Annotated in this window: 44 protein-coding genes, 1 tRNA gene and 1 pseudogene (1 of these 46 cut by a window edge); 30 read left to right on the top strand and 16 right to left on the bottom strand. The window is 62.2% G+C overall.

Annotated features, from left to right (window positions below):
• The 8 genes from SAZ10_RS20850 to SAZ10_RS20885 all read left to right on the top strand — a co-directional run.
• On the top strand, positions 1–331 hold the 3' end of the coding sequence (locus tag SAZ10_RS20850) for an ABC transporter permease (RefSeq protein WP_318611283.1). 635 nt of this gene lie to the left of the window's left edge; only the last 331 of its 966 coding nucleotides appear in the window; its start codon lies off the left edge, out of view; the stop codon is at positions 329–331.
• A gap of 25 nt (positions 332–356) precedes the next feature.
• The gene (locus SAZ10_RS20855; protein WP_318611284.1) at positions 357–1,433 is read left to right on the top strand and encodes an ABC transporter substrate-binding protein; all 1,077 of its coding nucleotides are present in this window, start codon (positions 357–359) and stop codon (positions 1,431–1,433) included.
• A 4-nt stretch (positions 1,434–1,437) separates the two neighbouring features.
• Positions 1,438–3,975 carry an ATP-binding cassette domain-containing protein gene (locus SAZ10_RS20860; RefSeq protein WP_318611285.1) on the top strand — a complete coding sequence of 846 codons (2,538 nt, stop codon included), beginning with the start codon at positions 1,438–1,440 and terminating at the stop codon, positions 3,973–3,975.
• Positions 3,972–4,850 carry an SMP-30/gluconolactonase/LRE family protein gene (locus tag SAZ10_RS20865; RefSeq protein ID WP_318611286.1) on the top strand — a complete coding sequence of 293 codons (879 nt, stop codon included), beginning with the start codon at positions 3,972–3,974 and terminating at the stop codon, positions 4,848–4,850. The genes SAZ10_RS20860 and SAZ10_RS20865 overlap by 4 nt, the downstream gene beginning before the upstream one ends.
• Positions 4,851–4,923: 73 nt before the next feature.
• A complete protein-coding gene (locus tag SAZ10_RS20870; RefSeq protein WP_318611287.1) occupies positions 4,924–5,544 on the top strand; it encodes a L,D-transpeptidase in 621 nt (206 codons plus the stop codon).
• A gap of 367 nt (positions 5,545–5,911) precedes the next feature.
• Positions 5,912–6,736 carry an LssY C-terminal domain-containing protein gene (locus SAZ10_RS20875; RefSeq protein ID WP_318611288.1) on the top strand — a complete coding sequence of 275 codons (825 nt, stop codon included), beginning with the start codon at positions 5,912–5,914 and terminating at the stop codon, positions 6,734–6,736.
• A 73-nt stretch (positions 6,737–6,809) separates the two neighbouring features.
• Positions 6,810–7,919 carry an AI-2E family transporter gene (locus SAZ10_RS20880; protein ID WP_318611289.1) on the top strand — a complete coding sequence of 370 codons (1,110 nt, stop codon included), beginning with the start codon at positions 6,810–6,812 and terminating at the stop codon, positions 7,917–7,919.
• A gap of 319 nt (positions 7,920–8,238) precedes the next feature.
• On the top strand, positions 8,239–10,620 hold the full coding sequence (locus tag SAZ10_RS20885) for a DNA translocase FtsK (RefSeq protein ID WP_318611290.1): 2,382 nt from the start codon (positions 8,239–8,241) through the stop codon (positions 10,618–10,620).
• A 137-nt stretch (positions 10,621–10,757) separates the two neighbouring features.
• Here the strand turns inward: SAZ10_RS20885 and SAZ10_RS20890 are convergent, their stop codons facing one another.
• From SAZ10_RS20890 to SAZ10_RS20935, 10 genes are all read right to left on the bottom strand, one after another.
• Positions 10,758–11,918 carry an ROK family transcriptional regulator gene (locus tag SAZ10_RS20890; protein ID WP_318611291.1) on the bottom strand — a complete coding sequence of 387 codons (1,161 nt, stop codon included), beginning with the start codon at positions 11,916–11,918 and terminating at the stop codon, positions 10,758–10,760.
• Between the two features lie 76 nt (positions 11,919–11,994).
• Positions 11,995–13,173: a DegT/DnrJ/EryC1/StrS family aminotransferase gene (locus SAZ10_RS20895; RefSeq protein ID WP_318611292.1), complete on the bottom strand. Its 1,179-nt coding sequence runs from the start codon at positions 13,171–13,173 to the stop codon at positions 11,995–11,997.
• A gap of 232 nt (positions 13,174–13,405) precedes the next feature.
• Positions 13,406–14,551 carry an ABC transporter ATP-binding protein gene (locus tag SAZ10_RS20900; protein ID WP_318611293.1) on the bottom strand — a complete coding sequence of 382 codons (1,146 nt, stop codon included), beginning with the start codon at positions 14,549–14,551 and terminating at the stop codon, positions 13,406–13,408.
• A gap of 7 nt (positions 14,552–14,558) precedes the next feature.
• Complete coding sequence (locus tag SAZ10_RS20905) at positions 14,559–15,479, bottom strand: carbohydrate ABC transporter permease (RefSeq protein WP_318611294.1); 921 nt, start codon at positions 15,477–15,479, stop codon at positions 14,559–14,561.
• Complete coding sequence (locus SAZ10_RS20910; protein WP_318611295.1) at positions 15,476–16,375, bottom strand: sugar ABC transporter permease; 900 nt, start codon at positions 16,373–16,375, stop codon at positions 15,476–15,478. The genes SAZ10_RS20905 and SAZ10_RS20910 overlap by 4 nt, the downstream gene beginning before the upstream one ends.
• Positions 16,376–16,451: 76 nt before the next feature.
• On the bottom strand, positions 16,452–17,609 hold the full coding sequence (locus SAZ10_RS20915) for an ABC transporter substrate-binding protein (protein WP_318611296.1): 1,158 nt from the start codon (positions 17,607–17,609) through the stop codon (positions 16,452–16,454).
• A gap of 624 nt (positions 17,610–18,233) precedes the next feature.
• A complete protein-coding gene (locus SAZ10_RS20920) occupies positions 18,234–18,479 on the bottom strand; it encodes a MoaD/ThiS family protein (RefSeq protein WP_318611297.1) in 246 nt (81 codons plus the stop codon).
• Between the two features lie 8 nt (positions 18,480–18,487).
• Positions 18,488–20,743 (bottom strand): xanthine dehydrogenase family protein molybdopterin-binding subunit, encoded by a 2,256-nt coding sequence (locus tag SAZ10_RS20925; protein ID WP_318611298.1) that lies wholly within the window; start codon positions 20,741–20,743, stop codon positions 18,488–18,490.
• A 1-nt stretch (position 20,744) separates the two neighbouring features.
• Complete coding sequence (locus tag SAZ10_RS20930) at positions 20,745–21,221, bottom strand: (2Fe-2S)-binding protein (protein ID WP_318611299.1); 477 nt, start codon at positions 21,219–21,221, stop codon at positions 20,745–20,747.
• A complete protein-coding gene (locus SAZ10_RS20935) occupies positions 21,221–22,081 on the bottom strand; it encodes a xanthine dehydrogenase family protein subunit M (protein ID WP_318611335.1) in 861 nt (286 codons plus the stop codon). The genes SAZ10_RS20930 and SAZ10_RS20935 overlap by 1 nt, the downstream gene beginning before the upstream one ends.
• A 295-nt stretch (positions 22,082–22,376) precedes the next feature.
• On the opposite strand from SAZ10_RS20935, the gene SAZ10_RS20940 reads away from it, so the two are divergent.
• Entirely contained in the window at positions 22,377–22,622 is a 246-nt protein-coding gene (locus tag SAZ10_RS20940) for a DUF982 domain-containing protein (protein ID WP_318611300.1), read from the top strand.
• A gap of 127 nt (positions 22,623–22,749) precedes the next feature.
• On the opposite strand, the gene SAZ10_RS20945 is transcribed toward SAZ10_RS20940, so the two are convergent.
• Positions 22,750–23,367 (bottom strand): pyrroline-5-carboxylate reductase family protein, encoded by a 618-nt coding sequence (locus SAZ10_RS20945; RefSeq protein ID WP_318611301.1) that lies wholly within the window; start codon positions 23,365–23,367, stop codon positions 22,750–22,752.
• 165 nt (positions 23,368–23,532) lie between these two features.
• On the opposite strand from SAZ10_RS20945, the gene SAZ10_RS20950 reads away from it, so the two are divergent.
• Positions 23,533–24,294: an alkaline phosphatase family protein gene (locus SAZ10_RS20950; RefSeq protein WP_318611302.1), complete on the top strand. Its 762-nt coding sequence runs from the start codon at positions 23,533–23,535 to the stop codon at positions 24,292–24,294.
• Between the two features lie 423 nt (positions 24,295–24,717).
• Here SAZ10_RS20950 and SAZ10_RS20955 read toward each other — a convergent pair whose 3' ends face one another.
• Both SAZ10_RS20955 and selD read right to left on the bottom strand, forming a co-directional pair.
• Entirely contained in the window at positions 24,718–26,343 is a 1,626-nt protein-coding gene (locus SAZ10_RS20955) for an ABC-F family ATP-binding cassette domain-containing protein (RefSeq protein WP_318611303.1), read from the bottom strand.
• 189 nt (positions 26,344–26,532) lie between these two features.
• The gene (selD, locus tag SAZ10_RS20960) at positions 26,533–27,615 is read right to left on the bottom strand and encodes a selenide, water dikinase SelD (protein ID WP_318611304.1); all 1,083 of its coding nucleotides are present in this window, start codon (positions 27,613–27,615) and stop codon (positions 26,533–26,535) included.
• Between the two features lie 273 nt (positions 27,616–27,888).
• Here selD and fdnG point away from each other — a divergent pair, with 273 nt between their 5' ends.
• The 12 genes from fdnG (at position 27,889) to SAZ10_RS21020 (ending at position 43,971) form a co-directional block, all read left to right on the top strand.
• On the top strand, positions 27,889–30,975 hold the full coding sequence (gene fdnG / locus SAZ10_RS20965; RefSeq protein ID WP_318611305.1) for a formate dehydrogenase-N subunit alpha: 3,087 nt from the start codon (positions 27,889–27,891) through the stop codon (positions 30,973–30,975).
• 13 nt (positions 30,976–30,988) lie between these two features.
• Complete coding sequence (gene fdxH / locus SAZ10_RS20970) at positions 30,989–31,939, top strand: formate dehydrogenase subunit beta (RefSeq protein WP_318611306.1); 951 nt, start codon at positions 30,989–30,991, stop codon at positions 31,937–31,939.
• Entirely contained in the window at positions 31,926–32,624 is a 699-nt protein-coding gene (locus SAZ10_RS20975; protein ID WP_318611307.1) for a formate dehydrogenase subunit gamma, read from the top strand. Before fdxH ends, SAZ10_RS20975 begins: the two co-directional genes overlap by 14 nt.
• Before the next feature lie 89 nt (positions 32,625–32,713).
• Positions 32,714–33,631 (top strand): formate dehydrogenase accessory protein FdhE, encoded by a 918-nt coding sequence (gene fdhE / locus SAZ10_RS20980; RefSeq protein ID WP_318611308.1) that lies wholly within the window; start codon positions 32,714–32,716, stop codon positions 33,629–33,631.
• Between the two features lie 7 nt (positions 33,632–33,638).
• The gene (gene selA / locus SAZ10_RS20985; protein WP_318611309.1) at positions 33,639–35,057 is read left to right on the top strand and encodes an L-seryl-tRNA(Sec) selenium transferase; all 1,419 of its coding nucleotides are present in this window, start codon (positions 33,639–33,641) and stop codon (positions 35,055–35,057) included.
• Positions 35,044–35,832, top strand: a complete 789-nt coding sequence (locus tag SAZ10_RS20990; protein ID WP_318611310.1) for a tetratricopeptide repeat protein — start codon at positions 35,044–35,046, stop codon at positions 35,830–35,832. Before selA ends, SAZ10_RS20990 begins: the two co-directional genes overlap by 14 nt.
• On the top strand, positions 35,829–37,805 hold the full coding sequence (selB, locus tag SAZ10_RS20995; RefSeq protein ID WP_318611311.1) for a selenocysteine-specific translation elongation factor: 1,977 nt from the start codon (positions 35,829–35,831) through the stop codon (positions 37,803–37,805). The genes SAZ10_RS20990 and selB overlap by 4 nt, the downstream gene beginning before the upstream one ends.
• 267 nt (positions 37,806–38,072) lie before the next feature.
• A complete protein-coding gene (locus tag SAZ10_RS21000; RefSeq protein ID WP_318611312.1) occupies positions 38,073–38,537 on the top strand; it encodes a group III truncated hemoglobin in 465 nt (154 codons plus the stop codon).
• Positions 38,538–38,709: 172 nt separating this feature from the next.
• Complete coding sequence (locus SAZ10_RS21005; RefSeq protein ID WP_318611313.1) at positions 38,710–39,240, top strand: DUF1269 domain-containing protein; 531 nt, start codon at positions 38,710–38,712, stop codon at positions 39,238–39,240.
• Positions 39,241–39,519: 279 nt separating this feature from the next.
• Positions 39,520–40,533, top strand: coding sequence for a helix-turn-helix domain-containing protein (locus SAZ10_RS21010; RefSeq protein WP_318611314.1), 1,014 nt, complete (start codon positions 39,520–39,522; stop codon positions 40,531–40,533).
• Positions 40,534–41,164: 631 nt separating this feature from the next.
• Entirely contained in the window at positions 41,165–42,625 is a 1,461-nt protein-coding gene (locus SAZ10_RS21015) for a basic amino acid/polyamine antiporter (RefSeq protein WP_318611315.1), read from the top strand.
• A 98-nt stretch (positions 42,626–42,723) separates the two neighbouring features.
• Positions 42,724–43,971, top strand: coding sequence for an arginine deiminase (locus SAZ10_RS21020; RefSeq protein WP_318611316.1), 1,248 nt, complete (start codon positions 42,724–42,726; stop codon positions 43,969–43,971).
• A 168-nt stretch (positions 43,972–44,139) separates the two neighbouring features.
• On the opposite strand, the gene SAZ10_RS21025 is transcribed toward SAZ10_RS21020, so the two are convergent.
• Entirely contained in the window at positions 44,140–45,402 is a 1,263-nt protein-coding gene (locus tag SAZ10_RS21025; RefSeq protein WP_318611317.1) for an MFS transporter, read from the bottom strand.
• 119 nt (positions 45,403–45,521) lie between these two features.
• Between SAZ10_RS21025 and SAZ10_RS21030 the strand changes: the two genes are divergently transcribed.
• Positions 45,522–45,617 (top strand) — tRNA-Sec (locus SAZ10_RS21030).
• A gap of 21 nt (positions 45,618–45,638) precedes the next feature.
• Here the strand turns inward: SAZ10_RS21030 and SAZ10_RS21035 are convergent.
• On the bottom strand, positions 45,639–46,091 hold the full coding sequence (locus SAZ10_RS21035; RefSeq protein ID WP_318611318.1) for a universal stress protein: 453 nt from the start codon (positions 46,089–46,091) through the stop codon (positions 45,639–45,641).
• Between the two features lie 222 nt (positions 46,092–46,313).
• Between SAZ10_RS21035 and SAZ10_RS21040 the strand changes: the two genes are divergently transcribed.
• The 7 genes from SAZ10_RS21040 (at position 46,314) to SAZ10_RS21070 (ending at position 52,596) form a co-directional block, all read left to right on the top strand.
• Positions 46,314–46,757, top strand: a complete 444-nt coding sequence (locus SAZ10_RS21040) for a hypothetical protein (protein ID WP_318611319.1) — start codon at positions 46,314–46,316, stop codon at positions 46,755–46,757.
• A gap of 202 nt (positions 46,758–46,959) precedes the next feature.
• Complete coding sequence (locus SAZ10_RS21045; protein WP_318611320.1) at positions 46,960–47,235, top strand: hypothetical protein; 276 nt, start codon at positions 46,960–46,962, stop codon at positions 47,233–47,235.
• 182 nt (positions 47,236–47,417) lie between these two features.
• Entirely contained in the window at positions 47,418–48,194 is a 777-nt protein-coding gene (locus SAZ10_RS21050) for an SDR family oxidoreductase (protein WP_318611321.1), read from the top strand.
• Between the two features lie 29 nt (positions 48,195–48,223).
• The gene (locus SAZ10_RS21055; RefSeq protein WP_318611322.1) at positions 48,224–49,198 is read left to right on the top strand and encodes a substrate-binding domain-containing protein; all 975 of its coding nucleotides are present in this window, start codon (positions 48,224–48,226) and stop codon (positions 49,196–49,198) included.
• Between the two features lie 71 nt (positions 49,199–49,269).
• On the top strand, positions 49,270–50,796 hold the full coding sequence (locus SAZ10_RS21060) for a sugar ABC transporter ATP-binding protein (RefSeq protein WP_318611323.1): 1,527 nt from the start codon (positions 49,270–49,272) through the stop codon (positions 50,794–50,796).
• On the top strand, positions 50,793–51,806 hold the full coding sequence (locus SAZ10_RS21065) for an ABC transporter permease (protein WP_318611324.1): 1,014 nt from the start codon (positions 50,793–50,795) through the stop codon (positions 51,804–51,806). The genes SAZ10_RS21060 and SAZ10_RS21065 overlap by 4 nt, the downstream gene beginning before the upstream one ends.
• A 46-nt stretch (positions 51,807–51,852) precedes the next feature.
• On the top strand, positions 51,853–52,596 hold the full coding sequence (locus SAZ10_RS21070) for a FadR/GntR family transcriptional regulator (RefSeq protein WP_318611325.1): 744 nt from the start codon (positions 51,853–51,855) through the stop codon (positions 52,594–52,596).
• Positions 52,597–52,743: 147 nt separating this feature from the next.
• On the opposite strand, the pseudogene SAZ10_RS21075 reads toward SAZ10_RS21070, so the two are convergent.
• Positions 52,744–52,868: pseudogene (locus tag SAZ10_RS21075) on the bottom strand (IS110 family transposase); the annotation flags it as partial.

The raw sequence follows: 52,868 nt of genomic DNA on the forward strand, positions 1-52,868 counted from the left end.
GATCTCGGCCTATATGCTTTCGGCGCTGATGGCGGCGCTCGGCGGCCTGATGCTTACCGCTTATATCGGCTCACCCTCCCTCGGGATCGGCAACCAGTTCATGCTGACCTCGGTCGCGGCCGTGGTGGTGGGAGGGGCGGCGCTCTCGGGCGGCGCCGGCAGCGTGCTCGCCACGGTGGGCGGGGCGATCTTCATCACGGAACTTTCGAGCCTGACCAACATCATGCGCGTGTCTACTGGCACGCAGTTTGTCGTCCAGGGAGTGTTGATCCTGGTCAGCGTTGTTGCCTATCGCGCCCTTTCGGGCGTGCGGAGCGGCTCCCCGACGTGAGCCGGCAGTAGATCGGGAGGAAACAATGAAAACCGGGAACAGTTATTTCAGCCGCCGCGCCATACTCAGCGCCGGCGCCGGACTTGTAGCTTTTGCCACCCTCGGCGGTCAGGTTCTGGCGCAAGAGGGCGTGCAGATCACGCCCGTAGGCGAGAAGGTCAAGGGAACCGCCAAGCCGGGTCCCTATCGTATCGGGTTCTCCAACGGCTTCTCGGGAAATTCCTGGCGCGCCATGGCCATCGCCGCGCTGCAGGCGGAAGCGAAGAAGACGCCTGATATCGCCGACTTCATCATCGTCGATGGCCAGGGCGACATTAACAAGCAGGTCAACGATATCGAGACGCTGGCGAACCAGCAGGTGGACGCCATCCTCTGCATCGCAAATTCCGGCTCCGCCGTGGCGCCCGCGCTCAAGAATGCCACGGACGAGGGGATCGTCACCGTTCCTTTCAACCTGCCGGTCGACGGCGAAGGCTGGAGCACTTACGTGGGCACTGATCCGGTCAAGAAGGGTGGCGCGCTAGGCAAGTGGCTCAACGACGCGCTCGGAGGGAAGGGAAAGATCGTGGCGCTCGGCGGTCTGCCTGGCAACTCCTATACGGCGGCCGGTTGGGACGGCGCGCAGAAGGCGTTCGGACCCGGTATCGAGGTGCTGGCGTTCAAGGACGCCTTCTGGGAAGAAGACAAGGCCAAAGTCGTGATGGCCGACCTGATTGCAGCCTATCCAGAGATCGATGGCGTCTGGTGCGACGGCGGGCAGAACGCCACCGGCGCGATGAAGGCTTTGCTCGCTGCAGGGCGCCCGCTGGTGCCGGTAACCGGCGACGATTACAACGGCCTTCTCAAGCTCTACAAAGCCCAGAAGCCCAGCCAGCCGAAGTTCGACATCGGCCTGATGTCCGAGCCGACATGGCAGGGCATCTTCGCGCTTCGGGCGGCCGTCAGCCTGCTCAAGGGCGAAGAGGTCGCGAAACAGCAGATCCTGTCGCCTGCGCTCATCACCTCTGCGAACTACGAAAAATACATTCGGCCGGACCTGCCGGACGGCGTGTTTGTCGATACGTCGCTGACGGATGACGAACTGCGAGCCATCTTCAAGTAATAAGATGGCTGAAGGATCGGGCAAGGTGCTGCTGTCCGTCAGCGGCATCGAGAAGAGCTTCCCGGGGGTGCGAGCGCTGAAAGGCGTCTCGTTCGACGTGCGCGCCGGAGAAATCCACGCGCTCGTCGGCGAGAACGGCGCCGGAAAATCAACGCTCATGCGCGTGCTTGTCGGCGTTCACCAGCCGGATGCCGGCTCGATCCTGGTCGAGGGGCGAAAGGTCGCGATCGCATCGCCCGCCGAAAGCTTCCGCCTGGGCATCGCTATGGTTTACCAGGACACGCGCCTGGTGCCCACGCTCGACGCCGCCGCCAACATCGCGCTCGGCCGGGAGCCTGGCGGGCCGCTGCTCGTCGATCGCGCCCGCATGATCTCGGATGCTGAGGCCGCCCTTTTGAAAGTGGGCTCCGAGGTAGGTGTCGGCATGCCCGCGGGAGAGCTGTCCCGCGCCGAACGCCAGCAGGTCGAGATTGCGCGCGCCTTGTCGCGCGATGCCCGGCTGCTCATTCTCGACGAACCGACGTCGGCGCTCACCTCCTCCGAGACGGAGCGCCTGTTCGCGCTGCTTCGCGGGCTGCGCGAGGAAGGCCGGGGCATCGTCTTCATCTCGCACCGTATTCCGGAAGTGCTGGCGCTTGCCGACCGGGTCACCGTGATGAAGGACGGCGACGTGGTCGGCACGCTGCCGGTTGCCGCGGCCGAGCCACAGCAGCTGGTAAGCATGATGGTCGGCCGACCCGTGGAACTTGCCTATCCGGCGCGCGGTAAGGGGCAGGGCGATGTGGTGCTGTCCGTTCGGGGATTGCACGCCGCGTCAGGGTCTCCCCCCGTCGATTTCGAGTTGCGCCGCAGTGAAATCCTGGGGTTGGCAGGCGTGCAGGGTGCGGGGCAACAGGACGTCGCGCGCGCCCTGTTTGGGCTCGGCGCGACGGCCGGCTCCATGGAACTCGCCGGCAAGACCTATTCGCCTTCCGGTCCCGCCGAAGCAATCCGGGAGGGCCTTGTCTATGTTCCTGCCGACAGAGCGGCCGAAAGCCTGTTCCTCGCCCATGGTATCCGGCCCAATATTTCGCTCCCGGAGATCGCACGCTTCATGCGTGCGGGCCTGATCGATGGCGATGCGGAAAGGAAGGTGGTGGGAGAGCAGGTAGCGCGGCTTGCCGTCAAGACGCCATCCATGGAGCAGCCCGTTGGCCTGCTCTCCGGCGGAAACCAGCAGAAGGTCGTGTTCGGGCGCTGGTTTCTTTCTTCGCCCACGGTCTTCGTCTTCGACGAGCCGACGCAAGGCGTCGATGTCGCGACGAAGCTGGAGCTCTACCGGCTCATGCGCGAGATCGCAGAACGCGGTGCCGGCGTCATCGTCGTGTCGGCGGACCTCGTCGAGCTCATCAATCTTTCCGATCGCATCCTGGTTTTCTCTGACGGCCGGATCGTCGACGAAATGCCGAGCGAAGAAGCCACCGAAGCGCGCCTCGTGACGGGTTTCACGAAGGGCGAATCCTCGCGCCTGGCGGACGATTCATCTCATATGAAGGTCGCGCGCCAAGCGAATGGAAGGCCCTTGCTGCGGCGCTACACGCCGCCGCTGCTGATCGGGCTTCTGATTGTGGCTGTCATCCTGGCGACGGCGCTCGCGACACCCTACTTCCTGACCCCGCGCAATTTTTCTTCGATCGCCATCCAGGCCACGCCGCTGGTGATTGCCGCCCTTGGGCAGCTTTCGGTCATGCTGTTCGGCGGCATCGATCTGTCGATCGGGCCAGTGATCAGCCTCGTCACAGCCATAGCATCGCACCTCCTCGCCCGCGATTCCGGATTTCCCGTTCCGGTCGGCATCGGGCTATGCCTGTGCGCAGGCCTGGCGATCGGGTTCTGCAACGGCCTGATCGTCGAAAAGCTGCGCATCCCCGACCTGGTCGCCACCCTCGCTACCTTCTCGATCGTCCAAGGCCTGGCTCTGATCGTGCGGCCGGCTCCGGGTGGCAGCGTCGATCCGGCCGTGGGATCGGCCATCCTGGCGCGGATCGGCTATGTGCCGGTTGCCTTCGTTGTCGCGGTGGCCGCGGTCGTCTGCTACGAGTTGCTGCTCGTCCGCGGTCGCATCGGTGCTCGCCTTTATGCCACGGGGGCGAGCCCGGAAGCGGCACGCGTGATGGGCATCGACACCGGCCGCGTGAAGATCGCGGCCTACACGTTCAGTGGCTTTGCCGCGGCGGTGGCGGGTCTCGTCATTGCCGCCCGCATCGGCTCCGGCGACCCGCAGGCGGGTTCGGCCTTCACGCTTGCTTCCGTGACCGCGGTGGTGGTCGGCGGAACGCCTGTTTTCGGCGGGTCGGGCACCGCCGCCGGCAGCTTCGCCGGCGCCTTTCTGGTCATGCTCTTGCAGAACGTGCTCAACCAGCTCCACGTCTCCGCTTATTGGCAATATGTCTGGACCGGGTTCTTGACACTGCTTGCGGTGGCGATCTTCGCGCTTCGCGGTCCGCAGGCGCGCCAGCGGGCATCGCAATGGCTGACGCGGATGACGGGAGGGACGAAATGACAATAAGCAATGTGGTCGAAGTCGTCGCCTCGCGCGACAAGCTCGGCGAGGTCCCCGTCTGGGATGTCAAAGAGCAGGCGCTTTACTGGGTCGATATCGAAGGCAAGCGCATGAAACGCTTCGACTATGCCAGCGGCCGGGTGGATCAATGGACGTTCCCGGAGCGGATTGGCTCCTTCGCGCTGCGCGAGCGCGGCGGCCTTGTCTGTGCCTTCGAGAGCGGGTTCGCCTTCTTCGATCCGACAACGGGCGCAATCGACTGGATCGCCCGGCCGGAAGCGCACATTCCACGCAATCGCTTCAATGACGGCAAGTGCGATCGTCAGGGGCGGTTCTGGGCGGGGACCATGGACGATCGGCTGACCGACCACACGGGCGGCCTCTATCGGCTCGATCCGGACCTGAGGGTTTCGCAAGTGGAAACCGGCATCGGCATCTCGAACTCGCTCGCCTGGAGTCCCGACGACAGCATCTTCTATTTCGCCGATACGCTGGACCGCGCCATCTACCGATACGACTTTTCGCCAGTTGACGGCACTGTCTCCAACAAGCGTCTTTTCGCCTCCACGAAGAACGATCCGGGAGACCCGGACGGTTCCACGATCGATGCCGAGGGCTATCTCTGGAACGCCCAGTGGGACGGCTGGCGCCTGACGCGCTACGCACCGGATGGCAGCGTCGATCGGATTGTCGAATTGCCGGTGCTGAAGCCCACCAGCTGCATTTTCGGCGGCCCCGACCTGTCGATCCTCTATGTCACCTCCGCGATCTGGGACCTCGAAGGGGAGGCACTCGCCAAACAGCCGCTCGCAGGCTCTCTCCTGGCCGTCGATGTTGGCGTGAGAGGGTTGCCGGAGCCCAGGTTCAGGGGATAGAATTCATCCTGGATGCGGCTCATTGGGCAGGCCAATCAGGCAGGCCAAGGGTTCGAAAGTGTCGGCCGCCCGCATGCGCGCAAAATTGGCTCATTTCTGGGTGGGGCTGACTGCGGCTATCGCGCTCGCAGGATGCGCTACGAGCGGTGAAGAACGCTCTGCGCAATACGCCGCCCTTGTCGATGCCGGCAATCGGATCCCAGCGGTCCCGATCGACAGGGTGCCTGCTCAATACCATCGCCAGATCGTGCCTTATCAGACCAGCGAAAAGCCCGGCACGATCATCGTCGAGACCGGTCCGAAGTTTCTTTACTACACACTGGGAGGCGGCAAGGCGATCCGGTATGGCGTCGGTGTCGGCGCGGCCGGCTATGCATGGCACGGCGTTGCCTATGTCGGACACAAGCGCGAATGGCCGGACTGGTATCCAACGCCGACATTGACGGCCCTCGAGAAGGAGAAATACGGCCTCGACGTGCCTCCTCGCTGGCCGGGCGGCCTCTCCAACCCGCTCGGTGCCCGCGCGCTCTATCTCTATGACGAGCACGGAGACACCTTGTATCGCCTGCACGGTACCCCCCAATGGTCGTCGATCGGCAAGTCTGTCTCAGGGGGGTGCATTCGCCTTTTCAATCAGGACATCATCGATCTCTACAACCGCGCAGGAATGGGCGCCAAGGTGATCGTAAGCTAGAGCAAGGCCGCCACTTCACCGAAGCCGGATGCACGAGGGAGGAAGAGAGTGAGGAGGAACTACTTTCGAGAAGCGATTCCGTGTAGCTTCGGTTCACCATGAGAAACGGCACTGTCACCAAACGGGATATATTCGCCGGTCAGAATCCCGGCTAAGAACAGCGAGGGCGACGGCGAACCGATCCGCGGGTAGTGTCCGGATTCTGAAATCCAGATGAGTGCGATATCAAGGGCAGTGCGAATTCTGATTCAAAAGGCTCCGGTAACCTGTTGATTTCGAGTTCCGCTTTGATTTCGAGGCTCGCTCCTCGCAAGGTATCGAAATCATCTGAATTTCGAAATCTCGACACAAGACGAGACAAAGAACCGTGAGATTCCTCACGCTCCTTTTCCAAAGGTTTCTCGTACTCTGCCTGGGAGTAATCAGTGTTTGGCTGATTGTCTTCGTCGTTTTCGACACTGCGGACCACAGACTTCCATGGGTTCTGGCGGTGAGCCTCACCTACGGTTTGGCTGCCTATGTCATTTTGCCAAACGTCGTTAGAATGGGCCTGAAGGTTCTTCACCGCGGACTGATCCCCAGATACACGATCACCGGAGATGGTCTGCCCGGCGATCCTGTAAATCTCGTCCTGATCGGCACTCTTCAGCAGCTCTGCGACGCGTTCGCGACAGCGGGCTGGTCGACGGCTGATGGTTTGGGGATAGCAAGCTCGTGGCGAATGATACGAGCGTTTGTACTCAACTCTTCGTATCCCACCGCTCCGTTCAGCAGCCTCTATCTCTTTGGACGAAAGCAGGACATCGGGTTCCAACAACCGATCAACAACAGCCCGCGCAAACGCCACCACATCCGTTTCTGGGCGCTGAGCCTTGCCCATTCCCAGGACGACATGACAGCAGCGAGCTTCTGGTTGAATACGGATAAACCGTCGACCGATCAGCGCGTATTATGGGTTGGGGCGGGCACCAAAGATACCGGATTGTCGCTAGCGCGACTGACCTTCCAGGTTACGCATGCTACCGATTCAGACACAAATGCAGAGCGCAACTACATCGTCACCCAGCTGAGCGCAAAGCGGGTGATTGGAGATGTTGCATTCCACCAATCCGGTTCACCTTTGAAGACCGGCAAAGTCAACCATTACGTCACCGACGGTGAGATCGCCTTCGCCAGCTTGATAGAAGATTGAGCAGTGATCGGAAGTCACCGGGGCTAACCCATCTTATGTTTCAGGGCGCTGGGCGAGGGGACAAAGCGCGCAATTGAGCGAGAAACCGAATGTGCGGAGAAAGTCGATGAGAATCGCGCGACCAGCCGCGTTCTGGATTGCGGTCTCTTCGATCGCTTTGGTGACGCTGGTGCTGGTGCACCAGATCCTGATGCCGTTTGTCGCTGGTGCGTTGCTCGCCTATCTCTTCGTTCCGGCTGTCGACAGCTTGGAGCGGTTCGGGATTAGTCGTTCCTTTGCGGCTCTTGCCGTCTTCTTGCCGCTGGTTGGGGGCTTTGTCGCCTTCCTATTGGTGATGCTCCCAGCCCTCATTGGTGAGCTCAGATTTTTTCTCGAGGAATTTCCCAGTTACGTCACACGGCTCCAGTCACTCGTTACCGAAGCAAGCCGCCCCTGGCTGCACAGTGTGATCGGCGACGAGTTTCATATCGAGCAATCCTCCGCCGATCTCGCGAGGACGATGAGCAGCACCTGGCTTGATGGCTTCCTTCGGTCGCTATGGTCGAGCGGACTGGCCTTGATTTCCCTCCTTTCGCTGCTCGTCGTCACGCCGATCATCGCCATCTATCTCGCAATTGACTGGCAACGGATGATTGCGACGGTCGACGACTGGTTTCCCGCGGCGTACCGCAACGATATCCGGGCGCTTGGGCGCGAAATCCACGAAACGGTCGCCGGCTTTGTCCGCGGGCAGATCGTTATTTGTCTCGTTCTGGCCGTGCTATATGTGACAGCCCTGAAGGTGATTGGGCTCAACCATGCGGTTTTGATCGGCATCACCGCAGGCCTCATCAGTTTTATTCCCTACCTCGGCGCCGCCACCGGCTTTTTCGTGTCGGTGTGCGTTGCGATTGTCCAGTTCTGGCCGAATTGGATGCCTGTCGCTGTTGTGGGGGGCACCTTCATCGTCGGAGAAATGCTTGCCGACTATGTGCTGTCGCCGCGCGTCATCGGTCGTCGCGTCAAACTCCACCCGGTCTGGATGATGTTTGCGCTGTTCGCCTTTGGATGGCTGTTCGGCTTAACCGGCGTGTTGCTGGCGATACCTGTCGCGGCATCGTTGGGCGTGATCCTGCGATTCGCGAGGCGGCAGTCTCTGGCAAGCTCGGGTCGCCAGGTTTCAGACGCGCCTGGCCCGGAATGATGAAAAGGCCGGCAATCGACCCGATATGCTCCAAGGCGTACCGCCCAAGCTGGTCGAAGTTCTCAGGCCTTCCCACCAACCCAAAAGCTCCCTGGCACACGGAACGTGGCGTATCTCTCGGACCATGGCAAGAGTGACCGCGCTTGGCTGTCCATATTCGTCGCATGCGATCGAATCTGGAAGAACCTGTTAACCATCGCTTCCTATTTGCCTGGGGGAGCAGTGAATCAAGTGAGCCTTGAGTATGTCATCCAAGCGTCTTCCACGGGCCAATTTTTCGGGGATTGTTTCGGAGGATGAGAGCCCGCAGGCGCACCGTATGGGCAACGTGCAACGTGCCGGTGCATCTCACGTCCAGCCGAAAAATCATGCCGACGTTTCCGCCAATTCCGGCGATTCGGAAGGCGACCGCCCGACCTTTCAGAACTACTTCTTTCTCGCCCCCAATGTGCGCTTTACCCGCACGCCGGACCGGGAGATCGGTAAGCCGCGCGACGATGACGCGGATCTCGACACGCCTGCTAGCCAAGCTGTCGATATTGCAGCTGCCGCCGCGGCTCCTGTGGTGACCGTTGCCAGATCCGCACCTGCCACTGTCGTTGACAAACCCGCATTTGCCGAAACGCCACGCTCTGCGGCGCGGCAGGCGGCTGCGGCCGAACGCTGCGTCGAACCCATCAAGACCGTCCAGAGGCAGTCGGCGCCCGCGTCGGCGCGCGAGGCAGCGCCCGCCGAAACTCATGTCGTGGCGGATCGGCGCTGGGCAAATATTTCAGATCACGCCTTCTTCGAATTCGCGGCCGAAAACCTTGTCGATGTGCCGGCGGCGTCCGCTCCGGCAACAGCCTTGACGCCGCTCGTCCGTGCCGAGCCCGTGGCCAAGGCGCGTATCGCCGCTTCAGCGCTTCAGAACGCCGACATCACTACGCTCTATCGCGTTGTCGAATGTGCGGTGACCGACAAGGCTTTCTACGCGCAGCCGCAGGAGGCCGAGCCGGTGGTGGTCGCTGCGGTTGACCCTCTCGTCGTTGAAGACGAGGTCAAGGTCGAGGAAAGCCGCCAGGAGGCCGTTGCCAACCAGCCCACGCGTTCGGTCGAGATCACCATGCCGGCCCCGCGGGCGCCGTCACTGCCGATGGCCGGTCGCGTGACGCAGGTTTCATCCGGCGAGGCTTACGAGTTCCCGTCCGAGGAGCTACTCCAGGAAGCACCCGAGGGGCAGGGCTACTACATGTCGCAGGAGCGGCTGGAGCAGAATGCCGATCTTCTCGAAAGCGTTCTGGAGGACTTCGGCGTCAAGGGCGAGATCATCCATGTACGCCCCGGCCCCGTCGTCACCCTCTACGAGTTCGAGCCGGCCCCGGGCGTGAAGTCCTCGCGGGTCATCAACCTCGCCGAGGACATCGCCCGCTCCATGTCGGCCATCTCGGCACGCGTTGCCGTTGTGCCGGGCCGCAACGTCATCGGCATCGAACTGCCCAATGAGACACGTGAGACCGTCTATTTCCGCGAGCTGATCGAATCGCAGGACTTCCGCAAGAGCAGCGCCAGGCTGGCCCTTTGCCTCGGCAAGACCATCGGCGGCGAGCCGGTCATCGCCGAACTTGCCAAGATGCCGCATCTGCTGGTCGCAGGCACCACCGGTTCAGGCAAGTCGGTCGCCATCAATACCATGATCCTGTCGCTGCTCTATCGGCTGAAGCCGGAGGAATGCCGCCTCATCATGGTCGACCCCAAGATGTTGGAACTGTCAGTCTATGACGGCATCCCTCACTTGCTCACCCCGGTCGTCACCGACCCGAAGAAGGCGGTGACGGCGCTGAAATGGGCGGTGCGCGAGATGGAGGACCGCTATCGCAAGATGGCGAAGCTCGGCGTGCGCAACATCGACGGCTACAACCAGCGCGCGACCGCCGCCCGCGACAAGGGCGAGATCGTGGTCATGCAGGTGCAGACCGGCTTCGAGAAGGGCACCGGCGAGCCGACCTTCGAGGACAGGGAAATCGACCTCGCGCCGATGCCTTACATCGTCGTGATCGTCGACGAGATGGCCGATCTGATGATGGTCGCCGGCAAGGAGATCGAAGGCGCCATCCAGCGCCTCGCCCAGATGGCGCGCGCTGCAGGCATCCACCTCATCATGGCGACGCAGCGCCCGTCCGTCGACGTCATCACCGGCACCATCAAGGCCAATTTTCCGACTCGCATCTCCTTCCAGGTGACGTCGAAGATCGACAGCCGCACCATTCTCGGCGAGCAGGGCGCGGAGCAGCTTCTGGGCCAGGGCGACATGCTGCACATGGCCGGCGGCGGCCGCGTCGCTCGGGTGCATGGCCCCTTCGTTTCCGACGACGAGGTCGAGCAGGTCGTGGCGCACCTCAAGACGCAGGGTCGTCCCGAATATCTGGAGACGGTCACCGCCGACGAGGACGACGAGGAGGAGGAAGTCGATGAGGGCGCGGTCTTCGACAAGGGCGCCATCGCCTCCGAGGATGACGACGGGCTATTCGAGGAAGCCGTGAAGGTGGTGATGCGCGACAAGAAGTGCTCGACCTCCTATATCCAGCGCCGCCTGGGCGTCGGTTACAACCGTGCCGCCTCATTGGTCGAGCGCATGGAAAAGGAAGGCTTCGTCGGTGCGGCGAACCATGTCGGCAAGCGCGAGATCCTCATGGGGAAGGCAGACCGCGGGGCCGATTGATGACGGTTTATCGCCGCTGCCGCCGACGCTTGCCTTGTTGGCTCACGAAGGTGATTGCATGTTGCCCGCGACGTTGCGACGAGCTCGACTTTGCAGGATTTCCAATCGGCGGCTGCTGCCCTTAGTCAGAGCAGACACTACTCCCAGATGAGCCGTGCGCCATAGAGAGCTCCGCCGCTTGCAATACTATCAGGCCCGTGGCGGCCATAGCGCACCGCCAAGCGCTCCGAAAGCGCGCCCGCGAGGTTGCGGCGAATCTCGGCTAAGAGCTGACGTCGAACAGTTTCGCCAGAGTCGATCCATTCGCCGCCCAGCACCAGGGTTTCGGATCCCAGCAAGCTCACTGTCGCGGCGAGCGCTGGCGCAAGCCGTGCGGCATGCTCGCAAAGGAGTGCCGTCGCGTGCGAGTTACCACCCCTTGCCGCGTTGCAGATATCTGCCAGCGTTAGCTGCGCACGTTTGGACTGGGCCAAGGCCTTTCCCCAATCCGAGCCCATGGCCTCATTGACGATCAGATTGCCGTTTGTGCGATCGGCGATCGTCTGTCGCCGACCATCGTCGGTCCAGGTCGCTATATGTCCGATTTCGCCACAGATCCCGTTAAACGATCTAAGGATCTCGCCGGAGACGATGATCCCCATCCCATGACCTCGCTGGCCATAGAGAACATAAGCCGAATCCGGTCGATCGATCGCTTCGTCGCGCTCGACGACCACATACATCCGAGCGGGGTCGTTACTTGCGCAGCGCTTGCCACTCGCTTCGGACGCAACGCTGTCGACATTGAACGCACATCTGTCGTCTTCGTATCCGAGAAAGATATCGCCGTTGGTCGCGACGATCGCATGAACTGCGAAGACGATGGTGGAAATATTCCTCCACTGCAGTCCAATATTTATAACATCATCCATGAGACTTGCGATGATTGATCGCACCGATTCAGCCGATACAGCATTTCGGCACTCGATCGAGTTTGAGCGGTGAACCAACTGCAACTTGGCGTTGCTCAAGGCCCAGCTCCATGAGTGTTTTCGCAGATCGACACCAATTGCGTATCCGACGTCAGGATTCACCTGAACAATGCTATTCGGTCGCCCCGGCTCGGGCCTCGATTCGCTTTCATCTTCGAGGAGATACCGTTCATCCCGAAGGTCAGACACGATACGCGTCACCGTCGGCAGCGGTAGATCAAGGGCGCGCGCGATTTCCTTGCGTGTGATCCGGCGGTTAGCTTGGACGATCGATAGAATGGTGGATTGACGACTAGTCAGCGGCCTGGAGCTTGTCATAGCGGCCATGAATGACTGCGAAGCTGCGCGCCATCAAGATCGAAGGAGCAAAATGCGGTCTGCGAGTTCTTGCACAAGATCATTGTCAGTGTGTATCCGCCAAAGACTTTTGTGCTGCTGTCTCGATTCGCTCGACCATGTCCTGGATCACCTCTTTAGTATGTAGCGGGTGCATGGGGATCATGATAGTGCGTCCTAGAATTTCCAACGAGCGAGCACACATTTCTTTCGAGTAGGTCTTCCGGCAGGGAGCGTTAGCATCCATAAGATAGGGATTCATCGCAGGATGGGCGGCTCCCTGGCCCTGCAGGATTTGGTCCCACTCGGTATAAGTGTGACGTCCCGTCTTTGCAGCAATAACGGCGGGGTAATGCTCGACGAACTTCTCGGCGGCTGTGGCGCTTGGCAAGGTGAACATGACCTGAGTAGCGCAGTCATGATCGAAGCTGTTGGCCCGGGTAGGGCGCAGACCGAGGTTATGCAGGGAATTCAGCGCTTCCAATATGATCCGCCGCTCTGTCCGCATCGCCTCGATCATACCTTCAAGGCGGTCCAGCTGGACGTTGAGCATGGCTCCCATAAGCTCCGACGCCCGCGCACCATTTGAAGAAAACGGCAGCACGTCACTGTGTCCCCGCCAATAGTAGTTGCAGGGATCGATGGCGCAGCGGACGCGTTCGGCCACACGCTCGTCGCTCGTGGCAACGCCACCGCCTTCACCGCTCGTCATGTTTTTGTAGTAGTTGAAACTGAAAACTCCGGCCTGCCCGATGCTGCCGAACTTGCGGCCATCATAACTCCCGCCGACGCCTTGGCAGGCATCTTCGATGACGAGCAAACCATGACGTTCGGCGACAGCCATGATCGAACCCATGTCGCAAGCTGCGCCCCACATGTGCACCGGGATCACCGCCTTTGTGCACGGGCCGACGGCTGCGTCGACCGCGGCCGGATCGATCGTCAGACTCTCGTCGATATCGACGATTACAGGGATTGCACCGACAGAGAGAACCGATGTCGCCGTCGCCATATATGTGTGGGCCGGAATGAGGACTTCGTCGCCGGGACCCAGCCCCAAAGCGGTGAGGGCGGCTGCCAGGGCATTGCTGCCGCTCGCCGCCAGGGCGAAATGGCTCACCCCCAGGTGACGAGCATAGCGCTGCTCGAAACGCTCACACTCCTTTCCAATTCCATAGCGGAATAGGGATTTGCTATGAATAACCCGCGCAAGAGCGTCGATTTCTTCCTGATCTGCGATGAACACCCCGCAACTCCTTTCTTGAATACTAATATCATTCGGCTTTTCGTCTATGCCCTGCTTGCGTGATCGCCAAAGCTGCTGGGCAAACCCCTTTGAATTCCAAGCGGCTCCTATCCCACACTTCGGTCACGTCTCACGGATCGCCATGAGGCTGCGAAAATGATTTGCGCCTGGCACGGACGAACCCTTTCTATCGGTGACATCCGCAAGGACGGCCATGGGCGCGGTTCCCCAATCACAACCTCTCTCCCGAAGTCGCATCGAAGAGCGAGACGCGGCGAACGTCCGGAGCGAACTCGATTTGATCCCCCACGCGCAAAGTGGCGTCTGCGGACGCTCTGATCGCCAAGGGCTGTCCGCCAAGCTCGGTCCAGATGATCGTTTCCGCACCCATCGGCTCGACCAAGGTCACCTCGCCCCTTAACGGGGCCATGCCGGCATCGCGACAGACCGCGGGCATGAACTCGCCCAGCCGGACATGCTCCGGCCTTATGCCGACCGTGACCTCGATATCACCACGTGCGTCGGAGCGACCGAAGCTGTAGCCGTCGAGTGGAAGCAAGCAATTCCCGAGACGGGCGGCGAGCCGACCCTCCCACGAGGTCAGCCGGCCGGCGAGGAAGGACATTGATGGAGATCCCAGAAAGCTCGCGACGAAGCGGTTGACCGGCCGGTTATAGACCTCTGTTGGCGAGCCCGTCTGTTGAATGACGCCATCCTTCATGATGGCTATCTTGTCGGCGAGCGTCATCGCCTCAACCTGGTCGTGGGTCACGTAGATCATGGTATTTCCGAGCGCCAGATGCAGCCGCTTGATCTCTAGCCGGAGGTCGGCCCGCAACTGCGCATCCAGGTTGGACAGCGGTTCGTCGAAGAGAAAGACATCGACATGGCGGACAAGCGCTCGTCCTATGGCCACACGCTGTCGCTGGCCCCCCGAGAGTTCCGCTGGCAGTCGAGACAGAAGCTTCTCCAGGCGGAGCAACTCAGCCGCCTGCCGCACGCGTCGAGCCACTTCAGGTTTGGGCATGCCAGATATCTTGAGGCCGAACCCCATGTTCTGAGCAACGGTCATCCGCGGGTACAAGGCATAGGACTGAAACACCATGCCAATGCCGCGGTCTTTGGGCTCGGCGTAGGTGACATCGCGGCCGGATATCCAGATCTCGCCGGCGTGCGCATCTATCAATCCGGCAATTGCGTTGAGGAGGGTCGACTTGCCGCATCCCGAAGGGCCTAAAAGGACCAGAAACAGCCCGCGAGCGACATCAATCGACAGGCGGTCCAGTGCGACGTGGCTTCCATAGGAGACGGTGAGATTGCGGACCGAGACGCTTGTCTCGCCAGGCCACTGTGCGAGTTTGTGCTGGATGACATTCATTGCCCGATCACCCCTTCACAGCGCCGGCGGAAATACCGCGGATAAACCATCGCCCCGAAAAGAAGTATATCGCCAACGGCACGGCAGCTGTAAGTATAGTTGCGGCCATGTTGACGTTGTACGCTTTTTCGCCGAGCTGGCTGTTTACAATGTTATTGAGCTGGACCGTCATCGGGAACCATTCCCTGCCGCCGAACACAAGCCCGACCAAAAAGTTGTTCCAGATCAGCGTGACGTTCAGGATGGCGGCGACTGCGGCAATCGGGCCGGACATGGGCAGTAGCACATACCAGAGCAGTTGCAGAAAGCCGGCCCCATCCACGCGCGCGGCCTTGATAATCTCAGCCGGCAACGACTCAAAGTAATTCTTAAATAATAGCGCAGTGATCGGCATACAGAAAAAGATGTGAGTGATCCAGATTGCCCATAATGATCCGTAAATCCCGACCGCCGAGTAGATACGACCAAGGGGAAAGACGAAGAATTGCCACGGAAGGAAGGTGCCGAACATGAGGGCGATGAAGACAACCTTCCTCAGCGCGAGCCGCGATAGAGCAAAGCCGTAGCCAGAAACGAGGCCGAGCGCGAGGGTGCCGGCAACCGCTGGCACGACAGTGACCACCGAATTCCAGAAGCCGACGCGAACGCCCCCGCACTCGATTCCGGTGCACGCGCTCGACCACGCGATCACCCAAGGGGACGGATCGAAGACTTGAGGCAGAGCGAGCATCGAGCCGCCGCGGATCTCATCCATGCTCTTGAATGACGTTACGAGCATTACGTAGAGCGGCAGCAGGAAGGCCGCAGCCCAGAGTGTCAGGAAGGCGTATGTGATGGCTTTCGCGACCGCGCGACGGCGGAGGCGAGTGCTCTTCGTGTGGGCTGCGATGCTCGCACCTGCAAGCTCGGCGGTGTCGTCAGTGGTCACGATGCAGAGCGGTCCAGACCGCGGTTGAGAGCGACGCGATTGCGCAACATCAGGAACACCAGCCCGCAAACAGCAATAATGGCCAGCAGCGTCACGCAGGCCGCGGCCGCGAGGCCGATGTTCCCCCGCTGGAAGAGATAATCCATGATGAACTTGGTGGGGACCTCGGTGGAGATGCCGGGTCCGCCGCCGGTCAGCGCCAGCACCAGCTCGTAAAGGGACACGACGCCAAGCAGCATGAGGAACGAGGCTGTATAAAATGCCGGTCGCAACATCGGCAGCACGACTGAGACGTACATCCGCCAGGCGGGAATTCCTTCGACTTTCGCGATACGCCAGAGGTCGTTGTCTACCGACCGGAGGGCAGACAGAATAATGACGACTGTGAGCCCGGCACCTTGCCAGACGCAGGCGATGACGATGGCCCAGAGGGCAAGATCCGGCCTGTTGAGAATGTTGCTGTCGAAAAAGTCGAGACCGATCCCTTCCAATATCGCGGCCAATCCGTGTTGCGGATTGAGGAGCCATTGCCACGCGATGCCCGTTACAACCAGCGACATGGCATAGGGATAGAGAAAGATCGTCCTGAAGACACTTTCGCCTGAGACGTGCTGGTCAAGGGCGATGGCGAGCAGCGTGCCGAGCGCCAGGGTCAGTGCGATGACGCCGACGGCGATCAGAAACATGTTTTCGAGAGAAATCAGCCAGCGGGTTGTCTGGAACAGGCGCTCATATTGATAGGTCCCGACGAGCTCGTATTTCGGCAGCGACTTCGACGCTGTGAAGGAGATATAGATCATCCAGCCTATCGACCCGAGATAGCCAACAAACGCGGCCGCATATGCAGGCAGCATCGCAATGTATGGCGTCGTTCGGGTTATTGCCCGGTCAAGCATATTGGCCATCCTCGTCGCCGCACCGCGCGCAGGCCTCGTTGGCCGAGGCTCCGCGCGGTGAACCCTCGCTTGCTCGCTATTGGCGAGCGAGTTCGGCCGTCTCCGACCAGCGATCAACGAATGTCTGCACATCCATCGAACTTGTGGCCCAATATTCGGCGATCAGATCCGACAGCGACGACACGTTGTCGCTTGTCGCCAAAACATTCGGATCCGGGCTGTTCCGTGTGGGATCCCGCATCGACTCCACCCCATCTCCGGCAATCGCATCGAAATTGCTCAAGTCGACGTCTGTACGGGCTGGTATAGAGCCCCACTCAAGGCTGGCCTTCGTCTGCGCTTCTTTCTCGAACACTGCACCCGCGAAGACATCCTGCGCTTTCTTCAACGTCTCGTTGTTCGAGACCGGAAGCACGAATACGTCGCCGCCAAAGATGAAAATTGGCTGATCCGGCCCGAAGACGCCGCCAAAATCAACTCCGGGGCGCTGTCCGGCTGCGACGAGCTCACCCTTCGCCCAATCGCCCATGAATTGGAATCCAGCCTTCTTCTGGGCCAGCAGCAGGGTAGTCTGGTTCCACTCACGGTTGGCGGACGCGGGGTCGACATAGCCCCTGAGCCTGCCGAATATTTCGACCGATTTGCGAAATTCGTCGGACTTGATCGCGTCCGGATCATTGTCATGCCATATCTTCGCGAAGAGCTCCTTGCCTGCCACCCCGACCAAGACGGCGTTGAAAAGTACTCGCTCCTGCCAGGGCTGTGCACCGAGTGCCAGCGGAATGAAGCCCTTCGTCTTGAGCTTATCGAGAGCTGAGAACATCTCATCCCATGTCTTTGGAGGCTCCGTGATACCGGCCTCCGCAAGCACGGCTTTCGAATAGAAGAGGCGGTTCTGGGCATAATTGTTGATTGGAATCGCTACAACGTGCCCGTCGCGCACAATGGCGTTGTAGAGTGCCGACGGGAGCACGTCCTTCCAATGTCCCTCCGCTGCAACATCATCCACATTGCGGATGAGCCCGTTGGCGTAGATATCGTCGAGCTCTTTACCAGTGTTGAGCTGAAGGGCGCCGGGTGGATCGCCTGCCTGCGTCCGGTTGATCGCCGCAGCCTTTGCCGCGTCGCCACCCGCGATGGCCGTGTCGACCCACGTGACGCCACGCTTTGCCACGGCATCGGCCAATGCCTTGATGCCCGCGGCTTCGCTCTTGGAGGTGAACCAGTGTATCACCTCAATCTTTGACCCGTCTTCGGCTGCGTAGGACGGACAACTCGCCCCCGCTGATCCGATTGCCAGCGCAACGCCCATCAAAGACGCAACTCTAAATCTCCTGACCACTCTGTTTCCCCTTCGTTTCTATGGATGGAGCTGAGCTGCTTGAGCCCTGGTTGCGCGTCCGATTACCCAGACGCCGCAGTCGACAAGATTCGGACCCGTTTGACCTCCGGAAGCATAGCGAGATAGCCGCTAACACTGCGGCACTTCGATGCCAGCTCAGTAATTAAGATCATATTGATTTTTATTTACCCGTCAACGCCGGTAGGCTGATCCGCTCGCTTGTCCTGCGTGCTTGACCGGCTTTGCGCCGAAACATGCAAAGAGGAGGTCCGGGCGGTCCGAAGCAGCGACTGAAGCACGGCAGAATTCTATTCAGCTGGCTCGAGCCATCACCGGCCGGACAATCGCTACTCGGTCAGTTTCAGCAGATCCCTGTACCGCGGGTGGGTTCGAATGGGGTCGAGATCGGAGTCATTCCTGACCCGATCCGTCGCCCGGGTGAAGATGGCCACCGCGGCGCGTCGTCTAGCAGCTGGCCCGTGTTGCAACCCGCAGGCCTTGGCGCCGGTTGTCTATCTATCCCCCAACGAGACGCGGCAGCAGGAAAATCTCGGCGCCTTCTGGCAATTCCTTCGACCAGGTGTCGCGATAGATCTCGCCGTCGATCGCGACAGCGATCCCACGTTTGATGTGGGGCTCCAGGGCCGGATACTGCTCCGCGAGCTTTTTGAAGAGCTCGCGGATGTCCTTCGCATCGATGTCGACCTTGTTCCTGCCTCCGGCGGCCGCGCCAAGCGCCCCCCAGAGCGTCACTTCGACCATGACCCTGCTTATTCCGCCTCGAGCGCCGCCAGGATGCGTGGCGGTGACATCGGGATATGCGTCATCCGCACGCCCACGGCGTTCGATACCGCATTGGCGATCGCCGCGAGCGGCGGCACGATCGATGTCTCGCCCACGCCGCGCACCCCGTAAGGATGGTTGGGATTGGGGATTTCGAGAATCTGCGTGTCGATCATCGGCAGGTCCGAGCAGACCGGGATGCGGTAGTCCAGAAAGCCGGGGTTCTGAAGCCGCCCGTCTTTGCCGTAGATATACTCCTCGTTGAGAGCCCAGCCGATGCCTTGCGCGGCGCCGCCCTGGTACTGGCCCTCCACATAGGTCGGGTGCACCGCCTTTCCAGCGTCCTGGACGACGGTGTAGCGCAAGACCCTTGTGGCGCCGGTATCCGGATCGACTTCGATATCGCAGATATGCGTGGCAAAGGACACGCCGGCTCCGTCGGCGACGAGCTCGCTGTGGCCGGCGATCGGCCCGCCGGTTTTACCCGCGGCAGCTGCGATCTCCTTGAGCGAGAGGGGCGGAAGATTGCCGTATTTCTCGCCCTTGGCAATGGCATGGCCCTGTTCCCAGGCCACGTCGTCGACGGGAATATCCCACATCTGTGCAGCGCGTTGGCGCATGACCTGGATGGCGTTACGCGCGGCAGAGATCGTCGCCATCGAGGAAGAGAAGGTGCCGCGACTTCCGTCTGTCATGTCGTTGTAGCCGAGGCTGGCGGTATCTGCGACGACCGCCTTGACCTGCTCATAGGGGATGCCGAGTTCCTCCGCCGCCACCAGCGACAGCGAGGCACGCGAGCCGCCTACGTCTATGGTGCCGACGGCAAGCGAGACCGTTCCGTCGATGCCGATGTTGAGGTCTGCGCAGGTCTGACCCCCGAAGTTGAACCAGAAGCCGCAAGCCATGCCCCGGCCCTGGTTCTTACCGACGGGGGCCTTCATGTGCGGATGGTTCTTGGCCGCCTCGAGCGTTGGGCCGATGCCGATCGGGCCGTACACCGGGCCGTATGAAGATCTCGTGCCTTCCCTCGCGGCGTTCCTGATCCGGAACTCGACAGGGTCTACTCCGACCTTCTTCGCCAGCTCGTCGATCGCGCTTTCCACGGCAAAGGCCGCCATCGGTGCTGACGGCGCGCGATAGGCCGCAGTCTTCGGCCGATTGACGAGCACTTCGTAGCCGACGGTCTTGACGTTATCTAGTTTGTAGCAGGCAAACGCGGTCATGGCGCCCATCTCCGCCCACGTGCCAAAGTAGGGGCCGCAGGAATAGCGCAAGGTCGCCGAGGCAGCGGTGATTGTCCCGTCTTTTCGGGCGCCGATCTTGACGTCGATCGAGGTCGCGCTGGTCGGTCCCGAGGCGCGGAACACCTCTTCGCGCGACATGACGAGCTTGACCGGCCTGCCAGCCTTGCGCGACAGCGCCAGTGCGACCGGCTCGGCCCAGACATGGGTCTTGCCGCCAAAACCGCCGCCTATCTCCGACGAGGTGACGCGCAGTTTGGAGACATCCATTCCAAGCAGCTGCGCACAGTGCTGGCGGTACACGAAATGGCCCTGGGTGCAGACCCAAAGCTCTCCGGTACCGTCTGAATTGACACTCGCCACACACGCATGCGGCTCGATATATCCTTGGTGCGTCTGCTCGGTTTTGAATGAGCGCTCGATGATCGCATCGGCTTGCCTGAAGCCCTCCTCGATGTCGCCATGGCCGAACTGGCTTCGCTTGGCGACATTTGATGGCTTGGCGGGCTTGGGATCGACGCCCTCAGTGAACACGTTATCGTGCAGAAGGGGCGCCGTCGGCTTCATCGCCTCGTCGACATCGGTGACATGAGGCAACACCTCATAGTCCACCTCGATGAGCTTCAGAGCCTTCCTCGCCGTGCGGGCGTCGACTGCAGCGACCGCGGCCACTGCATGGCCGTCATAAAGCGCCTTGGTGCGCGCCATGCAGTTGTCGAGGATGTCGTACATGGCGGAATCGCCGTCGGTGAGGTCGGGCAAGTCGGCCGCGGTGATCACCGCCTTCACGCCGTTCAGCTTCTCGGCCCTCGATGTGTCGATTTTCCTGATCTTAGCGTGCGCGTGGGGGCTTCGGAGAATTCGCCCGATCAACTGGCCGGCCATGTTGAAGTCCGCCCCGTAGCGCGCACGGCCCGTTACCTTGTCGACCCCGTCCGGCCGGATGGGTCGTGTGCCGACGGATGTAAGATTTCGTGCCGAGTAGCGCGGATCGAAACCCATATCATGCTCCCTTCATCACTCGTGCGGCGTCTTGGACGGCACGCACGATCTTGTCGTACCCGGTGCAGCGGCAGAGGTTTCCAGCAAGCCCGAAGCGGATTTCTTCCTCGGTCGGATCAGGATTCTTGGCCAGAAGATCCTTCGCAGCCATCAGGAATCCCGGCGTGCAGATGCCGCATTGCAGCGCTGCGTGTTCTAGGAATTTCTGCTGGAGCGGATGAAGCTTGTCGCCGCTCGCCATGCCCTCGATCGTCTCGATGCGCCGGCCTTCAGCCTCCGCGCCGAGCACCAGGCATGAGCACACCAGCCGGTTATCGAGGATGACGCTGCAGGCGCCGCAGTCGCCCGTACCGCAGCCTTCCTTGGCTCCGGTGAGCCCCAGGCGATCGCGCAAGACCTCGAGCAGCGTCTCCTCCGGCTGGCAGAGGAACTCGACGTCATCGCCGTTGATTGTCGTTGAGACGGCCACTCCAGACATCAATTACCTCCTGCCCGCGCATAGGCGTTCGTGGCGGCCCGCTTGGCCATCACGCCCGCAACCTTTTTCCTGAACTCTACCGTGCCACGCTTGTCGTCGATGGGACGGCAGGCGGCTGAACAGGCATCGGCGAGCCTCTCCAGCGTGACTGCATCCGCCTTGGTGCCAATGAGGACCGCGGCAGCCTCCTCCACAAGAAGCACCGTTGGCGCAACGGCGCCCAGAGCCACGCGGGCCGATTTGACGACGCCTTGCTCGTCGAGCGTCAGACTCACGCCGGCGCTGACCACCGCGATGTCCATCTCTGTGCGTGGAATGAACCGGAGATAGGCATCGGACGAACGCGGCGGGCGCCTGTCGAGCATGATCGCCTCGATGATTTCGCCTTTGGCCAAGGACGTCTTGCCCGGCCCGGTCGGCAAGCTCTCCACGGCAACCATGCGCCTTGTGCCCGGCCCGACAATCAATGCCCGGGCGCCCGCAGCCACCAGCGCCGGCACACTGTCGGCCGCCGGCGAGGCATTGCAGAGATTGCCCACGATCGTGCAGCGTCCCTGCACCTGCTTCGAGCCAATCAAGTTGGCCGCTTCGACGACACCGGGCCATTCCCTCTTCAAGGACGCGCACTCTCCGATTTGGGCGCACGGTACCGCCGCCCCGATGCTGAAGCCCTCGGCCGTCTCTCTGATCTCGCCCAGTCCATTGATCGCCTTGATGTCGACGATCAGGTCGGGTTCGACAAAGCCGCCTTTCATTCTGACCAGAAGATCGCTTCCTCCGGCGAGAATGGCGGCCGTGCCGTCTGCCGCGGCCAGCAAGCCAACGGCATCTTCTATTGATTGCGGACGCTCGTAGCGCATCGTCATCCCTTTAGTCATCGCTCCCATCAATCTGTTGTAGGCTCTTATAAGGTGTTCCCGCAGAATGGCTATCCGGTTCGCTGTATGTGCAGCACTAAGCTGTCGAACAGCTGGATCCTTCGGTCAAGGCGCCAAGGCTCGAATCCTTCACCTGTGAAGGTTCCGGGGTTCTGGACCGTAGGTGATCACGATTGCGTTCATCAGGAATAACTGCTGGTCTCGATTTGTGACGGAGCGGCCCACTTGTTGCCCGAGTTAGAAGCTGAAATGCATCCGAAACAAGGAGCTTCGGCCAGTGACCACCTTCAAGTTCGACCGACCTGTTTCAGTTGTCATGGGCATTGGCCTTCCTCGCGATATCGAGTCCGTATCGGGCGCATACGATGTGCTCCTCGAGTGGAATGGCATCCCCGATATGGACTATCAAGCCGCATTGGACGTCTGCCGCAAAGCTCTAAAGGGAGACAGAACCGCTCAACAAGCCCGCGAAGCCTTCCGAAGATTCGCCTGCAATAGGGGCATCCTGTCGGAACGTGCCTGAGGATACAGCGGCTCCCAGCCTCAGCTGAGGATAATTAGCCAGGTGGGCGAACGTCCGGGAAGGACCGTCCAACTGATCCATTCTTTTTTGAGAAACTGGCACGATCGCCCTGTTGCCCGTCAGCAAATTACACGTCGTTCCCGGCGGCCATATCGGCGGCGGCGGTGGCGGCCGCCCTCAACCCTGAGCCGACGGCGTCGCGCAAGCCGGCCGAAATCATCGCGGACAGCCCTGCAGCCGTCGTACCCCGATAGTCGATGAAGTCGAGCTGCCGTTCGGTCTCGACCTCGTCCTCTTCGCCGCAGCTTGAAAACAGAGCGGTGACGAAGGCGCGGTCCGCCGTGGTGACGTGTTCGCATGCCAGCCATGGCGTGTAGGACCGCCCGATCTCGGCAGCCGCGTTCGGCATCGCGCGCACGACACGATCCGAGTTCAGCCTTCTGCGAAGCGTGGCCATTGACACTCCGGCCATGACCGAGATTGCGAGCTTGCCTTTGAGGTCGAGAGACACCTTTCCAAACTGCTGCGGGCGTACCGAAACGATCACAATCTCCGATCGGCGCGCGAGATCGGCATTGTCCGAGGTCCACGTGACCTCGGGCCATTGGACATACCGATCGCCTCTCGGCGAACGGCCCGACACGATGAGCGAAGAAGCGGATAGCACGCCGGCCGACAATCCCCGCTCGGCGATTGCACCGCCAAGCCAGCCTCCGCCGCCGATGATGCCGACTGTTCCGTTCATCTGGCCTCCTGTCGAGGTGATCACTGTCGCACAATTGAATGAGGCGAGTCCGACGAATATGCTCCGTAGCAACGGCGTCAGAGGGTGAGCGTGAGCGTGAACCGACAACCTCATAATATTTTTCTGCGGTTCATAATGTCGATTGTCTTGGCGGGGGGCATTGTCTTGGCCCTGGACGCTATCGCCTTGGCCGGCGCGCCGCCGAAATACGACCATGTCGTGGTGGTCGTTATGGAGAACCATTCCTTCGAACAGATCGCGCAGCCGGGCGCCGCACCCTATTTGCAGGAGCTGGCAAGAAGCGGCGCCCTATTCGATAATTCGCATGGGATCGCTCATCCCAGCCAGCCCAACTACCTGGCGCTGTTCAGTGGCTCGACCCACGGGGTGCGCGACGACGGCTTCCACGAAATCGCCGCGCCCAACCTTGCCGACCGCCTTCACGCTGCCGGCAAAGCCTTCTTGGGCTATGCCGAGGCAGGCTCGCCGCGCAAGCACAATCCGTGGGAAGCCTTCGCCGACGCCAGGGAGGCGGGAAAGCCACTGACCGAATTTCCGCGCGACTATGCGCGACTGCCGGCGGTCAGCTTCGTCATCCCCAACCTGGCTAATGACATGCATGACGGTACCATCGCGCGAGCCGATGCCTGGCTGAAGGCCCATCTGGGCGGCTATGCCAACTGGTCGCGCAGCCACAATAGCCTGTTGATTGTCACCTTTGACGAGGACGATGACCTTATTGGGAACCACATATTCACAGCGCTCTACGGCGCCGGCATCAAACCCGGCCGTTACGCCGAGAGGATCGACCACTACACATTGCTGCGAACCATCGAGGATATCGAGGGCACAGCCCCGCTGGGGACCACAGTCGTTAGAAAGGCGATCGGCAGTGCTTGGAGCGCGGTAGAACCATTGCGAAACTGAGAGTGGAATACGCAGCGAATAGGGCCAGGTTGGGTTTGCTGGCTGGCCGCGGCTGGCGGCAGCGGTGGTGGCCCCCCGCAATCCTGATTTGACGGCATCGGGCTCTAGGCAGCGGGAGCTTTCACTTGCCAGTGGGCCACCCAATCGCCCGCAACACGTAGTTCCACCTTGGCGTCGCCTTCGATCACCTTGCTGATCCGTTCGCTCTGGAACAGATTGTCTTCGGAAGAGGGGCGCGTGTGGAACCCCCTTCTGTCCTGCCGGACATCTCCCCCTCAAGGGGGGAGATTAGCCGGCCGCTTGGACGGCACTCGTTCTAAGACGATGGTAATTGGCGAGATCATCAATGGCAGCCAATCTCCCCCATTGAGGGGGAGATGTCCGGCAGGACAGAGGGGGGTCTGAAGGGCACGACCTAGCTGTTTAGCAGAGCACAGCCGAGGGCGGCATGCTTATATCCCCTGACGGGAGTTCCAGCCGCCGGGAAATCTCCGTCGCCGTCAGGAAAGCCTCGTCGTGACTGACGACGAGCAGGGCGCCGTCATAAGCGCGTAGTCCGGCCTCGATTGCTTCGATCGATTCGATATCGAGATGGTTCGTCGGCTCGTCGAGGATCAGAAGGGAAGGCGGCGCCTTCCCGCCCAGAACGCAGGCCAGACCGGCACGCAGCATTTGTCCCCCGCTCAGCGACGATACGACCTGAAGCGCGGCGTCGGCCCTGAACATGAAGCGGGCAAGCGCTGCCCGGCAGGCGTTCTCATTGGCTTCCGGATTGAGGCGGCGGAAATTGTCCCGGATCGAAACCGACGGATCCAGCAGGCTCACCTGTTGATCGAGCATGGCGAAGCCGGTCATGACACGCACGGTGCCGGCCAAGGGCTGCAGGTCGCCCGAGATGAGCGCAAGCAAGGTCGTCTTGCCTGAGCCGTTGGGCCCCGTGACGGCGATGCGCTCCGGACCCGTTATCGTGAAGGACAGGTCGCGGATGATAGGTCGATCCGGCTCGTAGCCGGCAGTCACCTCATCGACCTTCAGTACGGTCCGGCTCGCTGGCAGCCCGGTTGATGGCAGGCTGACTGTGAGAGGTTGCAGGATCTCGATCCGCTCGCGCGCCGCACCGAGTGCCTCGATCGCCTGTGCGCGCCTGCTTTCGACAAGCCGGGCACTTTCGCCGCTCGTGTTTTCGCTTCGCTCCTTCAGCCCGCCGAGAGCGATACGTGGTATGTCGCCTCTCAAGCCCTTCCTGCGGCCGGCGCCGTCCTTGCGCGCCTTGCGTTCGGCGGCCATCTGCGCCTTTCGGGCAATTTCGTCGACACGCTTCTCGGCTTCGGCAAGATCGTGCTGCGCGGCCGCGAGCTCCAATCTCTTCCGTTCGCGATAGGCGCTCCAGTTGCCGCCATAGCGCGTGGCACAGAGCGAGGTGAGCTCCACGATGGCATCCATTCTTTCGAGCAATTCCCGGTCATGGCTGACGACGATCGCCCCGGCCCGCCAGCCGGCAATGAGATCGACCACGGCTGCCCGGCCGTCCCGGTCGAGGTTGTTGGTGGGCTCGTCGAGCAGCAGAAAATCGGGCTCCGCGAACACCAGCGCGGCAAGGCCGGCCCGCGTGCGCTGACCGCCGGAAAGCGAGGTCAAAAGCGTGTGCGGCTCGGCGTCGAGGCCTGTCCGCGAGAGTGCGGACGCCAGGCGCGCTTCCAGCGTCCAATCGGCTTCGGCAAGTTCTTCGGCAGTGGCGTCGCCCTCCTCGGCGCGTCGCAACAGCGCGAGCGCCTCAGTGGCTCCGAACAGGTCCGCGATCGTATCGTTCGGCGCCACCTGGACGGTCTGGCGCAACAGGCCGAGCGTTCCGGTGACGGCGACCGTTCCGGACTGGGGCGAAAGCTCCCCGGAAATCAGCCTGAGCAGTGTGGTCTTCCCGATACCGTTACGGCCGATGAGACCGGTCCGTTCCGGGCCGAAACTGAGATCCAGGTCGGAGAGAAGTGGGCGGCCGTCAGATAATGACAGCGTGAGATTGGAGAGGACGATCGAAGCAGGTGTGAACACGGATTTCTCCCAAGGCAAGGCAGACTGGCTTTGCGGTGGGGATGAAATCCATTGCTCAACATGTCCTGTTAGGATTGATCGACGGTCGTTATCTAAGCCGGCGAGGTTGTCAGATCAAGGCCGGCAATATCAGGCGACGCTCGTCACATCAGATGCAGATGCCGGCGTCGGCGGGATCTCGGCTGGAGCTCAGTCCTCGACTATGACGGCAGGCTGGCCGCGCTCGACATGTCCGATCATGCAGGCCGAAGGATAGCCGGCGCCCACAATTTTCTCGGTTAATGCTGCGGCGTTGGCGGGAGCGCAAGCAACCAACAGCCCGCCGGAAGTCTGTGGGTCCGTGAGGAGGTGGCGCCGCCACTCCGGCATGTCTTCCGGCAGGCGCACCGCATCGCCGTAGCTCGCCCAGTTGCGGCGTGATGCGCCGGTCACGAATCCTTGTTGTGTCAGCGCGGCTGCTTGCGAGAACAAAGGAACGTGGCGACCGCGTATGACGAGGGTGCAAGCGGAGCCGCGCGCCATCTCGAGGGCGTGCCCGAGCAGGCCGAAGCCGGTCACGTCGGTAATCGAATGAACGTTGGCATCCTTGGAGAGCTCCGCTCCGATCCGGTTGAGAAGCGTCGTCGAGGCGAGCATTTCCTCGTAGCCGCCGGGCGGCAGCGCCTCCCTCTTGATCGCCGCTGAATAGATGCCGACGCCAAGCCCCTTGGTCAGGATCAGGACGTCTCCCGGCTCTGCCGTGGAATTGCGCCGGACATCGTCAGGCCGGCAGATACCGATGACTGCGAGCCCATAGATCGGCTCCGGAGAGTCGATCGAATGACCGCCGGCGACTGGAATTCCGGCAGCAGCGCAGACATCGCGGCCGCCCTTGAGGATCTCCCGCACGACGTGCGGCGGTAGCTTGTCGAGTGGCATGCCAAGGATTGCCAGCGCCATCACTGGCCGCCCGCCCATGGCATAGACGTCGGAGATTGCGTTCGTCGCGGCAATCCGACCGAAGTGAAAGGGATCGTCCACCATAGGCATGAAGAAATCGGTGGTCGCGATCACACAGGTCTTTTCATCGATCTGCCAGACCGCGGCGTCGTCGCCCGTCTCGGTTCCGACGAGAAGCTGCTGAAAAGGATTGGCTCCGGCCTGGTCCGAAAGAAGCACCCGCAGAATGGCCGGCGACAGTTTGCACCCGCAGCCGCCACCATGGGCGAGGCTGGTCAGGCGCGGGGCAGGCGCTTGCGTGAAATCGCCCCGGCACGCGGGAGCCGTTTGCAACACCACACACTACAGTAGGATCGCGCTTCGACCGGCGTCAATTGCGACGTTCGTCAAATGTGACCTTTGACCGCCAAGAACAATCGCAAGATCGAGGCTGGCGCAACGGCAATCGAGGCTGCTGGAAAAAGCGGATGAACAAGCAATCCGTCGCCGTTGATGCGCCTTGCACTTTCGTCTGTTTGACTCTGAGCAAATTCGGCCCGAATATGGCGCCTGCATCCCTTGGTTCGGGGCGCCCTTGCGGGCATCGAATTCAGGAGGAGACTCCAGATGAATGTTGAACTCTCACGGCGCGCGTTCCTGCAGACAGCAGGCGCCGGTCTGGCTGCGACTACGGTCGGAGCTTTCGGCTTCGGCGACATCGAGGCCGCATATGCGGCGGCGATACGGCCCTTCAAGCTCGCCAATACTGCCGAGACGCGCAACACCTGCCCCTATTGCTCGGTGGCCTGCGGCATAATCATGTATTCGAAGGGCGATCTCAAAAAGGGCGAGCAGGCCGAGATCATCCATATCGAGGGTGATACCGACCATCCCACCAATCGCGGTACGCTTTGCCCGAAGGGCTCCGCTCTGCTCGGCTTCGTCAAATCGCCGACCAGACTGCAGCATCCGATGGTCCGCAAGCCCGGATCCGACAAGTTCGAGCCGATTACCTGGGAAGCCGCGCTAGACCGCATTGCGCGCCTGATGAAGGACGATCGCGACAAGAATTTCGTCGCGACCAGCAAAGACGGCGTGACGGTCAACCGCTGGATCACCACCGGCTTCCTCGCCGCCTCGGCTTCGACCAACGAAACCGCGTTCGAGACCTTCAAGGTGGTGCGCAGCGCGGGCATGCTGGTGTTCGATAACCAGGCACGTGTCTGACACGGCCCGACGGTGGCGAGTCTCGCCCCAACATTCGGCCGTGGAGCAATGACCAATTCCTGGACCGACATCAGGAACACGGATCTTGTGGTTATCATGGGCGGCAACGCCGCCGAAGCCCATCCTTGCGGCTTCAAATGGGTCACGGAGGCAAAGGCCAACCGGGGCGCCAAGCTGATCGTCATCGACCCGCGCTTCACGCGCTCGGCATCGGTGTCCGATGTCTACGCGCCGATCCGCCAGGGAACGGACATCGCTTTCCTGCTTGGGCTCATCAACTACTGTGTTCAGAACAACAAGGTGCAGTGGGACTATGTGAAGGCGTTCACCAACGCGACCTTTGTGGTGAAGGAGGGCTTTACCTTTCAGGACGGCCTCTTCTCAGGCTATGACGAAGCCAAGCGCGACTACGACAAGTCGACCTGGGACTATGACATGGGCCCCGATGGCTTCGCCGTCGTCGACGACAGCTTGCAGAACCCGCGCTGCGTCTGGAACCTGCTCAAGAACCACGTCGCGGTTTTCACGCCCGAAATGGTCGAACGAATCTGCGGCACGCCGAAGGACAAGTTCCTGAAAGTGGCGGCGATGATTGCCGAGACCTCTTCGCCCAGCAAGGCGATGACGTCGATGTACGCGCTCGGCTGGACGCAGCACTCGAAGGGCTCTCAGAACATCCGCACTATGGCGATGCTGCAGCTCTTGCTGGGCAATATCGGCATTCGGGGCGGCGGCATGAATGCGCTGCGCGGCCACTCCAACATCCAGGGGCTGACCGACATCGGGCTGATGTCGAACCTGCTGCCAGGCTATCTGACGGTGCCGACTGAGAAGGAGCCGGACCTTGCCGCCTACATGTCGACGCGCGCCTTCAAGCCGCTTCGGCCGAACCAGACGAGCTATTGGCAGAACTACAAGAAGTTCTTCGTCAGCTTCCAGAAGACGATGTGGGGCGACGCGGCGACGCCGCAGAATGACTTCGCCTACGAGTATCTGCCGAAGCTCGACGTGCCGGGCTACGACATGCTGCGTGCGTTCGAGCTGATGCACCAGGGCAAGATGAACGGCTATTTCTGCCAGGGCTTCAATCCGCTGCAGGCGGCTCCGAACAAGAAGAAGCTGACCGAGGCGCTGTCCAAACTGAAATTCCTCGTCATCATGGATCCGCTGGATACCGAAACGGGGCGTTTCTGGGAGAACCACGGGCCCTACAACGACGTCGATCCCTCGCAGATCCAGACGGAGGTCTACCAGCTTCCTGTAACCTGTTTCGCCGAGGACGACGGCACGCTCGTCAATTCCGGACGCTGGCTGCAGTGGCATTGGGCCGGCGGAACGCCGCCCGGCGAGGCCAAGCGCGACACCTGGATCATGGCGCAGCTCTATCTGCGCCTGAAGGACCTCTACAGCAAGGAAGGAGGCGCCTTCCCCGATCCGATCGTCAAGCTCGCCTGGCCTTACAAGAATCCCGGCGATCCGACGGCCGAGGAGCTTGCCCAGGAGATCAACGGCAGGGCGCTAGCAAGGGTGACCGACACTGCCGATCCGTCCAAGGTACTGGCCGAGCCGGGCAAGCTGCTGCCGGCCTTCTCGGCGCTACGCGACGACGGCTCAACCTCCGCCGGTTGCTGGATCTATACCGGTTCCTTCACCGAGCAGGGTAACAATATGGCCCGCCGGGACAACACTGACCCGGACGATGCCGGCTTCTATTCGAAATGGGCGTTCTCGTGGCCGGCCAATCGCCGCATCCTTTACAACAGGGCATCGGCCGACCTCAACGGAAAGCCCTGGGACCCGAGCCGCAAGGTGATCGAATGGGACGGCGCGAAATGGTCGGGCTATGACGTTCCCGACATCGCGCCAACGGCCAAGCCCGGCGAGGTCGGCCCGTTCATCATGAATGCGGAGGGGGTCTCGCGTCTCTTCACGCGAAGCATGCTGCGCGACGGTCCGTTCCCGGCGCATTATGAGCCGTTCGAGTCGCCTGTCGTGAATCCGGTCGCCCCCAAGATCAGGGGCAATCCGGCGGCCCGAGTATTCCAGGACGATCTCGCCCAGTTTGCCGAGCCGGGCTCGCAGGAGTTCCCCTATGCGGCGACCTCCTACCGCCTGACTGAGCATTTCCACTACTGGACCAAGCACGTCATCGTAAATGCGGTGATACAGCCGGAGTTCTTCGTTGAGATCTCGGAGCAGCTCGCGGCCGAAAAAGGCATCACCAAAGGCGGCTGGGTGCGGGTCTGGTCGAAACGGGGCTCCGTCGTTGCGAAGGCGATGGTCACCAAGCGGATCAAGCCGATCACCTGCGACGGCAAGACGGTCCATGTCGTCGGCATACCGCTGCACTGGGGTTTCACCGGCGCGGCGAAGAAGGGCTTCGGCCCGAATGTGCTGACGCCGGTCGTCGGAGACGCCAACTCTGAGACGCCCGAGTTCAAGGCATTTCTTGTGAATATAGAGCCCACGACAGGGCCAGTGGCATAGGAGGAGCGAAGAGATGTTTCCTCCCGTTCCGAACCCTTCGACGACGGATACATCGCCGCGTTTTTCGGAGAAGGATCTTGTGCGGCGCTCGGCATCCAACGTGCCCGCGCCGGAGCGCCAGCTGCCGGAAGTCGCCAAGCTCATCGATGTCTCGAAATGCATCGGCTGCAAAGCGTGCCAGACGGCGTGCATTGAGTGGAACGATACGCATCCCGAGATCGGCACATTCAACGGCGTCTTCGAGAACCCGCCCGACCTGTCGCCGGACATGTTCACGCTGATGCGCTACCATGAGTGGGAGAATCCGGAGACCAACCAGCTCGAATGGCTGATCCGCAAGGACGGCTGCATGCATTGCGCCGATCCGGGCTGCCTGAAGGCCTGCCCGGCGCCGGGCGCGATCGTGCAGTATTCGAACGGCATCGTCGACTTCGTCCATGAGAACTGCATCGGCTGCGGCTACTGCATCAAGGGTTGCCCTTTCAACATCCCGCGCATCTCCCGTGTCGATCATACGGCATACAAGTGCACGCTCTGCTCAGACCGTGTGGCGGTCGGCCAGGGGCCGGCCTGCGCCAAGGCCTGCCCGACCCAGGCGATCGTCTGGGGCACCAAGGAGGAGATGAAGCAGTGGGCCGGCAAGCGCATCGAGGACCTGAAGTCGCGCGGCTTCGCCAATGCCGGCCTTTATGACCCTCCCGGCGTCGGCGGCACGCATGTCATGTATGTGCTGCATCACGCCGACCAGCCGGAACTCTACTCGGGCCTGCCGAACAATCCGAGGATCAGCCCTCTGGTGCAGGCGTGGAAGGGTGTCACCAAATATGCCGGGCTGACCATCCTCGGCGTCGCAGCCGGGGTCGGCATACTCCATCATCTGATCATGGGGCCGAACAGGGTTTCGCAAGAGGACGAGGAGCGTGCCGAAGAGCTGACGGAAGGCAACGACCATGGCCGCGTATGACGTAGGACCGAGCGACAAGGTCCATCCCGGCAAACCCGTCACCGTCGACCGCTACACGGGGGGCGCGCGCATCAATCACTGGATCACGGCGGCGAGCCTGATCCTGCTTGCCTTGTCCGGCCTTGCCCTGTTCCATCCGAGCCTGTTTTTCCTGTCGACCCTGTTCGGCGGCGGCCAGCTGACGCGCATCATCCATCCATGGATCGGCGTGGTCCTCTTCTTCAGCTTCCTGGGTCTTTTCCTGCGGTTCTGGACAGCCAATCTGTGGAAGCCTGAAGATGGAACTTGGCTGGCGCGGGCGCGCGACGTGCTTTCCAACCAGGAAGACAAGGTTCCCGAGGTCGGCAAGTACAATGCGGGCCAGAAGCTGGTGTTCTGGTCGATGTCCGTGCTGATCGTGATCCTGATCTCGAGCGGCCTGGTGATCTGGGATCAGTATTTCGCTCAGTTCACGACAATCGAGCAGAAGCGCTGGGCCGTGCTGATCCACTCCATTGCGGCCGTGGTGATAATCTGCGTCTGGATCGTTCACTTCTACTCGGCGATCTGGGTCCGCGGCACAATCCCCGGCATGGTGCGCGGGAGGGTCACGGGCGGCTGGGCCTGGCGGCACCACCGCAAATGGCTGCGCGAGCTCACCACGGCCAAACCTGGCAAAGGAGCGGGATCAAAGCCAGCCGAGTAGTGCGATTCAAGGAGGGATGACTTTCGGACATCCCGCCCTAGTTGTGTTGATCAGGCAACCACGTAGCCCGTGCGGTTCGTGAGGTGCGAATGCCAAGACAAATCATTCCGGCAGGTTCCGACCCGACCGCAATCGGCGAAATCTCTAGCCCTCCCTTTGCCCGACTGCCTGATCCGAAGCGCTTGTTTTCGGCCCGCGCAGAGCGGCTGAACGTGCTCGCCGAGGGACATCAGCTCGGCCCTTACTTGTGCTTTCTTGCAGATCTCGCCGAGGTGCAGAACGCCATTCAGGAGGGTCTGCCGGAACCCGATATGCCGGACGCGGAGGCCCGCCAGCGCGCGCGGAGCTTCGCGATGCCGCCGCTCGATCGCAACAAGCTCGCCTTCGGTGCGGCTGCGGCTACGCTCGATCGTCTGGTTTGGGCGGCCGCTTCGATCGAGAAGCCGGCCGCCGCGGCGGATGCGCTCTACCGGCTGAAGCAGGCCACGCCTCTTCAGCGCGACGCCATGATGCGCAGCGTGCTTGCCGACGCGATTCCGATGGAGGCGCTGGCCGAGCATGTCTATGTCGCGGCCGCGCTGCAGGTTCACTTCGCCCGTCTCGCAGCCCTCCTCGAAGCCTCGGCTCTCGTGCCGGTCGGCGACGGCGCATGTCCGGCCTGCGGCGGCCCGCCCGTGTCGTCGATCGTCGTTGGCTGGCAGGGCGCGCACGGTACGCGTTTCTGCGCCTGTTCGCTATGCGGGACCTTGTGGCACCACGTCCGCATCAAATGCGCGCTATGCGGCTCGACCAACGGCATCGGCTACCAGGAGATCGAAGGCGGGCCAGGCACCGTGAAGGCTGAGACCTGCGATTCCTGCGGCTGCTACGTGAAGATCCTGCATCAGCACAAGGATCCGGCACTCGACCCGGTCGCCGACGACGTCGCCACGCTCGGCCTCGACCTGCTGGTGCGCGAGGGCGGCTATCGCCGAGGCTCCTTCAACCCGTTCCTGATTGGCTATTGAAGGCGCGATGACTAGCCCGCCTGCAAGCCGGCTGCGCAGCCTCCCCTCGGTCGATCGGATGCTGAAGACGTCCGTCACCCCGGCAGCGGTCCAGCGTTTCGGAAGGCAAGCCGTCACCGATGCTATCCGCCAAGTACTGGACAATGTGCGGCAGGCTTGCCGCAGCGGCGCGACGGTACCGGAGCCCGAGGATTTGGCCGCCGATGCGGTTGCCCGGCTGGAAGCTGCGGAGCGCTCCTCGTTGCGCCCGGTCTTCAATCTCACGGGGACAGTGCTGCATACCAATCTCGGTCGCGCTCTCCTGCCTGCCGAGGCTATCGAGGCGGCGCGCGCCGCAATGCGCGAAGCCGTGGCGCTCGAATTCGATATCGAAACCGGCAAGCGCGGCGAGCGTGACGATCATCTTCGCACACTGATCTGCGAGCTCACCGGGGCAGAGGATGCCACCGTCGTCAACAACAATGCGGCGGCGGTTCTTCTCGTGCTCAACACGCTGGCCCTGGGCCGCGAGGCGATCGTCTCGCGCGGCGAGCTGATCGAGATCGGCGGCTCCTTCCGGATGCCGGACATCATGGGCCGGGCCGGCGCGAAGCTCGTCGAGGTCGGCACCACCAATCGCACGCATCCCAAGGACTACGCCTCCGCTATCCGCCCGGAGACCGGCCTTCTCCTCAAAGTGCACACGTCGAACTATCGAGTGCAAGGCTTCACGGCCGAAGTGTCGGCGCGCGAACTCTCCTCGATCGCGAAAACGCGCGGTGTGCCGCTTGTCCACGATCTCGGCTCCGGCACGCTCATCGATCTCGCAGGCTACGGCCTCCGGAACGAGCCGACCGTGCGCGAGGCCGTTGCCGACGGCGCCGATCTCGTCACCTTCTCCGGCGACAAGCTGCTCGGCGGACCGCAGGCTGGCTTCATTGTCGGCAGAAGGGACCTTCTGGCCGAGATCAGCCGCAATCCGATGAAACGGGCGCTGCGCGTCGACAAGCTTCGGCTTGCCGCGCTCGAGGCGACGCTGAAGCTCTACCGCAACCCGGAACGCCTGGGGCAGCGCTTGCCCACGCTGAGATTGCTGGCGCGACCGGCCAGCGAGATTGCCGCTCAAGCGGCGCGTCTTTTTCCCGGTCTCGCCAATGTTCTGGGCGAGGCATTCACGGTCGAGATTGTCGAGTGCAGCAGCCAGATCGGGTCCGGTGCGCTGCCGCTGGAAACCATCCCCAGCGCGGCGATTGCCCTCACCGCGCGCTCCGGCAGCGGCCAGCAGCTGGAGGCGCTCGCGGCCGCGCTGCGCGCCCTGCCTGTTCCCGTGATCGGACGAATTGAGAAGCGGGCGCTGATTCTAGACCTGCGCTGTCTCGAAGACGAAGCAAGCTTCATAGCCAATCTGGCGGGCCTCTCCTTCGGAGGGTTCGATGCGATGGCTTGACCGTATCCTGCGCCGACCAGCTCGGGCAGACGTTGACGAGCAGCTGGGGAGGGCCCGCGAAGCGGCCGGGCGACGCGACTATGCAATGGCTCTCGATATCTGGGAGCGGCTGGCCCGGGCCGGTGTCGCCCGTGCCCAGAATAACATCGGTGCCTGCTTCGCCGAGGGGCTCGGCGTCGAACGCGACAGCAATCTTGCGTCCCGCTGGATGGCACTCGCTGCAGCGGCCGGCGACGCGGTCGGACAACGCAACCTGGCATCGCTCTATTTTCGCGGCGAGGGCGTCGAACAGGACTACCGCCGAGCGGCCGAGCTCTACCGTGCGGCAGCCGGGCAGGGCGACGGACCGGCCGAGGACATGCTGAGCTGGATGCTGCTCGAGGGCGACGTGATCGAGCCCGACGTGAACGAAGCGCGGTATTGGGCGCTCGCTGCCGCCGAGCAGGGTATTGCGTCGGCGATGACCCGCATAGGCATGCTCTATCACAATGCGCTCGGCGTGCCGCGCGATCCTGCCGAGGCGACGCGCTGGTGGCGCAAGGCCGCCTTGCGCGGCGATGCGGACGGGCAGGCGATGCTTGGCGCGGCCTGCCATCTCGGCGCGGGCGTGCCTTCCGATCAGATCGAAGCCTGTGCCTGGCTCATGCGCGCCGAGGCCGGCGGCAGCGCGCTCGCTCACCGCTACATGGCAGCCGCGCGCTCCGCGCTCGGCGCGGAAGAATTCGCAGAAGCCGAGCGCCGGGCAACAGCCCCCTTGCCGGAGCCTGGGCCATGATCGTCGGCACGGCCGGACATGTCGACCATGGCAAGACCGCACTGGTGCATGCGCTTACCGGCATCGACACCGATCGCCTGCAGGAAGAGAAGGCGCGTGGCATGACGATTGACCTCGGTTTTGCCTATCTTCCGGCGCCGGCAGGGGACATCGTCGGCTTCGTCGACGTGCCCGGACACGAGCGCTTCGTGCACACCATGCTCGCGGGCGCCAGCGGCATCGATTTCGTGCTGCTGGTCGTGGCAGCGGATGACGGGGTCATGCCGCAGACGCGCGAGCATCTGGCGATCGTCGATCTTCTCGGCGTCAGGCGCGGACTGGTCGTGCTCTCGAAGTACGATCTGGCAGATACGCCTCGCCGCGCCGCCGTCGCGGCCGAAATCCGCGCGGCACTAGCGGACACCGCGCTCGCCGACGCTGAGATCGTCCCTGCCTCGACCGTCACGGGGGAAGGCATAGACGATCTCCGGGACCGGCTGTTCGAGCAAGCGGTGCGCTTGGCCGACCGCGCTGCCCCTGGTCGCTTCCGGCTGTCGGTCGATCGCAGCTTCACCCTGCGCGGCATCGGCACGGTCGTGACCGGCACCGTTCTTTCGGGCTCGGTCGGCATCGGCGATCATGTGGTGGCAAGCCCGTCTGGCCTCAGCGCGACCGTCCGTTCGATCCACGCCCAGAACCGCGTTTCCGAGTTCGGCCGGGCAGGGGACCGCTGTGCGCTCAACCTGACCGGCGATGGCATCAGCAAGGAAGCGATCCGCCGGGGCGACGTTATCCTCGCCCCCGATCTGCATGCGCCGGCTGACAGGATCGATGCCGAGCTGCGCGTCCTGCCGAGCGAACCGAAGCCCATCGGCCAATGGTTCCCGGTGCGGCTCCATCACGCTGCGGCTGAAGTCGGGGCGCGCGTCGTGCTTCTTGGAGACGAGCCCATCGCGCCAGGCGGCAGGGCAAAGGTCCAGCTGGTCCTGGAGAGCCCGATCGCTGCCGCCGTTGGCGACGCCTATGTCGTGCGCGATACCTCGGCGCGGCGGACGATCGGGGGCGGCCGCTTCATCGATTTGAGGGCGCCGAGCCGGAAACGCCGCACGCCGGAACGATTGGCCTGGCTCGAGGCAAGCGCTATGCCGGATCCAGCGAAAGCTGTCGCGGCGCTGCTCGATGCACGGCCATACTATCTCGAACTGGTCGGGTTCGCGCGCGACCGGGCACTGAGCACCGATGAAACAAAAAGCCTTCTCGATCAGCTCGGCCTGGTGCGGATTGCGGTCGGTACAACGCTTTTCGTCATGCTGCCGTCACGCTGGACGGGTCTAAGGCTGAGCTTGACGGCGGCCCTGGAAAGCTTTCACTCGGACAATCCGGACTTGCCGGGCATCGGTATGGAAAAGCTACGCATGCAGCTCGAGCCGAGGCTTCCGGCGCCCGTATTTGCTGAAGTCCTGCGCGGCCTCGCGCGCGCCGGCCAGCTTGCTCTCGACGGGGCCTGGGTCCGGCTTCCCGGCCACGAGGTCAGGCTCGGGCCGGAGGATGAGGCTCTGTGGCTTACCGTCGAGCGGCTGCTCGACGGCCCACAGCGCTACCATCCGCCGAGGGTACGCGACATCGCGGGCCTGCTTGCCAAGCCGGAGGTCGAAGTGCGCCGGCTTCTGAAGCTGTCAGGCCGCATCGGGAAAGTGCACGAGGTTGCGCACGACCACTTCTTTCTGCGCGCCGCACTCGCCGAAATCATTGCGATCGTCTGCGACCTCGCTGCGAAACAGGATGGGCATTTTACCGCCGCTCAGTTCCGCGACCGTGCCGGCAGTGGCCGCAGGGTCGCGATCCAGCTCCTCGAATACCTGGACCGTCACGGTGTGACGATGCGCCGTGGCGATCTCAGGCGCGTGAACAGGCATCGGCTGGACCTGTTTCGCCGCCCGACAGAAAATGGTGAAGCGCTGACTGCAGAGGCTCCTGAAGGAGCCAGCGGTTAGGACGCGCAGTTTGCTCCAGCGCAAAGAGGCGACGGCCGGCTCGTGGCATTGGTCTTGCCCGTTTCGAACGTTGGGCAAGATGATGCGCGATTTCCAGACCTGCCCTGCGACAGCGTATCTCAAGGACGCGGTGCAGGTCGCGGCTTGGAATATCGACGGAATTCACTACGTGGACGTGAGACTGAGTTACGAACCGCCGTGGAATTGAGAGATAATGGACGGAATTGCCCGGCGTCACCTTGGCGTGAGGTCATCCGGAAAGCGCACATGACCGAAAGCAACGCCGCCAATCGCACTGTTCTCATCAACGGAGCGCTCCTGCCGGATGCGCTGGACGAGCGCATGATCCATGATGTGGTCCACGGCTTCTATGCGGCGATCCGTAACGATGCTCTCCTCGGCCCGATCTTCAACGGCGCGATCGCGCCTGAAGCGTGGCCGGTTCATTTGGCGAAGATGTGCGACTTCTGGTCGTCGATGCTTCTCAAGACCGGCCGCTATGACGGGCGGCCATTGTCTCCGCATCTCGGGATTTCCGGGCTGGGCGAGGAGCATTTCCGTCGCTGGCTGAAACTGTTTCGTTCGACCGTGAAGCGTCTGTGTCCGCCTGAGGTCGCGGCTCTGTTCATGGAGCGCGCTTTGCGGATCGCGCACAGTTTCCGGCTCGCCGTCGCCTATAATCGCGGCGAAGACACGCTTGCCATCGCACCGATATCCGAGGGGAGCCTCTGAGCCGGCTACCGGGCTGCGGAAAATTGTATGAGGCCCGCCCCATATCGCCGCATTCTATGGCCGTGCACTGAAAGAGACACAGCGTATAAGCTTGGGATGCTCGGTTAATTCCTTCGACGGTTCGGCGCTCTAGATTCGTCGCCCTTGCTGTCCCCTTGATAGCGCTGCCGCAATGTCGGACCTGATCGTCATGGTTTATCCTACGGTTGCCCGTGCCGAAGTGGTCCGCCAGCGCCTGATCGAGCTTCAGAAAGAGCATCTGATCGCGCTTGACGATGCTGTGATCGTGACCAAGGCCGAGAGCGCCTGGATAAGATTGGATCATCTTATCAGCACAACCGCAGGAGCGACGTCGGGCAGTTTTTGGGCGTTGTTCATCGGCCTTCTCTTTCTCGGTTCTGTTGATGGTGCGGTCGCGGCCGGCGCTTCCTGCAAGCTTCGCGGCGCCTTGACCGAGGTCGGCTTGAATAATGCTTTCGCCAACAAGTTGGCCGCCCGCCTGCAGCCAGGCACCGCGGGCCTCTTTCTGCTTATCAAGTTGATGACGACCGACAGCTTCCTGAGGGAGATTGAGAGCTTCGGCTGTGCAGTGCCGAAAACATCGATCGACGAGAGCAAGGATCAGGTTCTTCGTGATGCATTGCGGTTAACCGAAGCCGCGGAAACCGGCGGTGCAGCGCGAACCGCCCTGAAGCATCAATGAACGTCACCAGGCGGATTCTTCGGAGGAAATAGTCTGTCAGGCGTAGAGCCGTTCACTATGTGATTTCATAAAATCCATCCGAAATGAAAGAACGATTCGATCAGTATCCCAATCTTGAACCCTGAAGTCACTTGCAGGAGTCATTATCGGTCTGAAGGACCATTGCTATGCGGTGGCCCGGTTCCTCCTAAAGTTGACTTTCACATTCTGGATAGAAAGAACATGATAATATAGTCGAATGGGCGGATGCGGGCTTGTAAATGAGGAAAGACCGCAACGATGACGAGGGACTTTACGACCGTAAATCTTCCGGCTGAGGACCAGTTCGACGCATGGCGCCATTGGTTTTGGCCGGTGCTGGACGTGTCGCCCAAGACGTCTGTTGGTCACAATTTTGAGGCTTCAAACAAAACCTGGAATTTGGGTGGCCTGGTCGTAAGCCGCGTCTCTGCGCCACCAGTGTTCGTCACCCGAACAAGGGCCAATATCGCCAGAGCTCCGGTGGATCATTGGGTGTTAAGTTGCTGCAAGAACGGGGTGACCATGATCGAGACGCGGGGCGCCGTGCTGAAGGCTTCGCCCGGCGTACCGTATTTGTGGTCTCTGGGGGAGGCATCATGGAGCGAACGTACCCAAGTCGAGAGGATCCAAATCCTGTTGCCGCGCGATCTATTTCAAGACATCGGACGGCAATTGGACGCTTTGCGCGGCTCCGTCCTGGACACACCGATGGGGATTGTCCTCGGTGAATACATGATCGCGTTGGAGAGATGGCTTTCAAATACGACGCCTGAAGTTCGGCCCCGTATGGGAGTTGCAGTTCGTAACATGATCGCCGCGTGCCTGGCTCCTTCGGCCGACCAGATGGAAGGGGCTGGTGAAGAGATGAGCAGCTTTCTTGCCGAACGTGTACGCCAGGCGGTTCGTACCCACTTGAGATCACCATCGCTCAGGCCGGACGTGCTGTGCAAGATGGTTGGCCTTTCACGATCCACGCTCTATCGGTTGTTCGAGCACAGCGGTGGGGTTGTGCATTACATTCAGCGTCAACGGCTGTTGAACGCGTATGATATCTTGTCAGATCCGTTGAGCAGGCGGTCAATACTGAGCATCAGCGAAGAGTTGTGCTTCGCCGATGCGTCGAGTTTCACCCGCGCCTTCCGGCATGAATTTGGGCGCAGCCCGAGCGAGGTTCGATCTGCGGCGGCAAAAGGCAGCCCAATTCCCGCGGCGAGCAGGGCTCAGCCATCGCCTGCCGCTGCCAGCTTTGGAGACCTTCTCCGCACTGCGTGAGCAAGCTCACGGAACTCGTGAGCACGAACTGATCTTTACGCCGGTCGAACCTCGGAGCTGAGGGGGATGTCGCTCGAGCTTTGATACGGGCTGTGAGCGACTTCAGGATCCTAACACGAGCACGCTCTCCAGCACTCCTAGCTTAGCGAAGCGGGCGCCGCTGCGGTCCTCGCCGGACGGACGACGAGATCTCGCTGTAACTCGCCTTGAGACGAACGCTTAGAAAAAAGAGACGCGAAGTATGGTTGTGAGATTTCCTGCTAATCGCATCGGAAAATTGACAGTATAGAACTGTCGCTTGCGGCATGAAGTTGAGTGCCGAAAAGAAATTCTAATACACCACGTAATGTGGCTGCCGAAGAAAACGATGTTTCTTGGAGCGGCACAATGACGGCCCCGGGCCCCAAGGCCAGCGCGATGGACCATGCCGACACTAGCACGACGGTACCTCAGACCGAGCAGAGACTTCCCGGCGTTTGCCCAACTGCGCCCACGCCCGGCTGCTCAGCGTCAAGTGTAGTCCCGGCTAACCCCTAGCCCCCGCCCGGCCGGGACCAGCACGGCCCGCCGACCTGGCCCAATGCCAGGCGGCGGGCGCCCTGCGGAAATGCAGCAACTGGAGAAGCATTCGATGCCCGGTGAGAAAGCCGACGATATGGCAGACAAACTAAGCCTTCCAGCCCTGACCGCGATGGTCGTCGGTTCGATGGTTGGCGCGGGCGTGTTCCAGCTCCCGGCGCGTTTCGCGACCCAGACGGGTGTCTATGGCGCCCTCATAGCGTGGACCATCGCCGGCCTGGGCATGCTGACTCTCGCGTTCGTCTTCCAGACGCTCGCGATCCGCAAGCCCAGTCTCGACAACGGCGTCTACGTGTATGCGCGCGCTGGGTTCGGCGTCTATCCCGGCTTCCTGGCCGCCATCGGTTTCTGGGCCTCTGCCTGCGCCGGGAACGCCTTCTACTGGGTGCTGATCATGACGACCGTTTCGCAGCTGTTTCCCCCGTCTGCGGAGATGTTCGGGACAGGCGACACCTGGCCGTCCTTCTTCGTGTCCGTGGCAGGGGTGTGGGGGTACTACTTCCTGATCCGCCGCGGCGTCAAAGAAGCCGCCTGGATCAATTTCATCGTGACGGTCGCGAAGCTTGCGCCCCTCGCGCTGTTCCTCGTGCTCGTGATCTTCTTCTTCAATGGCGAGGTTTTCGTCGGCAACCTCACCGGCGGCTACGACGTCCCCGGCGGAGAGTCGTTGTTTCAGCAGGTGCAGGGCACGATGCTCATCACAGTGTTCGTGTTTCTCGGCATCGAAGGCGCGAGCGTCTACTCGCGATACGCTCGGCGGCGCGAGGATGTCGGCGCGGCGACTGTGCTCGGGTTTCTGGGGGTGCTCGCTCTGTTCGCGTCCATCTCCATACTCTCGTACGGGATCCTCCCCAAGGCCGAGATCGCCGGCCTTTTGCAGCCGTCCGTGGGCGGCGTCCTCGAGTCCGCTGTGGGTCCATGGGGCGGGGCGTTCATCCGCCTTGGGCTCATCGTATCGGTGCTCGGCGCTTACCTGGCGTGGCAGCTTCTGGCCGCCGATGTCATGTACGCGGCGGCGAAGGACAACGACATGCCCAGCCATTTCGCAGAGCTCAACTCTCGGCAGGTACCCGAGCACGCCGTTTTCTGGACGTCGGTCCTTGTGTCCGCAATCCTTTTTGCGGTGCAGTTCGTGGACAATGCCCTCGACTTCAGCCTCGACCTGACTGCCGCGCTGTCGCTGGCGCCGTTCGCTCTCGCGAGTGCCTACGCTGTCAAGATCGCATGGCAGCGGGACGGCTACGACAATGTGTCCTCGGATGGCCGCAGGTGGGATCTGCTGATCGCGGTCGTCTCGACAGTGTACACGCTCTTCCTCATATGGGCCGCGGGATACACATTCCTGTTCCTCGCCTGCATCCTGCTCGCCCCCGCCACCGTTCTGTACGTTATCGCTAGGAGGGAGCAGAAGGCGAAGCTCTTCACGACGCCGGGGCTCAGCGTCTTCTTGCTCGTCTTGGCCTTTGCGGTGGTCGGTATCGTGCTGCTCGCCAAAGGGCTGGTGCAGATCTGATGCCGATCAACCTGGCATTTTCCGAAACCGCCGGGCGATCCATCCGCACCGAACCCGGCGATCTGTGAGCTGACACCCGATCCAGGAGGCATCCACAAATGACCACAGAAACCGCTTTTGGCGTCCACTCCGAGGTCGGCCAGCTGCGCAAGGTGCTGGTCTGCGCGCCGGGCCGCGCGCACCAGCGGCTCACCCCAACCAACTGCGATGCGTTGCTGTTCGACGACGTGCTGTGGGTCGATGTCGCCAAGCGCGACCATTTCGACTTCATCAACAAGATGCGCGACCGCGGCGTCGACGTCGTCGAGATGCACAACGCGCTCGCCCAGACCGTCGCAATTCCCGAGGCCAGGAAATGGATCCTCGACAACCAGGTCGTGCCGAACCAGCTCGGGCTGGGGCTCATCGACGAGATCCGCAGCTATCTCGAAGGCCTCACCGATCGCGAGCTGGCCGAGACCCTGATCGGCGGGCTGTCGACCGTTGAATTCCCCGAGGCCATCGGCGGCGAGATGCTGGCGCTCATCCGCGACGCCGCCGGCACCGCCGAATATCTTTTGCCGCCGCTTCCCAACACGCTCTACACGCGCGACACCACCTGCTGGATCTATGGCGGGGTGACGCTCAACCCGCTCTACTGGCCGGCCCGCCACGAGGAGCCGATCCTCGCCGCGGCCATCTACAAGTTCCATCCCGACTTTGCCGGCAAGGTGAATGTGTGGTGGGGTGATCCGACCAAGGACTGGGGCCTGGCCACGCTCGAGGGCGGCGACGTCATGCCGATCGGCAAGGGCAATGTGCTGATCGGCATGAGCGAGCGCACCTCGCGCCAGGCGATCAGCCAGCTCGCGGCAACCCTGTTCGAGAAGGGCGCCGCCCACCGCGTCATCGTCGCGGCGATGCCGAAGCTGCGCGCGGCCATGCATCTCGACACCGTGTTCACCTTCGCCGACCGCGACTGCGTGCTGATCTATCCCGACATCGTCGACAAGATCGAGGCGTTCTCCTATCGGCCGGGCGCCAAGCCGGGCACTGTCGAGCTGCACAGAGACGGGCGCCCGTTCGTGGAGACGGTGCGCGATGCGCTGGGCCTCAAGCAGATGCGCGTCGTCGAGACGGGCGGCAGCGACTATATGCGCGAGCGCACCCAATGGGACAGCGGCGCCAATCTGGTCTGCGTCTCGCCCGGCGTGGTCTTCGCCTATGACCGCAACACCTACACCAACACGCTGCTGCGCAAGGCCGGCATCGAGGTGATCACCATCGCCGGAGCCGAGCTCGGCCGCGGCCGCGGCGGCGGCCATTGCATGACCTGCCCGATCATCCGGGACGCGGTGGATTATTAGACTGGAAGCAATTTCGAAGGGCCGGCCACGTTGATGGTGTTCACTCATCGGGCTCGCGGTCTTCGCTGCCACGCTGACTGAACGAGCCGGCGCGAACTTGCCCCAGGGATGCTAATTGGTTCAGCGACGGGCAGATGTCGTCAATCGATCCGAAGAACGGCCCATGTGCTAGGTTTCGGGCATTCCTGTCCCGATCGGCGCGGGCACCAAAGCCAGCAGGGCCGACATGCTCAGTATCAGCAGGATGGCAACGACGCTGATCCCACCGTGCAGGCTACCGGTCGCCACCTTGAGCCAGCCGACCAGCGCAGGACTGACGATCCCGCCGCACACGCCGCACATGTTGATGAAAGCCAGGCCGCTCGCCCTGGTCTCAGGCTTGAGGTGTACTGTGGGGATCGTCCAGAACAGTCCGATGATAGCATAGAGCCCGATCCCCGCCACGGTCAGCAGGCCCGTCGTTGCGGCGATGCTGTTTGAGGCCAACGGAAGTAGCAGGAGGCAGCCGGCGGCGGAGAGGCCGGACAGTCCGATATGCCATCGGCGCTCGCTCAGCCGATCGGAACTTTGCCCGATCAGGAGCATGCCGATCGTAGCGAACAGCGCCGAAAGTCCGCTGATCCAGCCGATCGAACTGATGCGTTCGACGCCCGGTGTCACGAGCAAGGAGGGGCCCCACAAGATGAACGCATTGAGCGCGCAGAAATAGCCGAAATAGATGGATCCGAGCAGCCATGTTCCTGCATCGGGCAAGATGTTGCGCAAGTTCAGTGGAGCGTCGGCCAGCGCGCCCGCTCGCTCAGGTCCTCTATCGGTCAGAATGGTGCGCTTGTCGCTGTCCTTCAGCCAGCTTGCCAATTCGGGCCTGTCTGGCAGGAAGGCGTATGCAAGTAGGCCGAGCAGCATCACGGACAATCCCTGCAGCATGAAAAGCCATTGCCAGCCTCGCAATTCCTGGAGATCGTTCATGCCGCTCATGATCAGTCCTGCCAGCGGTCCTGCAACAATGCTTGCCAGAGGCAATGCGCTGGTAAACAGGGTGTTGATGCGGCCGCGCAGACGATCCGGGAACCAGCAGCTCAGATAGAAGATGATGGTGGGGAAGAAGCCGGCCTGTGCGGCACCCAGCACGAAGCGAAGCAGGTAGATGTCGGCGCCGCTACTGGCAAACGCCATCAGTGCCCCTGCCGCTCCCCATACAAGCATGGTGCAGAGCAGCGTCCTTGGGACGCCGAAACGTCTTAGGAAAAGGCCGACCGGTACCTGGAACAGGATATAGCCGACATAGAAAATGCTGGCCGCGACACCAAAAATCGCGTCGTCTATCTGAAGGTCATCGGAAAATTGCTGCTTGGCGAAGCTGATGTTGAAACGGGTGAGCTGCGCAAACACATAGCACAGAAGCAGAAACGGCAGGAGCCGCCACGCCATTTTCCGGTAGACGCTCGAAGGTATTCGCCTGATCATAAAGGCTGGTCTACTATGCCGTGAGCAGGAGCCGTTGAAAGTCGCTATCTTCGGGCAGGAAGCGATAGCAACAAATCAAGCCCGGAAGAGCTTCGTCCCCGGTGGGGCGTCCGGACTTCAAATCCGGGAGGGGCCGCGAGCCGGTCCTTGGTGGGTTCGACTCCCACTCTCTTCCGCCATTCTGGTCGCATTGCCGGATTTCATCGCACGACCAGCACAGGCACCGGACTATTCGTCAGGACTTCCGAGGTCTGGCTCCCGAGCACCAGCTTTCTCAGGCCTCGACGGCCGTGGGACGCCATTACGATCAAATTGCAGTCGCGCGCCTTCGCCAGTTCAACGATAGCTTCGGCCGGATAGGCGTCAGGGACATGGACAGTCTCTGCCTGCACACCAAGTTTTTTTGCCTCGGCCTCGACTGCTGCCAACGTTTTCTGAGCTATCCCTTTCTGAGCGGCGTCGTACTGCGATATTTCCTCCGGGCCAGGAACCCATGTTCCCGCAATTCCGGCACTCGCATAGATAGGAAAACGTTCCGTGACCATGATGATGGTCACGCGCGCGCCGAGGGCCTTTGCAAGCGACAGGCCGTGGTCGACACCCTTCTGGGCCACTTCGGAACCATCAGTGGATATGAGAATATGGCTGTACATTCCGGTTCTCTCCAATTTTACCCACGTGCTCATCCGGCAGCGCCAGCTTCCATCAGAAGCTGGTTACCGGCTACGAAATTGGCCCATATCCGACACCTTGATTTTACTGGCAGTCCTGACTTGCATTAACCTACAATCGCCATTCCTTACATTGCATTGAAAGCCGAAGTAAGAGCCGGCGAAACTATGCTCGAGCGCGAGGTAAGCTGAGACACGATGACCATGACATCGTTTCTCCTGGAACTTAAAACCGCCGCCGACGCCGCCAAGACGACGGAAACGAGCTTCCGCAAGGAGGCAGCCAAGCAAATCGCGGTGCTGGAGCAAGAGCGCGCATTCGCTTTCAGGCGGCTCAATCTCATGGAGGCGATCGCCGATGCGGCAGGTCCGGCCGAAAGCGAGGAGGTTGCCGTGGCGAACGCCTTCGCGGCCCTGCGCAATCGCCTCGGCTGGAATTCCGACAGTGATGCACGCCAGGAGGTGATCACGCATTTCGGCCCGGTTGCGTTGGCGGTGTTCCGGGCCGGACTCACAGGCGGGGAGCCTGCCACCGGTGTTCATGACGCACTCGCAGTGTTCGAGCGCTGGTATGCCGAGACCTGGGGATTGCCCTTCTGGGCCCTGTTCGAGCAGCAGATGCCGGATACGCCGGTGGTGGACTTCTAAGCCAGCCTTGAGCCGCCGAGATCGCCGACTAGAGGCGGCGCTCCGTCTAGCCATCTGATTTCAGTCGAAGTTGGGCGAGCAAACGTCCGATGGGGTCGTTTCGCATCGGAAAGGCGACCTGTCGTGTCGGGATTCCTTGGTGTTTGACATAGGATCTTTCATAAAATATGTATGACATAAGGAGCGATTGTGGGAGGAGCAGTTGCGGATCACGCCGGTCGCTGCCCGAGTGTGCGATACCGAGATGCACAACTGGATGTTCGTGCATGTCGAGGCCGACGAACATGGCCAAGCCCGACATCTGCCACACCGGAGGGCTTGGGGACTCCAAGAAGATAGCCGCCATGGCCGAGACAGCCGGCATCGGGCTCGCGCCGGCAACCCGCTTGGGCCGATCGCCGGCGTGGCGGCGCTGCATTTCGGCAGCTCGACCTGCAATGTGATCATACAGGAGGAACTGTCCGGAGCGGCGCCGTGATACGGTGGCGTCGTGCGCTGGCCGATCGCCCAGGTGCCTGGGCGCTGGGAAAAGCCGATGAAGCCAGGCCTCGGCATAGAGCTCGACGAGGCCGTGATCGATGCGAGTCCACTTGAGCCCGACATCCTGCATGCGCGCGGCGCAGTAATGCCAGATGGTACAGTTGTGGACCGATGAGGATCATGAGCGGAAGGTTGGAAGGAAAGCGCGCCATCGTCACCGGCGCGGGGCAGGGTATCGGTGAAGCGATCGCCCGGCTGTTCGCCAGGCACGGCGCCACCGTCGTCATCGGCGAGCTCAACCCGGCGACCGGCCGGGCCGTGGTCGACGCCATCGTCCGGGCTGGCGGGCGCGCCCTCTTCGTCGAAACCGACGTGACCGACAAGGCTCAGGTCACCCGTCTCGTCGAGACGGCGCGGGCTGAGGCGGGCGGCATCGACATCCTCGTCAATAATGCCGGAGCAAACGTCTTCTACGAGCCGCTGGACATGCCGGAGGAGGCGTGGAAGCGGTGCATGGACCTCGACCTCGAGGCTGCCTGGACCTGCTCGCGCGCGGTCCTGCCGGCGATGCTCGAGCAGCGGGCGGGCGCGATCGTCAACATCGCCAGCGGCCACTCCTTCAAGATCATCCCGCACTGTTTCCCCTATCCCGTGGCCAAGCATGCGCTGGTTGGCCTGACGCGGGCGCTGGCGATCGAATATGCGGCGCGCGGCATCCGGGTGAACGCGATCGCGCCGGGCTACATCGATACGCCGATCGCCGAGGCCTATTGGGCGACGTTCCCCGATCCGGCCGCCGAGCGTGCCCGCGCCGAGAACATCCATCCTCCCAAACGAATTGGCCGGCCCGAAGAGGTCGCCCATACGGCGCTGTTCCTCGCTTCCGACGAAGCGCCGTTCATCAACGCCGAGACGGTCGTCATCGATGGAGGCAGATCGGCGCTCTACCACGACTAGCGGTCACAAAAAGCAGGAGGAGACTTTCAATGAAACTGTCAGGGCTAACTTCGCTGGCGCTGGGCGCCGGTCTGGTTCTGTGTTCCCACGCATTCGCTGCCGACACCAAGATCGGCTACATCAACAAGATGGGGGATCACCCCTGGTTCGTCGCCGAGGTCGCCGGCGCCAAGAAGGCGGCTGAGGCAGGCGGCGCCACATTCGTCTCGCAGGACGTGCAGTTCAATGCCGACCTGACCGTGACGACGCTCGACACCATGATCGGCGACGGGGTGAAAGGCATCGCCATCGTCGTGCCGGACAAGGGGCTTGGCCCGGTTGTTGCCCAGAAGGCCAAGGATGCCGGTATCCCGCTGATCGCGGTCGATGACGACATTTACTACAAGGACGGCTCGCCGGTGCCCTATGTTGGGCTCAACGCCTACAATATCGGCAAGCAGGTCGGCACCGAGCTCGCCAAGCTTTACAAGTCCGAAAACTGGGCAGGCAAGGAGGTGCGCATCGCCTCGATCGAGGACCGCAAGGCCGACACCTGCATGCAGCGCAACAAGGGCGCCGAAGAGGGCTTCCTCGCCGCGGTGCCGGACTTCGACAAGAGCAAGATCCTCCGCGTTGCCTACGACAACACGATGGTCAACTCGATCGACGTGATGACGACCACGCTCACCGCAAATCCGCAGGTCACTAACTGGATCTTCTACTCCTGCAACGATGACGGCGTGCTGGGTGCTGCGCGTGCGCTGGAGAATTCCGGCTACACGGCCGACCAGGGCATGGGCATCGGCATCGACGGCAGCCGCGCTTGCGACGCGTTCGGCAGCGGCAAACCGACCGCCTTCCGGGGCACGATGTGGCTGAACTCCGCCAATCATGGGCGCATCGCGGTCGAGCTGCTGCTCAAGTCCATCAAGGACGGCACGCCGCTGCCGGAAAAGACCTACAGCGATCCGGAGCTGATCACGGCCGCGAACTTCGGCGACTACAAGCCCAAGCTCTGCAAGTGAGCATCCAGTGATCCTGACGCCGACCCCAACCGGGGGCGGCGTCAGGAAGCATCGGGATTTCGGAAGCCAGCATGACATCGAACGGCACGGAAATCGTCAGGGTCGAGCGCCTGTCCAAGGCGTTCGGCGTCGTGCAGGCGCTGAGCGACGTCTCTCTCGGCTTCCGGGCAGGGGAGGTCCTCGGGCTGGTCGGCGAGAACGGCGCCGGCAAATCGACCCTGATGCGGCTACTCGAAGGCGCGCATATGCCGGATCGCGGCGAGATCGCGATCGACGGGGTACCGCTGAATTTCCGCGAGCCGAAGGAAGCGCATGCCGCCGGCATAAGGGTGATCCACCAGGAGCCGGACATCGTGCCGGACCTGACGGTCGCGGAGAACATCTTCGTCGGGGCGATGCCGCGCCGGCTCGGCATCCTGCTCGACTGGCCGAGGCTGGAAGAACAGACGCGCGCCGTCCTTGCCAGGTTCGGCATGCAGAACGAATTGCGTGCGCGCGATCTCTGCGCTCGTCTCGGCCCGGCTCAGCGGCAGATGATCGAGATCATGCGAGCGGTTCGCGCCGGCGGGCGGCTGATTGCGTTCGACGAGCCGACATCCTCGCTCACCGACGAGGAGGCCCGCCATCTCTACCGGATCATCCGCCACCTCAAGGCCGATGGCGTGTCGATCGTCTATATCTCGCATCGCCTCAACGAGATCATCGATCTCGCCGATCGCGTCGCGGTGCTGCGCGACGGCCGGCTGGTCGCCGACCAGGCTGCAGCCGGATTGACCGAGCGGGCGATCTCGCAACTGATGGTTGGGCGCGAGCTCAGGGATCTTTTCCGCCGCCAGAAGGCGGCGAAGACCAACGCCATACTCACGGTCTCCGGCCTGAGCTCCGAGGCCGTGCACGATGTCAGCCTGACGCTGCACCGCGGCGAGGTGCTCGGTATCGGCGGCCTGATGGGAGCCGGCCGGTCGGAGCTCGCCCGCGCCATCGTAGGCTACGACAGGCGGCTCGCCGGAGAAATCGTCGTCGATGGAAAGCGGTTGCCGCCCAATGACGTCGCCGCTTCCATCGCGGCGGGCATCGGACTTGCCCCGGAGGACCGGAAATCCGAGGCGCTGCTGCTCGCGCGTTCGATCCTCGACAATGCCACGCTCTGCGTGCCAGAGCGGATCTCGACCGCAGGGCTGTTCGACCGGCGCAAAGCGATCGCCACGGTGAGCCCGCTTGCCGGCAAGCTGTCCATACGCACGCCGAGCCTCGACCAGCTCGTGTCGAAGCTCTCCGGCGGCAACCAGCAGAAGGTCGTGCTGGCGCGCTGGCTCGCAAGGCAGCTCAAGGTCATCATTCTCGACGAGCCGACGCGCGGCATCGACATCGGCGCCAAGGCGGAGATCTACCAGCTCATCGCCGAATTGGCCGCCGGCGGCATGGGCGTCCTGCTGATTTCCTCCGAGATGCCGGAACTGATCGGGCTTGCCGACCGGGTGCTGGTGATGGCCGAGGGACGCATCACCGGAGAGCTCGGCGCCGACGCCGACGAGCAATCGATTTTGGCGCTCAGCATGCCGCAGTCGGCGCGAGCCCAGCGCGAGGTAAGGACATGACGATCAGCGAACACGCACACCCCGGCAGCAAGGCATCGGAGGCGCCCAACAAGCGGTCATCGGTGCAACGCGCGGCCGACCGTATCGGCGTTCACAACATCAGCCTGATCTTCGCACTGATCGTGCTGTGCGCCATCTTCGGCTATCTGCGCGGCGACGTATTCTTCTCCTCGCGCAACATCCTGAACATCGGGCTTGCCGTCACCATCCTCGGCGTGCTCGCCATGAGCCAGACCGTGGTGATCGTCGCGGGCGGGCTCGACGTCTCGGTGGGCTCGACCGTCGGCTTTGCGACGGTGGCGACCGCCCTGGTTGTGCAGGCCACGGGATCGGCGTTGCTTGGTGTCGTTGCCGGCCTGCTGATTGGAGCGGCCTGCGGCCTGGTCAACGGCATCATCATCACCTATGGCAGAGTAAATGCCGTGATCGCGACGCTCGGTACCATGGCAATCTTCCGTGGCGTTGCCTTCATCCTCTCGGACGGGCAGTCGATCTCGATATTCGACGAGACCTTCCGCTTCATGGGGAACGGCAGGGTGCTCGGCTTTCCTTTCCTGATCTGGATTCTGTTCGTGACCGCCGTCCTCTTCCAGATCTTCCTGTCGCAATCGATCGCCGGCCGCAATGTCTATGCGATCGGCGGCAATCCCGTCGTCGCCCGCTTCTCCGGCATCAACGTGAACCGCTACCGCGTCGCGATCTACGTCATGAGCGGCGTCGCGGCCGGAATAGGCGGCATCATCTTGGCGGCTCGCACGGGCTCCGGCCAGCCGATCTCCGGTTCGCAGGGCCTCGAGCTCGAGGCGATCACGGCGGCGGTGCTCGGCGGCTGCGCTCTGCAGGGCGGACGCGGCACGATCGTCGGCGCTCTTCTGGGCGTCCTCATCATCGGCGTCCTCAACAACGGCATGATCCTGACGGCGGTGCCGACCTTCTACCAGCTTCTTGCCAAGGGTGCGCTGCTCATATTGGCTGTCCTGGTTGCCGAGTATCGACTGAATCGAGCCTGAGGAAACGAGCAAGCCGAATGACAAGAGCGGACGCGGCCATAACAGGATGAACGACTCCGCCCGAACTCATCGTGCTCCAGACATGTCGTCGCGCTTCGTCAGCCAGCGTGTGCTCGCCGAGCTCGGTCGCCGGATCCTGGCGGGCCAATATCCCCAGCATTCGGCCTTGCCTACGGAGCTTCAGCTGTGCGCCGAGTTCGGGGTCAGCCGCACGGCGATGCGCGAGGCGACCAAGATGCTCGCTGCCAAGGGGCTGGTGGTGTCACGCAAGCGCGCCGGCACGCTTGTCCAGGATTCCAGCCTCTGGAACCGCCTCGACACAGACGTGCTTTCATGGATGAGCACGATCGATCCCGACCCGGAATTCGTGCGCGGACTGATCGAGGCGCGCCTCGCCATCGAGCCCGCGGCTGCCGAGCTCGCCGCCCGGCGTGCCACCGCCAGCGACCTCGCGCGTATCGAGGCCGGATATCTGGCCATGCGCGCCGCCGATCTCAAAGACCTTGCCGCCTGCGCCGAGGCCGACGGCGCCTTCCACGTCAGCATCCTCAGCGCCAGCCACAATCCGGTGTTCGCCGGGCTCGCCAGCCTGATCGGCCAGGCGCTCGAGAATTCGTTCCGGCTGACCACGTCGGTCAGCCGAAACTATGCCGAGACGCTCGACGCCCATGGCGAGGTGCTGGAGGCCATCAGGCTGCGCCAGCCGGACCTGGCAAGGTCGAGGATGGGCGCGCTGATCGACATCGCCTCGGCCGACCTCGTGAACGCCACCGCGAAGAAGCGTCCGTAGAGCTTCGATATTGTCGGGATCGGAGAAGGGGATTGCCGGCGGCTATTAGGTTTGATCGCTGGCGCCGCCCCTCATCGCCCTGCCAGGCACTTCTCCCCGTAAACGGGGAGAAGTGCCTGGCAGGGCGATGAGCGACTATCTGGGCTGTCAAGTTGCATTAGCGAACTCGATGCGCGCATCGCGTGCTTTTGCATTGAGGATGACGAGCAGCTTGCGGGCGAGCGCGATGCGGATGACCATCTTCTCTTTGCCTGCCGCCTGCAACCGCTGAT

This window comes from Mesorhizobium sp. BAC0120 (assembly GCF_033542235.1).
Classification (GTDB): Bacteria; Pseudomonadota; Alphaproteobacteria; order Rhizobiales; family Rhizobiaceae; genus JAWRCU01.

What these genes read in the sequence shown, in the direction of transcription:
- SAZ10_RS20855 (WP_318611284.1), top strand. Translation starts at nt 357, where the DNA reads ATGAAAACCGGGAACAGTTATTTCAGCCGCCGCGCCATACTCAGCGCC.
- SAZ10_RS20860 (WP_318611285.1), top strand. Translation starts at nt 1,438, where the DNA reads ATGGCTGAAGGATCGGGCAAGGTGCTGCTGTCCGTCAGCGGCATCGAG.
- SAZ10_RS20865 (WP_318611286.1), top strand. Translation starts at nt 3,972, where the DNA reads ATGACAATAAGCAATGTGGTCGAAGTCGTCGCCTCGCGCGACAAGCTC.
- SAZ10_RS20870 (WP_318611287.1), top strand. Translation starts at nt 4,924, where the DNA reads ATGCGCGCAAAATTGGCTCATTTCTGGGTGGGGCTGACTGCGGCTATC.
- SAZ10_RS20885 (WP_318611290.1), top strand. Translation starts at nt 8,239, where the DNA reads ATGGGCAACGTGCAACGTGCCGGTGCATCTCACGTCCAGCCGAAAAAT.
- SAZ10_RS20890 (WP_318611291.1), bottom strand. Translation starts at nt 11,918, where the DNA reads ATGGCCGCTATGACAAGCTCCAGGCCGCTGACTAGTCGTCAATCCACC.
- SAZ10_RS20900 (WP_318611293.1), bottom strand. Translation starts at nt 14,551, where the DNA reads ATGAATGTCATCCAGCACAAACTCGCACAGTGGCCTGGCGAGACAAGC.
- SAZ10_RS20910 (WP_318611295.1), bottom strand. Translation starts at nt 16,375, where the DNA reads ATGCTTGACCGGGCAATAACCCGAACGACGCCATACATTGCGATGCTG.
- SAZ10_RS20920 (WP_318611297.1), bottom strand. Translation starts at nt 18,479, where the DNA reads ATGGTCGAAGTGACGCTCTGGGGGGCGCTTGGCGCGGCCGCCGGAGGC.
- SAZ10_RS20925 (WP_318611298.1), bottom strand. Translation starts at nt 20,743, where the DNA reads ATGGGTTTCGATCCGCGCTACTCGGCACGAAATCTTACATCCGTCGGC.
- SAZ10_RS20930 (WP_318611299.1), bottom strand. Translation starts at nt 21,221, where the DNA reads ATGTCTGGAGTGGCCGTCTCAACGACAATCAACGGCGATGACGTCGAG.
- SAZ10_RS20935 (WP_318611335.1), bottom strand. Translation starts at nt 22,081, where the DNA reads ATGCGCTACGAGCGTCCGCAATCAATAGAAGATGCCGTTGGCTTGCTG.
- SAZ10_RS20945 (WP_318611301.1), bottom strand. Translation starts at nt 23,367, where the DNA reads ATGAACGGAACAGTCGGCATCATCGGCGGCGGAGGCTGGCTTGGCGGT.
- fdxH (WP_318611306.1), top strand. Translation starts at nt 30,989, where the DNA reads ATGTTTCCTCCCGTTCCGAACCCTTCGACGACGGATACATCGCCGCGT.
- SAZ10_RS20975 (WP_318611307.1), top strand. Translation starts at nt 31,926, where the DNA reads ATGGCCGCGTATGACGTAGGACCGAGCGACAAGGTCCATCCCGGCAAA.
- fdhE (WP_318611308.1), top strand. Translation starts at nt 32,714, where the DNA reads ATGCCAAGACAAATCATTCCGGCAGGTTCCGACCCGACCGCAATCGGC.
- selA (WP_318611309.1), top strand. Translation starts at nt 33,639, where the DNA reads ATGACTAGCCCGCCTGCAAGCCGGCTGCGCAGCCTCCCCTCGGTCGAT.
- SAZ10_RS20990 (WP_318611310.1), top strand. Translation starts at nt 35,044, where the DNA reads ATGCGATGGCTTGACCGTATCCTGCGCCGACCAGCTCGGGCAGACGTT.
- selB (WP_318611311.1), top strand. Translation starts at nt 35,829, where the DNA reads ATGATCGTCGGCACGGCCGGACATGTCGACCATGGCAAGACCGCACTG.
- SAZ10_RS21000 (WP_318611312.1), top strand. Translation starts at nt 38,073, where the DNA reads ATGACCGAAAGCAACGCCGCCAATCGCACTGTTCTCATCAACGGAGCG.
- SAZ10_RS21005 (WP_318611313.1), top strand. Translation starts at nt 38,710, where the DNA reads ATGTCGGACCTGATCGTCATGGTTTATCCTACGGTTGCCCGTGCCGAA.
- SAZ10_RS21010 (WP_318611314.1), top strand. Translation starts at nt 39,520, where the DNA reads ATGACGAGGGACTTTACGACCGTAAATCTTCCGGCTGAGGACCAGTTC.
- SAZ10_RS21015 (WP_318611315.1), top strand. Translation starts at nt 41,165, where the DNA reads ATGCCCGGTGAGAAAGCCGACGATATGGCAGACAAACTAAGCCTTCCA.
- SAZ10_RS21020 (WP_318611316.1), top strand. Translation starts at nt 42,724, where the DNA reads ATGACCACAGAAACCGCTTTTGGCGTCCACTCCGAGGTCGGCCAGCTG.
- SAZ10_RS21025 (WP_318611317.1), bottom strand. Translation starts at nt 45,402, where the DNA reads ATGGCGTGGCGGCTCCTGCCGTTTCTGCTTCTGTGCTATGTGTTTGCG.
- SAZ10_RS21035 (WP_318611318.1), bottom strand. Translation starts at nt 46,091, where the DNA reads ATGTACAGCCATATTCTCATATCCACTGATGGTTCCGAAGTGGCCCAG.
- SAZ10_RS21040 (WP_318611319.1), top strand. Translation starts at nt 46,314, where the DNA reads ATGACATCGTTTCTCCTGGAACTTAAAACCGCCGCCGACGCCGCCAAG.
- SAZ10_RS21050 (WP_318611321.1), top strand. Translation starts at nt 47,418, where the DNA reads ATGAGCGGAAGGTTGGAAGGAAAGCGCGCCATCGTCACCGGCGCGGGG.
- SAZ10_RS21055 (WP_318611322.1), top strand. Translation starts at nt 48,224, where the DNA reads ATGAAACTGTCAGGGCTAACTTCGCTGGCGCTGGGCGCCGGTCTGGTT.
- SAZ10_RS21060 (WP_318611323.1), top strand. Translation starts at nt 49,270, where the DNA reads ATGACATCGAACGGCACGGAAATCGTCAGGGTCGAGCGCCTGTCCAAG.
- SAZ10_RS21065 (WP_318611324.1), top strand. Translation starts at nt 50,793, where the DNA reads ATGACGATCAGCGAACACGCACACCCCGGCAGCAAGGCATCGGAGGCG.
- SAZ10_RS21070 (WP_318611325.1), top strand. Translation starts at nt 51,853, where the DNA reads ATGAACGACTCCGCCCGAACTCATCGTGCTCCAGACATGTCGTCGCGC.